Raw genomic sequence first — 57,671 nt, 5'->3', positions numbered from 1 at the left:
ACGAATCCAGGCCACAGGCCACCCTCATTAAATGACTGCTGGCCTGCTGATCCTGATGCAGGTATAAATGATGCTGCAATTCGGATAAATCCAACTGATGAAATTTGCTCAGCCAGTCAATTACTTGTTTCGATTGCTCAGCGCTGCCGCTAAAATAGAGCTCAGTTCTGTTACAGGTGGACAAGATCACAGCGTCAGACACTTGTGTCGTTGTGGTCAGATCCCGTAAGGCGTCCAAAATTTGTTCAGGCGCAAAAGCAACCTGCTCACGTAAGGAGACAGGTGCAGTTTTATGATTAATACCTAAAGCAAAAATGGTCATTCACCTGTTTGGCCGGTTTTGAAAAAAACGGTCGTTAGTCAAAAGAGGGCGAATTGTACGAAAAAGCCCAAACTAAAAAAAGCGTAGAGAAGGAATTAGTGTGTTTGCAGCGATAAAAACTGGTTGTTTTGTAGTTTTCTGCCTGATTTTGACAGGTTGTGCCAGCAACAGCAGTCAGCTAAAACCCATTGTCCCCTTATCTGCTCAGCAGAGACAACTGCAATTAGAGCAATTGCAGGAGTTTACTTTGACCGGAGCCTTAGGTGTAAAAGCACCGGAACAAAGCATCAGCGGCAGTTTAAACTGGCAACAACAAGGGCCTTTTTTTCAGGCCAGCATGACCAACTTTGTTGGCATCAGTATCTTTGAACTGGAAACCGATGCCAGAGGCGCTACCGTTAAAGCCGACGGTGAAACTCATCAGGCCCAGTCAGCCAGTGCCCTGCTGGATTATTTATCCGGCTGGAGTTTACCTATCGAAGAAATGCCACTCTGGCTCAAAGGTGTGGCAAGCGCAGAAAGTTTTAACCATCAGTGGGATGCCCAAGGCCGTTTAACCAGTTTTACGCTAAAAGACAGCCAGCAACGGGACTGGCAAGTCAGTTATGGCGAGTTTTTCCCTGATGCCTTAGCATTGCCAAAACGTATTCAGCTGGATTCTAAAACCGATGGCAGCCGTATTAAGCTGGTGGTGCGTAAATGGCAACGTTAACCTTCTCAGCTCCGGCCAAACTGAATTTATTTTTACATATCACAGGCCGCAGGGCCGATGGTTACCACAATCTGCAAACTTTGTTTCAAATGCTTGATTGCGGCGACCAGCTGAGTTTCACACTCACCAGGGACGGTGAAATTAACTTTAGTTGTTCAGATAAAAGCATAGAAAACGACAGCAATCTGGTGGTTCGCGCTGCTAAGTTATTGCAGCCTTTGGCATACAAAAACGCAGGCGTTCAAATTTATCTGGATAAACAAGTGCCTATGGGCGGCGGCTTAGGGGGCGGCTCCTCCGATGCAGCCACCACTTTGCTGGCATTAAATCATTTGTGGCAGTTAAAACTATCGAACGCACAGCTTTGTGAGCTTGGCTTAACCTTAGGTGCCGACATTCCTGTTTTTGTATTCGGAAAAACAGCCTTTGCTGAAGGGGTTGGAGAAAAATTACAACCCATTAGTTTGCCGCAAAAATATTACCTTATTGTGACGCCTGATGTGCATGTCAGCACAGCTGAAGTCTTTAGCCACACTGATTTAATCCGTAATACCCCCGTCATGTCTGTCAAAGATCTACTAGACTCAGAGTGGCAAAACGACTGCGAAACTCTGGTTAAAGGGCTATACCCCGAGGTTGCAATGGTACTGAACTGGTTGATAGAATACGCGCCGTCCAGAATGACAGGTACCGGCGCCAGTGTGTTTGCCGAGTTCCAGGATGAATTAAGTGCCCGTCAAACCCTTGCAAAACTGCCGCCACAGTGGCGCGCCTTTGTTGCGAAAGGGGTCAATCAGTCTGCTGTCCTGACTGAACTGGAACATGCCGTATGACGCACAGCAGGCGACACAAAAGGCCTGCTGTATTATTAACCGGACTCATAAACTGCCCTGAGGATCCTGCCGTGCCCGACATGAAGATATTCGCTGGTAACGCCGTACCAGAACTCGCCAAGAAGATAGCAAGCCGTTTATATATCAAACTGGGCGATGCCGAAGTCGGCCGTTTTAGCGACGGTGAAGTCAGTGTGCAAATCAATGAAAACGTCAGGGGATCTGACGTTTTTATTATCCAGTCTACTTGTGCGCCAACCAATGACAACCTGATGGAACTCATTGTTATGGTAGACGCCTTACGCCGCGCTTCTGCCGGTCGTATTACTGCAGTTATTCCTTACTTTGGTTATGCCCGCCAGGACAGACGCGTACGTTCTGCCCGTGTGCCTATTACTGCTAAAGTAGTGGCAGACTTTTTATCCAGCGTAGGTGTGGACCGTGTACTGACAGTAGATTTACACGCTGAGCAAATTCAGGGTTTCTTCGACGTGCCAGTGGACAACGTATTCGGCAGCCCTATTTTGCTGGACGATATGCGTAAACGTGAATTTGTTGCACCAGTGGTAGTGTCTCCGGATATAGGTGGTGTAGTACGTGCCCGTGCTATCGCCAAGCTGTTGAACGATGCCGACTTAGCCATTATCGATAAACGTCGTCCTAAGGCCAACGTGTCTCAGGTGATGCATATCATTGGTGATGTCAAAGATCGCGACTGTATTATTGTCGATGACATGATTGATACAGGCGGCACTTTATGCAAAGCCGCTGAAGCCTTAAAAGAACAAGGTGCAAAACGTGTATTCGCTTACGCGACTCACCCTGTGTTCTCTGGCAATGCAGCTGAAAACATCAGAAACTCAGTGATTGACGAGCTGATCATCACCGACACTATGCCACTGAGCGCTGAAATTCGCGCCATCGCCAAAGTGAAGCAGCTGACATTAAGCGATATGCTGGCCGAATGTATCCGTCGTATCAGCAACGAAGAATCTATCTCTTCGATGTTTGATTAATTTCAGACTGAAGATGTGAAGAAGGCACCGTTTGGTGCCTTTTTTTATGTCCATGGAGGGACGGTATGTCGAAAATGCAGGAGCATATTTTCGACGATGTCCATGGAAGGACGGTACGTCGCAACTGTCGGGAACGTTGTTGCGACGATAGCTGCTTTATCATTTGCAGCCTTAAAGCTCCAGTGATACCATAGCGCGCTTTTTTGCGTCGGCTGAATTTTAAAATTCAACTTTTTGGCCCACCGAAAAAGCTTCTTCCTGGGGTCAGGTCGCGGAACTCAGGGTCTATTAATTATTGGAGAATACCATGTCAAACGCCATTTACACGTTAAATGCAGAAGTCCGTACTGATTTAGGGAAAGGTGCGAGCCGCCGCCTACGTCATGCAGACAAAGTACCAGCTATCATTTACGGTGGTCACCAGGAAGCTCTGTCTATCACTTTAGATCACTCTAAATTGTTACAAGCTCAGGCTAACGAAGGTTTCTACACTCACATCCTGACTATCGTTGTTGGCGGTGAAGAAGTGAAAACTATAGTTAAAGCTATGCAACGTCACCCGTTCAAGCCAAAAGTTATGCACGTTGACTTCCAACGCGTAGAAGCTGGCCACGAGTTACACACTGTAGTTCCAGTACACTTCATCAACGAAGCTGCTGCAACTAAGAAAGGTGGCATCGTTGCTCACCACATCAACGAACTGGCTATCACTGTGTTACCACAGAACCTGCCAGAATTCATTGAAGTGGATTTAGCTGATGTTGCTGTTGGCGTAACTCTGCACTTGTCAGACATCAAAGTTCCTGCTGGCGTAACTATCACTGAGTTAGCCAAAGGCGCTGGTCATGACCAAGCCGTTGTATCTGTGAACAAGCCTGCTGGTAAAGCAGACGAAGACACAGCTGAGTAATGACTGAAGCAATTCAGTTAATTGTGGGCCTGGGTAATCCAGGCCCAGAATACAGCCAGACCCGCCACAACGCAGGTCAATGGTTTGTAGAACAACTTGCCCGCCGCTATAACGTTTCTCTTCGTCCTGATAGTAAATTTTTTGGCCTGACTGGTAAATTTGTCACCCAGGGTCAGGAATATAAACTGCTGATCCCCACTACTTATATGAATTTAAGTGGCAAATCCGTTGCAGCTATGGCGCAGTTCTATAAACTTTTACCCGAAAACATTCTGGTGGCTCACGACGAAATGGCGATAGCGCCCGGCGTAGCTAAATTTAAACTGGGTGGCGGCCATGCTGGTCACAATGGTTTAAAAGACATCACCAGTAAACTCGGCAATAATGCCAATTTTTATCGCCTGCGACTGGGTATTGGCCATCCTGGCCACAAAGATTTAGTCACAGGTTATGTGCTGGGCAAAGCACCGCAATCGGAACAGAAGCTGATCGACGAAGCTCTGGATGAATCGATGCGTTGTTTTGAACTTTGGTTAAGCGATGGTTTAATTAAAGCGCAGCACAGGTTACATAGTTTTAGCGCGGCTTAAGCAAAAGTTTAAGCGCGTCCGGTTCGCAAACAGCACGGCTTTGCCGTCTAAGCACAAAGGATACACCCATGGGTTTTAAATGTGGCATCGTTGGTTTACCAAACGTAGGTAAATCTACTCTGTTCAACGCACTGACAAAAGCTGGTATTGAAGCGGCTAACTTCCCGTTTTGTACTATCGAACCAAACACCGGTGTGGTGCCTGTGCCTGATTTGCGTTTACAGCAACTGGCCGACATTGTAAAACCACAACGTATACTGCCAACGACCATGGAATTCGTCGATATCGCAGGTTTGGTAAAAGGCGCGTCTAAAGGTGAAGGTTTAGGTAATAAGTTCCTGGCCAACATCCGTGAAACCGACGCCATTGGCCACGTAGTACGTTGTTTTGACGATGAAAACATCATCCACGTTGCAGGCAAAATTGATCCGGCTGACGACATCGATACCATCAATATGGAATTGGTATTGTCCGATATGGACAGCGCCGACAAAGCTATTTTCCGCGTTAGCAAAAAAGCCAAAGCTGGTGATAAAGACGCTAAAGCTGAAATGGAAGTGCTGGAAAAAGTTAAAAAGCATTTGGAATCAGGCTTAACTTTACGTCAGCTGGATTTAAGCGACGACGAAAAAGCGCTGGTGTCGTACATGAACTTCCTGACCATCAAACCTACGATGTACATAGCTAACGTACTGGAAGATGGTTTTGAAAATAACCCACACTTAGACGTAGTAAAAGCCATAGCCGCCAAAGAAGGCGCTATTGTGGTGTCTATTTGTGCTGCTATTGAATCTGAAATTGCCGAGCTGGAAGACAGCGAAAAAGCTGAATTCTTAGAGTCTATGGGCTTAGAAGAACCAGGCTTAAACCGCGTGATCCGTGGTGGTTATTCGCTGTTAAACCTGCACACTTACTTCACTGCTGGTGTAAAAGAAGTTCGCGCCTGGACTATTCCGGTTGGCGCCACAGCACCACAAGCAGCTGGCGTGATCCACACCGACTTCGAACGTGGTTTTATCCGTGCTCAAGTGGTGTCATACGACGACTTTATCGCCTGCAAAGGTGAAGCCGGAGCCAAAGAAGCAGGCAAACTGCGCGTTGAAGGTAAAACCTACGTCTGTAAAGACGGCGACGTAATGCATTTCTTGTTTAACGTTTAAGTTAGACTGCTCTGCCTTACCAGCCAAAACCGGACTTTTTAGTCCGGTTTTTTTTGTTTCATAAGATCATTCACTTGAAAGTATGAAGTTGTGATGGTTTTATAGTTGTACATGATATAGATACGGTTTTGCTCACTTCGATAAGAGTCTTTGAAAGATAGCTCGAATGTAAAAATGAATAATATTGCAGTTGCCACCCAAAGAATGGAGATCTTAAATGACTATTGAAGAATTCAAAAATTTAGCACAGGGAATCCAAGCAATATTGATCGCTATCGCTGCCATTATCGCTAGTGGTTGGGCTGTATATACCTTTCGCTCTTTATTATCAGTACAAAAAGCGACAATTGAACTTGAAAAAATCCAGACGGAATTAATCAAACATAAAGCAGAACTCAGCAGAATTCAGAAAGAGTTAGAATCTAAACCGATGGTACAAATTTCTGTCGAACCTTCTTTACTTAAAGGAAACAACAACCTGTTCATAAGGGTTAAAATAACGTTTGAGAATACAGGTAACACACAGGAATTCATTGACTGGGAGAAATCATCTATTACTGCTGCGTTAGTTCTAGGTATTACTGACGGTAAATTACTGCATACAGACCCTATCGTTGGAATTTTAGGTCGAATTAATGCATTTGCGGTAGGCGAACAGTTATGGCCAGGAGAAATAGCTACAGACGAAGCAATAATTCCTATCAACGAGCATGGCATTTACGTAATTGAAGTAAAGGGGAATCTTTCTGTCGAATCAGCTGCAATATTAAAAAATCAATCAGGCAAGGAATGTGACTCAATCATGGCAGGGACATCTCTATATTTTGACACTGGCTCTTAACTTGTAGGCTCAAGTCTTGCGGTGTGCGTTATTGCTGCAATTCACTTTTTACAGTCATCAGCAAAGGCTAAACCAACTACTGGCACCAAATCCCCATTGGGGCGCGAGCCGGACAAAATTGGGTGGCCAAGGTTTTAAGGCTGGGAGTGTCTGAGTGAGGAGCGGTAGCGACGAGCGAGTTGCCCAGCCGCCTTGGACGCACGATTTTGGGCCGGGCTTTCGCTGCGACCTGGGGTCGCCTTTTCTTTGGATACTTGTCTTTTGGCGAAGCAAAAGAAAGTATCTCGCCAAAGGCGAAACGCTTTGGGGCAAGCAAAGGCACCACATAAACTTAATCCAATAGATCTATAATTACTCAGCAAAACAAAACTTCAATCCAGAGCCCCCCAAAATGCCGATCACCCTGACCAAAACAACACCTGATGATCTGCACTACCTCTATCAAATTCAGCTCGATGACGATGCAAACCAGATGGCGGCTTTTACTTCTGAGAGTGGCACTGACTTCAATCTTTATTTTGAGAAGTATTCCAAACACCTGGACGATCCCAACATCAGCATGTGGACCATCAGACTTGAGCAACGAATTGTTGGTAGCGTGGCGAAGTTTCTCATTGCAGGAGATGCAGGCATCACTTATTGGATTGATAAAGAGTTCTGGGGGCAAGGCATAGCCACTGAAGCGCTGATGCAACTGCTTCAACACGAGACAGTCCGCCCCATTTATGCTTATGTCGCCTTTGATAATTCGGGCTCGCAGCGGGTGCTGGAAAAATGTGGGTTTCGTAAAGTAGCCACGGACAGAGGCTTTGCCAAAGCCCGACAAGCAGAGATTGAAGAGTTTATTTATCGACTGGATTAATTCTTAGCCCCCTCAGGCCGTTCGCCCCACCCCAGCCACTGCAAAATAACAGCATAAATTGAATTAACTCCAATTATGAAGTATCCTTTTACTAAAGAAATAGCGGAGAGTCATGATGTCGGCAAATACAGAGGCGGTATTACAGCAGGATCCGGAGAAAACGGCTCAGGTTGCGCTTAGCGTGTTTTTTAACATCATGAACGCCTGGCAGGTGAAAGCCAAAGACCAAATGGTTTTACTGGGCAAACCTGCTGAATCCACCTTTTACAACTGGAAAAAAGGCAAAATAGCCAGTTTGTCACCCGACACATTAGAGCGGATCTCCTACATCATGGGGATTTACAAAGCTTTAGGTATTTTATTTGCCAGCCGCGAGCAAGCTGACGCCTGGCCGCAGAAACCCAATGCAGCCTTTAACAATGAAACCGCTTTGGATTTTATGCTCAAAGGCAGCGTGATGCATTTAAGTGATATGCGCAGGTATCTTGATGCACAACGAGGTTAAAACCTGCCTGCCTGACTGGGACAAACTATATCGGCTGGTTCCCAGTCATTTCCCACCCATCAACTTGTTTGAAGAAGTCGCCAACCCTGCAGATCTGGACATAGTCTTTGCGCTGGAGTCGCTCACTAATGACAGGCTGCGGCAAGAAGCCGGTGATTTAGCTTTGGTGCCTTTAGAAGAACGCATTTCCGGCCCTGGCAGCTCTCCTGTGATGGCCGCTTTTACTCATATCAGGGCCGCAACCCGATTCAGCGATGGCACAGCTTATGGGGTGTATTACGCTGCAAACAGCTTAGCCACAGCCTTTGCAGAAACTATTTATCATCGTGAGCAATTTTTAGCCGCGACTCATGAGCCAGACACAGAACTGACGATGCGCTGCTATATCAATAAAGTAGTTTTGCCTCTGCACGATATCCGAAGTACTGAATTCAGCCATCTACACAGTAATGATTATGCAGCTCCACAACAGTTTGCAAAAACACTGCGAGCTTCAGGCAGTAATGGCTTGGTATACAACAGTGTTCGGCATCAAGGCGGGCAATGTATCGCTGCCTTTAAACCTAAAGCCGTCAGCATCCCTGTTCAAGCTGGACACTACAAATACGTCTGGAGCGGAAAAAAACAAAAAATTGAACATATATTGGAAGTCAGTCTGGTGAAGCTGTCTTAAGTGTTGAGGCTCAGCCCAGAATCTTGCTGGTCATTTGATATAGCAAGAACAAAGACTAAGCCGCAACTCCTGCCAATCTTTTAATTCAATGGCCCCCCTTCACCTTTTACGTTCTGATAAAAACTGCACTTTATTTGTGCTTTGCCTTTAAAAATAGTTGAAAAAGTTTCTCTTTCAGGTAAGTCTGTTTTACATCAAATACCTCTGTTTTCGGGAACTAAGTGGCTTGTTTTTTGGCACCTGAAAATGAAGAACGACCAACACCATCAATTTATTGGCTGACAGAGCGGGTTACATCCACTGGGCTTATCAGCTTATTGCCCCTGCTTCTTCAAGTGGCTTAGGGCTCTGCTTTATCTAAAACGGAAAAAGGAGTGTTTAATGAGTCAGCTAAATGAAACAACAGAAACTAAGACAATACAGCCAAATCCGGAAACACAACGATGGGGAGTGCTGGCTGTTTACGCTGTAGCCCTGCATAACGCGGCGTTATTTCGTCAGGATATGCTTGAAAAAGGCTTCCCGGCAGAGCGTTTGCTGACAGCTGAAAACAACTCTCCTACAGTCATACCAGGACTAAATACCTATCAGGCCGAAGGCCTGATTTTTAATACCCGTTACCAGTATCACCCCTTTGCTATTGTGATGTGCGAATCCACTGAAGAGGTGCAACAGGCCTACAAAACAGCAATACACTATAACCTGCCAGTCCGGGTCAGGGCTGGTGGCCATGATCATGCGGGCGAATGCAGCGGCGATAATGTGGTACTCATTGATGTGACAGGCATTAAAACTTTCTCATTAGATGACAAAGGTGTAGCCAGCATTGGTGCTGGTTATCGCTTCTATCAGCTAACACCAAAACTGGCTGAAAAAGACCGTATGATCGCGCACGGCACCTGCGCCACTGTTGGCCTTGCAGGTTTTATTCAGGGCGGAGGCTGGGGACCATGGACGCGAAAATATGGCATGTGCTGTGAGTATTTAACAGGTGCTACAGTGATCCTTGGTGATGGATCTAAAGTGAATGTAAGTGAAACTGAGCACCCACAACTGCTATGGGCACTGCGAGGGGGTGGTGGCATGAGTTACGGTATTGTCACTGAGTTCAAATTACAAACCTTTGAACTGCCAAAAGAAATCCATCGTTTTGAAATCGAATGGAATAGACCTGTACAAGCACAGGCCCAGCATAACTACTGCACACCTCAATCCAATGAAACCACTTTGGCCGTATTAAAAAGCTGGGAGAATGCCATTTCGTCAAAGGATACAGTGCAACTGCTTGGTACTAACCTTAAAATCAACGCCATCCCAGTTCCAGAGGGTGATTATGATGTCACTCAGCTGTACCACCACTGCTTAATGTATGGCTACTGGGAAGGAAACGAGACTGAACTACTGGGTTTCATTCATCGTTATTTCCCACAAGTCTCAGCACCACAAATCACCATACACCCAGCCAGTGGCGCCGGATATGACGATAAATACAATCATCAACTGATGGGTAACTGGGGCAGAAACTCACTCTACGATGTCAGCCGCAGGCTTGGTCAGACTGGCACCTTAGCCTTGGGTGGAACTCCTTTTACACCTGACTACGACGCTCCGGCGCCACATAAAATTACCTCGCGTTTTGTCGATCAAACCGGGCTGTCTGAACAGGGTTATCAGCAACTGCTGCATTCCCTGACCTCAACCTTGTTGCAGCTTGAAAACGAGCAGCAAGGGTTATTTAGCTATGTGACCTTAGGGGCTATTCAAGGCGAGTTTTACCAGACAAAGCAAAAGCTGCCGCAGATCGCATTCCCTTATCGCCAATGTCAATACACTATTCAATATCAAACCTGGTGGAATGAAGACATCAAGAAAAAAATCGAACAGCAAGATAATCTGGTGTATGTGGACGTCAATCGTGCCATGGACTGGATAGACACAGGTCGCTCAGCCAGTATTGAAGGAACACATGGCGCTTTTATTAGTTTTAAAGATCCGGCGATCCCCACTGAAATCTATTTTGGCGACAGCTATGAGCAGTTGGTGAAAATAAAAGCAACTTATGTGCAGGACCATTTTAATCACCTTCGCACACGCAAGACCATTATTTAGCCAAAAAGCATGGAAGCCACACAAGTGGCTTCCATTTAAAACAGCATAAACCTAAGCCGCAGTTCTATTCTGCGGAGAGGCAAGCCTATTAAGCGGCCCTGTAGTTATCCAACATGGTATAACTTCGGGCATAAAGCGCAAAAACAGCAGCTGCCACTAAGGCAAAACCTGCGAAGAAAAACATTAAAAAGGCGGTTTCCGATAAGCCTGTCGCTTCGACTTGCGACAATACGGTTTCACTGCGAATACTGTTATTCGCCAGCAGCACCCATAAGTTACCCACTGTGACCGATAACTGCCAGAAGCTGGTAATAGTGCCTTTCATGGCTGCAGGCGCCTGGCTGTAGGCAAACTCTAAGCCTGTGGCCGATACCAATACTTCGCCAAAGGTTAACAGTGCATAAGGCAATACCTGCCAGACAATAGACATCACAGTGCCACCGTCCATCGCCAGTTGTACTGAGCCAATCACAATCCAGCTTAAGCCCGCAAAAGCGATACCAGCACCCATACGGCGTAATGCTGTAATACGCACACCACAACGCTCCAACAACGGGTACAGCACCATATGATTAAAAGGGATCAGCAGCATCACCAGCAGCGGGTTTAGCGCCTGCATCATGGCGGGTTCAAACCAGTCCGGTTTGCTCATATCATTGGCTTGTAAAATCCAGGTCGAAGCTTTTTGATCAAACAAAGACCAGAAAGGCGTCACCAAAGCAAACAAAATTAAAATACGCAGCACTGAACGCACACCATCTACGGCTATATCAGGGTGTACACCCCGAGCCCTATCCAGCTGAATAGCTGCACCAGCACCACCAAAACCCATCACCAGCACTAAAGCTAAACAAAAAGCTGCGACAAAACCTAAAGTTGGGGTTTGGCTTAAACTAAAAATCGCCAAAGCAAAACCTACTAAAGCCAGATAGAGGCCGCCATTGGCCTTGCCCGATTCTTTGGCGAATAAAGCGGTTCTCACTACTTTTAAAAAGCTGTGTGGGTTTTTAGGCTCTGGTGCTATATGCACATAACGTTTACGACCGAGCCAGAAAAACAAGGTGGCTAAAGCCATCAGAATGCCTGGTATACCGAAGGCCACTGCAGCACCAAAGTGCTTTAAGGTCAGTGGCATCAGCAAGGACGCAAAAAAGGAGCCGAAGTTAATAGTGAAATAGAAGATATCAAAGGCTTTTTGCGCCAGCTTTTTATTACTCTGGTCAAATTGGTCACCCATAAAGGCCGAAACTAAGGGTTTAATGCCGCCCGACCCCAGCGCTATCAGAAACAAGCCGGTGTAAAAGCCTTCCTTACTGGTTTCAAACAAGGCCAAAAACAAATGGCCAATACAGTACACAATACTCAGCCATAAAATGGTGTTGTATTTGCCAAGGTAACGGTCTGCTAACCAGCCACCTAATAAAGGGAAAAAGTAAACACCAATCACAAAGGAGTGAAATACTTCTTTCGCCATAGAGGCGCGCATTTCTTCAGGTATAGATAACAGCAAAGCTGTCATTAAAAAGGGCGTTAAAATATTGCGCATACCGTAGAAGCTGAAACGCTCACAAGCTTCACTGGCAATAATATAGGGGATTTGTCGTGGCCAACGGGCCTGTTTTACATCTGTGGACATGGGTTTTCCTTCTGCTGACTCCATAGCTGTGGAGTTTCTTTTTTAGTTTTAATAACAAACCGATACTACCCCATCAGTCGTATAAGCCCAAGTACAGAGCGGAAAAACCGAAAAAACTGGCTGTGTTGACATCAACTTGCATAGAAAACCAGCAAACAAACCGAATAGATAAAGATGTGGCAAAAAAACGGTTGACGCAAAAAAGCCTGATGAGCATAATACGCGCCACTTGCTTAGGACAACTAAGACATAGTGGCTACATAGCTCAGCTGGTTAGAGCACAGCACTCATAATGCTGGGGTCGCAGGTTCGATTCCCGCTGTAGCCACCACTTAATTTGTTCGTCCAGTGTTTGCGGAAATGGCGAAATTGGTAGACGCACTGGATTTAGGTTCCAGCGCCGCGAGGCGTGAGAGTTCGAGTCTCTCTTTCCGCACCAAGCAAGTAAGAATTCTGCAGTTTCTGCAGGGGTATAGCCAAGCGGTAAGGCAGCGGGTTTTGATCCCGCCATTCTGGGGTTCGAATCCCTGTACCCCTGCCATTTAATTGAAGTGGCAGTGTAATCATCAAATTACACAATTTTAGCTACAACAGTTCTGCAGGGGTATAGCCAAGCGGTAAGGCAGCGGGTTTTGATCCCGCCATTCTGGGGTTCGAATCCCTGTACCCCTGCCATAAATTGGAACCCAGCCTCGGCTGGGTTTTTTCTTTTCTGTTATCTTCATTTCCTTTGATTTCAGGCGCGCAGAAAGAGCAGAGCTTTCGCTGTAAAAGCTCTGTGAATTACCTAAGCCCTTTTAAGCCTTTTGATCCCAAACCATCCTATAACACCAACTCCAGCCAGTAACAACGTCAACAGCAGCCATTTAAAAGGCCTTAGCATTTGTCTGAGCTTGAGTTCAAGGTTGTGGTGTTGCCGTTGTTTGGCTGCGACAAAATCCGGCTCAGGGCAGTTCTGACCGAATTCAGCCCCCCAGCTGACATAAGGCCCATGTTGCAAATAGTGCTGATAATAGCCTTGCGCCAGTTCTGGCTGGCGTATTAATAGCCATTTTGTCGAATGACACAAAGTTGCCGCAAAAGCCTGGCTGTTTTTTGGCACCAGCTCTGCAGATTGTGCCGACAAGTCAGCAGCAAGGTGCCGGTAATGAAACCTGCTGTTGTATTTTGGCGCTGAACTGCCTAAACGCTGTAACTCAGCAACAGGCAGAGTTTGTGATCTGCTTTCGTCTTCGTAAGGTTCAAGCTGGCCATAAAACACCTGATAATCTGGTGCCAGTTCAAAACCTAATAACTCCAGGCCATGCACTCTGGCCAGTTTTGCCTGTTCAAACAAAGCTTCAGCTTTGGCATTGTCAGTCCAGCTACTTTGGGCAGCTTCGGCATAGCTCTGATACTGCTTTGCCAGTTGCTTTAATTCGGGGTCAACAAAATAGGCTTGTGCTTGCTGGTAGTGACCTGCCCTCATTAAGCGTCTGGCTGTTAAATGATGCAATAACACTTCTACCGACGTATCACCAAAATAATGCCACTCGCTTTTCTCCGGTACTGCAGTCACAGGATGCAAAGCGACAAAGCTTCTCAGTTCATCCAGCGTCAGTACCCGTTCAGCTATATAAGCCGTATCTTGCCAATACTCCATACCGGCAGCCGTCAGCAGAGAAATCGCCTGCAGGTAATCGCCCCGACTTAATTCCAGAATGCCGTGTTCGGCCTGCACACGACAATAGTGTTGGGTTTGCAGGTCTTCGATTGAGACTTTGCTGTAGTAGTCTTGCTGCACCGGCACCACTTTGGTTTGGGTGAGCATTGGGGCAAAAGATTTACTGGCTTTGGCATAAAACTCTGCAGCCTTAGCTGTGTCCCCTGCTTTTAATGCCATTTTTGCCCGCAACGTAAAGGCCAAAGCCGTTTGATCCACATGAGGTAATAACTGCTCGCTCAAAGCAAACTGACCTTGCTGGTAGGCGGCGACGGCCAGCTGTGTTGCATTGTGCAGCTGAATATCCGGCACCTGGTTCAACACAACAAGCAAACGCTGTAACTGATCTGGATCTATATAACTTAAAGCACTGAACTGCGTCATCAGGTAGCGGCTTAATAAAGCCGCTACAGCAGGAATTTGCACCAGCGGCATTAACTCCTGATCCGGCATAGAAGCCAGCTCTTTACTTAACCACAACAAAGAAGCGCGGCCACTCTCACTCCAGCGGCTTTGCGCTGCATACAAAGCTATAGCTATAGTCCAGTCCCCTTGTTGCTTCGCAAGTTTGGCCTGCTCGCCTAAACTGGCCACAGCCAGCTGCAAAGGATCGGCAAGGCCAGAAGCCACTTCCTGCTGTAACTGCTGATACAAAGCCATGACTTCAGCCCGGTGATCCACATCGTATTGCCGTAACAAAACCCGGCTCAGTGAATACAAAACCCAGCTGCGTCTTTGCTGCTGTTGCTCCAAAGGCAAAGCCAGCACCTGACGAAATAATTCAATAGCCTGCTGATCCTCTTTTTGTGCAAAAGCCACAGCAGCTGCAGTGTAGAAACGTAGTTCAGCAGGTAAAGCTTCACCTACGGCTAAAGCTTGCTGCACTGTGGCGCTTTGCCGCATCTGCTGAACTATTAAGGACTGTTCTTTACTGAGCAACTGCTGCTCAGCTTGTTCTGTGGCACTAAGCCAACGCTCGTTCTGATAATCATAACTGTCTGCAAAAACAGTAGCGCCAGCCTTTGCTAACACAACAGAAAAGTCAGGCACAGTGGAAGCCAAAGCCTGAATTTCAACTAAAAACACCGGTTCTGTCAGTGCCGCAAAGGTGTGAGCTCTGTCTGAACTCAGCATCATCGGAAAATCCGGACCACAGGCCCAGGCACTGCTGCATAACGCAAGGCTGCTGAACAGCAAGCTTCTGTTAAATTTCAGCATAAAATCATCCTTGAGAATGAAAGAGGGTTAAGTTTTTACATAAAGCCCAGCCTAGCACTAAAGCTTGACCGGGTTGCAGCATAGCCTCAGTTTTGGTTAAAACAAACTGCAGCTGATTTTTGTTTTTTGAAAAGTCTGGCTTGTAGCCTGAGACCGCATCAGCAGCACTGCAAGAGCTGCCCGACAGGCGGATTTGGGCCGGCAACTGAGCCGCCACAAAACCATGGTTTTCCGCCACCAGTTCAAATTGTGGAGCTATGCCCTGCACTCTTAGCTTTAACTCAGCGGCCAGAGGTTTGCCCGAACTAACCGCCTGTAACTGTGCATAAGACCAACTACGTTTGTCGGATGGCAAAGGCAGTCGAAACCAGACCAGCCCTTGCAGCAGCGGCCAGTGTTGTTGCTGCAACCACAGACTAAAGTCCTGCACTGCCGCAGCATCCAGCCATAATTCCTGCCGTTTGGCCTGACTTTGTAGTGGCTGTTCACTTTCAACCAACCAACCTTGTTCTTGTTGCAATAAAGCTGAATGATACGAAGGCACAGCAATATAAAAAGGCTTTTGCGCCTGCTGTGCTAATTGTTGTGCCCAGTTTTTGGCAAGTTCGGCCTGAAACAGCCCCTGCTCTGGTGATAACACAGAATGCACCTGTAAGGTCAGTTGATCCGCCTGCTGTTGCAGTTCAGACCAACCCGGCTTGCCTAACCAGTCCGGTAAAGCGGTAATAGCCACAGCAAGAGTCTGAGGCAATAGCTGACGTAACTCTTTGATCCAACCAGCATAAGATGCGAGCTGGCTGCTGGCACAGTCATAATCCAGCTCCAGTTGAGTCACCTTCACCCCTTGCTGTTGCCATAACTGCAGCAGCGTTGTGAGTTTTTGCTGCAACAACGCTGTTGGTAACAGTTTTAACTGACCATCAAGCCGCACCACCAGATGCACAGGCCGTCCATCGGCAGCCAGCAGAGGTAAATCAACTTTCGCTTCTGTCCAGACGGGGCCAGCTTTGGTCTGATGCAGCTGCAAAGCCAATACCCTCAGTACAGTGAAATCTGCTTTGCTTTGTGCCAAAGCCCCGGCATGTTCAGCAGTCCAGAGTCGCTGCCAGATATAAATATGCTGAGAAAAAGCAGAGCTGCCCTGTGGGCTGCAGGAGCATAATATGCAAAGGCTGAGCACCAGACCGAGTAGTTTGAATTGAGACTTCAAGCGCTGTACTTAGTTAACGAAGGAATACCCGGAGTATAAGGCCCTGCACAGTGGCAGGGCCATAGCTTTAGATCAGAAACTATCTGCAGTAATTTCTACTTGTGTCACTTCGCCATAAGTTTTGGCGATGTCTTTAATGGCTTCAGCCTTGCCGACCAGCACAAATTGCAGCTGATCTTTTGGGAAGTAGCTGTTGATCAGGCGTTTGCTTTCAGCCACTGTCAGTTGATCCACTTTACTTTGGAAACTATTGATAAAGTCCTGATTAAAACCATACAGATACATATCACCTAACAAACCAGCTAAAGCAGTATTAGTTTCAAAACGAGGTGGAAACTGGCCTTTCACATAAGCTTTGGCTGAATCCAGTGTGACCTGGTCTATGCCTTTGTCCCATAGACGCTGATAAGTCTTCAAAGCCAAATCCACAGCAGCCTGAGTGCTTTCGGTTTTGGTAAAACTGCCGATACTAAAAGTACCGCTGGCTGAATAGCGATCAAAACCAGAGCCGGCACCATAAGTTAAACCAGAATTTACCCTCAGCTCGTCGTTCAGCCAGGAGGTAAAACGGCCACCTAACACAGTATTCACCACACTGATGCCCACATAATCCGGGTTGTCCTGTTTAATGGCGATGCCACCAAGACTAAAAGTGGTTTCTATCGCATCGGATTTATTGACCAGCAAGACTTTGGCTTTTGCTGCTTTTGGCAAAGCTGCAGTTAAATCAGGCTGTTGCGCTGCTGCACCGTTTTTCCAACTGGCAAACAACTTTTGCAACTGCGCTTTCATCACCTCTGGTTTGAAGTCACCCACTATACTAATCGCCGTATTGCCCGGCTGATAATAACTTTGATGGAAGCTTTTGACCTGCTGCTGGCTGATGCTCTGTAATGAAGCTGCCGTGCCTGAAACCGCATTACCGTATGGGTGAGCGCCAAATACCAGTTTATTAAAGTACTGATCGATCACCATACGTGGACTTTCTTTGGCCTGAGCAACGGCAGCAACCTGACGTGCTTTTAACTTCTCAAACTCTGTTGCGTCAAAAGCAGGCTGAGTCAGTACCTGATGAAATACAGCAAGCATTTGTTCTGTGTCTTTCGCCATAAAATCAGCACGCAGACTGGAACCTTCCATAGAGCCATCACTGTGTAAACTGGCCCCTAAAAAGTCGACCAGTTGTTCAATTTGCGCTTTGCTTTGACCACCAGCGCCCAACAATAACGCCTGACTGGTCAGTTGGGCTAAACCTGCCACTTTGTCGTTGACGGCACCAGCACGCACTGTGGCCTGCACTGTGATTAAGGGGACTTCATGCTGGGGTAATAAAAATACAGTTAAGCCATTGTCCAGTTTCAATTGCTCATAAGCTGGTAACTGGAAACTGCCTGGGTTGTTTTGCTGATCAGCCATCACCGGCAAGGCAAATACAAAAGAGCTCAGCAGCGCCAGTGCTACTACTTTTGGGGCTTTCATTAGATGCTTCATAGATCTTTATCCTCAGCAGAGTCCAGCACAGCAACAGTGCGGTTGGATTTTTTCAGGTAACTTTGTGCAACCCGCTGAATATCAGCAGCCGTCACTTTCTGATACTCTTTTGGCGCATCAAACAGCTTCTGATAGCTGCCAAAATACAACTCATAGGTGCCAATAATATCGGCTTTACCATTGATGGTTTCCATTTCACGGTAAAACTGCATCAGCTTCTGGTTTTTGGCTTTTTCCAGCTCGTTTTGACTCACCCCCTCTTTGGCGACTTTATTGATCACTGCAATCAAAGCAGCTTCAAGTTCAGCCGCTTTTACGCCAGGACTGGCGATGGCCATCGTATAAAACAAGTTAGGGTCAAAGGACATAGGCAAATAACTAAACACATCCACGGCCAGTTCTTTGTCCACCAGGCCCTGATACAAACGTGAGCTGTTGCCCTGACTCAGAATAGAATTCAGTAAATCCAGCGCATAATAATCCGGGCTGGAGCTGGCAGGAATATGAAAACCTAAGAGTATATTCGGGCTGGTAACTGAAGCTTTTTGCACATAAACCCGACGCTCGCCTTTTTGCTCTGGCTCTACAGTACGCACAGCTTCAGGCTCTGGCTGAGAGGGAATAGGCGCAAAATACTGCTCCGCCAGCTTTTTCACTTCAGCTAACTTCACATCTCCTGCAACCACCATCACTGCATTATTCGGCGCGTAGTAGGTTTTATGAAAACGTTTTAAATCATCCAAAGTCCAGGCTTTGATATCAGACTCATGACCAATGACAGACCAGCTATAAGGATGGGCTAAAAATGCCACACCTTTCAGTGCTTCATGCATAGTTTGGAAGTTAGAATTTTCAAGGCTGGTTGAGCGCTCAGACGTCACCACACCTCTTTCGCTTTCGACCATTTTGGCGTTGATATCCAGATGGGCTATGCGGTCTGCTTCCAAATCAAAAATGGTCTCCAGTACATTGGCCGGAAACCAGTTGGTATAGACTGTTAAATCTTCAGTGGTGTACGCATTATTGGCGCCACCTGCGGCTTCCATGGTTTGGTCAAACATCTTTGGACCATACTTTTTAGCGCCGTTAAACATCATATGTTCAAAAAAGTGCGAAATCCCTGTAATGCCCGGATATTCGTTGCGCGAGCCTACTTTCCAGAATAAATAGCTGTTGGCATTAGGAATAGATGTATCTTCCAGCACCAGAATTTTCATGCCATTTTTAAGCGTAAAGCTTTGAATATCTTTAGCTTCTGTCGCCTGAGCTGAACTGATCATCAGCCCAAGCATCAGCGCCAAAGCCGACTGTTTTAACTTCATACTCACTCCCTGCCAATATTTAACCAAAGTTTTGCCTTGCTCTTTCTTCCAGACAAGGGAAGGAGAAAAGCAAAGTAAAAGTTTAAGACTAATCGAAAAACAAAAACGCCCTGCAACAAAATTGTTACAAGGCGTGTATTTTTTGATGACGCACAGCGGAACAATGAGTTAGTCAGGCTTGTCCTGAGCAAAGTCTAACTCGCCTTTATCTGTCCAATACAAGGGGCGGACACGAGTATGGCGATTGCCATCCTGCAGCGGATTGCCCTGAATGTCTTTGTAATCACGGGCGTGGTACAGCATTAAGTCCGTTACCCCATCTTCGGCCACTACAAAGCTGTTATGACCCGGGCCAAAACGTTTGAGTTTATCATTGGTGTAAAACACAGGTTTGGGCGCTTTGCTCCAGCTTTCGGTTTTCAGCAAGTCGGCATCAGTTGATGCGGTTAAAAGCCCCATAGCGTATCTATGATCAGTCGCACTGGCGGAATAAGCCAGCCAGACTTTACCATGTTTGATCAGTACTGCAGCGCCTTCATTAACTTTATAACCTAAACGCTCCCAATCCAAAGTGGGCTCTGTTAACAAAGTAGCGGGCAATTGCAGCTCTGTAGCACTGTTCATTTTGGCTATCCACAAGGCGCTGTTATAGCTTTTGTTTTTATCCTGCTGCGCCCACACCAGATAATGCTGGCCCTGATGCTCAAAATGAGTGGCATCCAGATTAAAACTATCCCAGCCTGTGTTCAGTGGCCCCAGCTCTTGCCACTCTCCTTGCAATGGATCAGCAGAGCTGTTTTTCAGCACATAAGTGCGAATATGAAAAGCTTGATCGGCCTGACCCGCAGCAAAGTAGATATACCAGCTGCCGTCTATACGGTGCAGTTCAGGTGCCCAGATATTGGCACTCATTGGGCCTTTATCTTTTTTACGCCAAATGACTTTAGGTTCAGCATCAGCCAGCCCTTGAATACTGCTGCTGTGGCGCAATTCAATACGATCAAATTCAGGCACTGAAGCGGTAAAAAAGTAAGAGTCGGCAGCAGCACGATAGACCCAGGGATCTGCCCGGTTTTTAATCAAAAGACCAGTATCTTGCGCCAACAGATTAAAACTCAGCAGGCTTATCAATAAAAAATTAACCAGCTTCCACATCACAACCTCCGCTTTTTTGTATGGCCGTCCAATCCAGCACCGCCAGTTCAGACTCAGGCAAGCCCTGATAAGGCGACTGATAAATCAATAAACTACCTGCATCTGGTTCGGCATTTAACTGTTCTTCAGTTAAACCTTGTCGCGCTGTGGTAACAAACAGCAGGTTTAAATCAGGCCCACCAAAAGCCAGACACGTCGGTTGATTGACAGGTAAAGCGTGTAATGCAGTTTGCTGTCCTGAAGGCGAAAAACGGGCTATAGCAGCGCCGCCCCATAAAGCACAGAGCAAATGGTCTTCTGCATCTATCACAGCACCGTCAGGTTCTGCGCCCTTGGGTACTGTGGCAAACAACTGCGGCTGACCTACGGAGCCTTTAGTTGAGTCAAACCTATAAGAATAAATCTCTCCTGTGGGTGAATCGGCGTGATACATAATGCTGCTGCTTTTATTCCAGCACAGGCTATTTGGAATCTGTAAGCCGGTTATCACCGCATCACAACCCTGCTGATCCAGCCGATATAAAGTGCCATGCTGGCCCTGATCCTGCTCTTTCATAGTGCCAGCCCAAAACCGGCCCTGATGATCGATACGGCCATCGTTCATGCGATTGCCGGATAAATGTGGTTCAGGTTTCACCAACCAGAAAATGTTTTGAGTTTGTGGCTGATACAAAGCAAAACCCGACTCAAAGGCCACCAGCATCGAATAATCTGCCCGCATTGGGTCATGTGCATTTAATAAAGCAAAACAGCTGATACGCTCAGGCAACGGAAAACTATTAAGCTGCAATGAAGGCCAGAACAACTGATATAAAAAGCGGCCATGAATGTCAGTCCACCAGACTGACTGAGTAGCTCCATGCCAGATTATGCCTTCGCCTAATTTGTTTTTAAGTGGGATGCTGTGCAATAAGGTGAAGTCGCTCATGCCTTACCTCCGGCTTTACTTTGCCATTTTTTGCTAAATAGATCTTTACTAAGGAGTTTTTGCAAAGCGATAAAGAAAAACAGCAGACCCCCTATGACTATTTTGCTCCACCAACTGCTTAAGCTGCCGTCAAAATTGATATAGGTTTGAATAAGGCCCATCAGTAAGACACCCAGCACTGTGCCAATAATAAAACCACTGCCGCCCGTGAGTAAGGTACCGCCTATCACCACAGCAGCTATCGCATCCAGCTCTACGCCAACTGCGGACAGGGCATAACCTGAGTAGGTATAGAAACTAAAAATAATACCGGCCATAGCCGCCAGCATACTGCTTGAGGCGTACAACAAAATGGTAGTACGGGCGACAGGAACCCCCATCAGTTGAGCTGACTGGCTATTGCCTCCCAAGGCATAGACATAAGAGCCAAAGCGACTGTAGTGAGTAAGTACCAACATCAGCAGCACTAAAGCTATGGTGAGCAGAGAAGTAGCACCCAGCCAGCCGCCATCGGGTAGCTCCAATCCAAATTCTGCTACCGCATCATAAAAAGGATGTTCAATAGCCACAGACTCTTCACTTAATAAAGTCGCCACACCACGGGCTAAAAACATACCGGCCAAAGTGACAATAAAAGGCTGCAACTGGTAATACTGAATTAAAGCGCCCATACCAGCGCCAAAAAGCGCAGCACAAGGCACTATCAGGGCAAAAGCCAGTAGCGGATGCCACTGATAAGGCCCAATCAGCAAGGCTGCTGCCACGCCGCTTAACGCAATCACAGAACCGACTGACAAATCGATGCCACCGGATAAAATCACCAGCGTCATACCCAAAGCTGTTACCAGCAAAAAGGCATTGTCGCTAATCAGGTTAGTAACCACTCGCAGACTGGTAAAACCATCAAACTGGCTGGCACCAGCGCCAAACATCAACAGCACCAGGGCAAAAGTGATCCACAAAGGTAAATAAGTGCGGGACATCAGGCTTTTCCTCCACGCAGCTTGCCAAAACTAAACAGGGTTTTAAGCTGATTGCGAAAGAGTTCAGACTGCAGCATGAGCACAAGCAATATGACTAAAGCTTTGATCAATAAGTTAAATTTGGAAGGTAACCCACTGACGACTATGGTGGTGCTTAGCGCCTGAATAATCAGCACCCCTATCACAGCACGAGGCAAGGAGAAACGCCCTCCTGTTAAGGCTGCGCCGCCTATCACCACAGCTAAAATGGCATCCAGCTCTAACCATAAGCCAGCGTTGTTGGCGTCCGAGCCCTGAATATCTGCTGTGGCAATAATGCCAGCCAAAGCAGCACAGCCGCCAGCCAGTAAATACACCGTCAGCTTGATGCCTCTGTCGTCTATGCCCAAATAACGACTGGCTTTGGCGTTACAACCCACAGCTTCAATAAATAAGCCTAAAGCTGTGCGTCTGAGCAACAACTGCATCATAAGCAGCGCCAGCAACACCAGCCAGACAGGCACGGGCAAAGCTAAAAAGGAGCCTGAACCTAAAGCAGCAAAGTCAGGGTTCTGAAAGGTAACAATCTGGCCCTGGTTTAATAGCTGCGCCACACCACGACCTGCCACCATCAACACCAGCGTGGCGACTATAGGCTGAATACCGAGATAGCTGACCATAAAGCCATTCAGCAACCCACAGCCTAAACCTGTCAGTACAGCCAGACCTATGACTGCAGGAATGGACCAGTCTCCCAGTACCAATAAGTTAGCGCACACTGCGCCGCAAATTGCCATCACAGCGCCGACCGACAGATCAATACCACCAGTGGCTATGACTAAACTCATACCGATAGCCAGCAATGCCACAGGCGCACTGCGATTCACAATATCAATCAAAGGCCCATACAAACGGCCATCCTGCCATTGCAGTGAAAAAAACTGCGGGTCCAGCAGCAAATTCACCAGCAATAACAAAGCTAAAGCCAGCAACGGATAGAGGTATAAGCTAAATTGATGCACCGACTGGCCAGGGCTATAACGCGCCTGCCTCGCGGCTTTTAATTGGTCAGACTGGGTAGAATTCAACACTGTTGTCTCGTTCGTCATACACTGGCTCCTGCGATAGCCGCCATAATGCGATCCGGGTTCAGATCTTCACCACTTAACTCTGCTACCTTTTTCCGGTCACGCATGACCACCACTTTGCTGGAAAAAGCTGTGAGTTCCTCCAGCTCAGACGACGTCACCAATAAAGACATGCCCTGCTGACAAAGCTGCCGGATCAGCTGCAGAATTTCTGCATGAGCGCCAATGTCTATGCCACGGGTAGGTTCGTCCAGTAACAACAGCTTTGGCTCCACCGCCAGCCAACGTGCCAGAATCACTTTTTGCTGATTGCCACCACTTAGTTGGCCTATAGGTTTATCAGCGTCCGGTGTGGCAATTTGTAGTTTTTCAATATAAAAATCAGCCAGTTGTTGCTGCTTCTTTTTCGAAATCACCCGCCACCAGCCTTGTTTGGCCTGCAGCGCTAAGCTGATATTTTCCCGGATGGATAAAGGCGCAATCATGCCCTGGGATTTACGATCCTCAGGACAAAGTGCAATACCAAGGGCTATGGCTTGCGCTGGACTAGTCAGTTTAATGGGCTTACCTGCAAAACTTAAAAAGCCGCCATCAGCTTGATCCAAACCAAACAGCAGACGACAAATTTCGGTACGACCTGAACCTAATAAACCCGCTAAACCCACAGCCTGGCCTTGAGGTAAATCCAGATCCAACTGCTGCACCGACTGACCAGAATTTAATTGCCGCGCTGTCAAGATAGATACTGAGTGTTCCACAACCTGACAAGGTGCTTGATGAAGCTGCTGACACAGCTCTTTACCCAGCATAGCGGCAATTAACTCTGCTTTATTTAAATTGGCGGTCTGGTATTCACCGACAAAACAGCCGTTACGCATAACTGTAATGCGATCACTAATTTGATAAACCTGATCCAAAAAGTGAGTGATAAAAACTATGGCCACACCCTGCTGCTTTAGCTGGCGCAGCACTTGGAATAAAACCTGAACTTCATCGGCGTCTAAACTGGCGGTGGGTTCATCCAGTACCAGCACTTTGGTGCGAGCAGCACCTCGCTTAGGTGCTATACCTCGGGCTATCGCCACCAACTGCTGCACTGCAACTGAGAACTCAGATAAAGGCGCTGTGACATCAATACTAAGGCCAAAACTGCTTAATAATTGCCGAGCCTGATTTGCCATAGCTTTTTTATCAATGAAGCCAAAACGCTTAGGTTCTGAACCTAAAAACAGGTTATGCGCTACGGATAAATTCGGCAGTAAATTCACTTCCTGATACACAGTGCTGATACCAGCTTGCTGTGCATCTTTAGGCGTAGCAAAACTGAAAGCTGTGGAATCCAACAGCAGTTCGCCGCCATCTTTTTGCAGCACCCCTGTCATCACTTTAACTAAAGTAGATTTACCGGCGCCATTTTCACCTAATAAGGCATGCACTTCACCGGCATATAAACTCAGCTGGGCTTGCTGCAGTGCTTTTACACCGGGGAAGTGTTTATCTATCTGCCGTAGTTGCAGCACTAGCTTGGCGGCATTGTTGATCTGTTCTGACATCAGAAGCTCCTGAATAACCAAAAGAGTGGATTAATTCAGGCGTCTTTTTTCATATTCAGCGGCAGCCGTATCCTGCAGGAATAAATCCCCTGTGGTACGGATCAGCTTTTCTGTGTCTTTTTTACCTTTCAGATAAGCTTCAATCACATCAAAAGCCGGGCCACCTAAATGCGGGTTCAGCTCCACTGTGGCATTGGCATCACCATCCGCCATGGCTTTAAAGTAATCAGGCACAGCATCCACAGACACCACCAGCAAATCTTTACCCGGCTTCAGGCCCGCTTCTTTAATGGCCTGAATAGCACCTAAAGCCATTTCATCGTTATGAGCCCAGAGTGCGCAAATGCCTTTGCCGCCCTGCTCAGCTTTGAGCAAAGACTCCATCACTTCTTTGCCTTTGGCGCGGGTAAATTCAGCGGTCTGACTGCGGACAATCTTGGCTTGTGGGTGTTGCGCCAGGACTGCGTTAAAACCTTTAGCACGGTCGATTGCTGCTGTAGCTCCGACAGTACCTTGCAATTCGATGATATTGCATTTGCTTTGAGCCTGGGGTTGACTCATTAACCAGGTTGCGGCTTTGCGGCCTTCTTCAACAAAGTCGGAAGCAATACGGGTCACAAATAACGACTCGTCCTGCACTTGCACATTACGGTCTACTATCACAACTGGAATACGGGCACGTTTGGCTTCTCTCAGCACCGGAGTCCAGCCGGTTTCGACTACTGGGGCAATGATAATGGCGTCCACACCCTGAGCAATAAAACTACGCACTGCTTTGATCTGGTTTTCCTGCTTTTGCTGCGCATCGGAAAACTTCAGCTCTATGCCGCGTTTTTTTGCTTCAGCTTTAACAGATTCAGAAAAACTGGTACGCCAGCCGCTTTCAGAACCCACCTGAGCAAAACCTACAGTGGTGGCAAAACTACTGTGACAGACTAAATACAGGCCAAGACCTGCAACTATGGATTTGATTCTCATACACGAACTCCCCTTGTCAAACAGGTCCTTATGATGTTTTTTTAAAGGCGGACCCGCGATTTTTTGATTGAACCCTTTGTTTGAAAGCTTTAGCTATGCCCCAATACGAAACGACTGCTTTGCCGGTATAACTGGCCGGCTTTAAGCAAAGCCGTTGGAAAATTTGGTTTATTGACCGCATTTGGATAGCCATGAGGCTCCAGACATAAAGCAGCGTATTTCTCTATTGGCGTGCCTTGGTTACCCTTGATGCTGCCATCGAGAAAATTGCCGCTATAAAACTGGATACCAGGTTGGTCAGTAAACAACTGCAAAAAACGGCCTGAAACAGGGTCCCGCACTAAAGCCGCCGCTCTGTTCTGATCGCGGTCTTTATTCAATACAAAATAATGGTCGTAGCCATTTTCAAGCTGGCCAATATCCTGACCAATCAGCTTGCCCGTTTTAAAATCAAAAGCGCCGGCTGCTGGCACTAACTCGCCTGTGGGCACCAGTTGTTTATCCAGTTGCAGAATAAAATCGGCATCCAGCTGTAATTGCTGTTCAAGTACAGTGCCTTTACCCACTCCGCCAATGGCCCAGTAGGCATGATTGGTCAGGCTGACCGGAGTGTCTTTATCTGACACAGCGCTGTATTCCAGTACCAGTTCATTGTGCGCCAGCAAGCTATAACGCAGTTGCACATCCAACTGACCAGGAAAACCCTGATCACCCTCTAAGCTGGTGATGCGAAAGGTGACACTGACTCTGTCTTTTTGCTGCTCTATATCAAAACTCCAGAAGCGACTGCCTAAACCATCAGGGCCACCATGCAATTGATTGGGACCTTCATTGGCCAGCAAGGACATGACCTGACCTTGTTGCATATAAGCGGCAGCCCCAATACGATTGGCCACCCGACCTATAGTCACGGCGAAATAATAAGAGTTGCGGGCAAACTGGCTTGGGTCCTGGTAGTTTTGGATTAGCTCTACTGCCTTGTTTGTTAGAAGCTCTGGCATAAGCACCGACCATAAACCGGCACCCAGATTACTTAAGGTAACGCTGAGTCCGGCCGGATTGGTCAGTTTAATCAGCTGCAAAGGCCGCTTTAACGCAGCCAGCTGCAAAGTGTCGGTCGTGACGACAAAACCCATTTAAGCCTCAACCGCTGCGCTGGTTTTTACCCCATTGACCAAACGCGGCAGCGCCCATGGATTGGCGTTTTGCAGCTCTGGTGGTAATAACTCAGCCGGGTAATTTTGGAAACAAATAGGACGAACAAAACGGGCAATAGAAGCTGTACCTACTGAGGTAAAACGCGCATCTGTAGCCGCAGGGAAAGGTCCGCCGTGCATCATGGCATCACAAACTTCCACACCAGTCGGGAAGTTATTCACCACCAGACGGCCTACTTTTTGCCGCAGCACACTAATTAATTCAGCCTGAGTGGCAAGCTCAGCTGCTGTGGCCTGTAAAGTGCCTGTCAGCTGACCTTTTAAAGTGCGCACTACCGCCAGCAATTGCGCCTCGTCGACACAACTCACCAGCACAGAGACATGACCAAAGACTTCTTCCTGCAAATGTGGATTGGCTAAAAAGGCTTCGGCTGTCACTTTAAAAAGTTTGGCCTGAGTGCAGAAGCCTGCTTTGTCGCCCACAGCTTCACCGCTACCAACCAATTCAACACCAGCCTGCTCCGACAAATGCGCTGTGCCTTTTTGATAAGCAGCCGCTATACCTTCGTTCAGCATCACACCAGCTGGTACTTTGGCTAAAGCAGCAGATGCTGCTGCGCAGAATCTGTCCAAAGCCGGGCTATGAATAGCCACTGCCACACCTGGATTGACGCAGAACTGGCCCACACCCAAAGTTAAAGAACCAACAAAACCTGTTGCTATAGTTTCAGCATTTTGCTCAAGCGCCTCTGGCAATAACACCACAGGGTTAACACTACCCATTTCTGCAAATACAGGAATAGGTTCAGGCCTGTTATTGGCCAGTTGAAACAGCGCCATGCCACCTGCTAAAGAACCGGTAAAGCCCACAGCTTTTACTTCAGGCGCAACCACCAGTTCAGAACCTACTTCACGACCAGAACCCATAATCAGAGAAAACACACCTGCAGGTAATCCGGCTTTTTGCACCGCTTTATGCAAAGCTTGCGCGACCAGCTCACAAGTACCGGGATGCGAGTTATGACCTTTGACAATAACAGGGCAGCCAGCAGCTAAAGCAGCAGCTGTATCACCACCTGCCACAGAAAAGGCTAATGGAAAGTTACTGGCCCCAAACACCACCACAGGACCTATAGGTTGATTGGTGTAACGTAAATCCGGCCTGGGCAAAGGCTGACGATCAGGCAAGGCGGTATCAATACGAATATTCAGGTATTCACCAGAGCGGATAGAAGATGCAAATAAACGCAACTGATTGACAGTGCGGGCGCGCTCACCTTCACCCCGGGCTTTTGGATAACCTGTTTCTAATGCCACACGTTCAGGCAATACATCCCCTAACGCCATAATTTCATCAGCGCATAATTCTAAAAACTCAGCACGCTGTTCAAGCGAGGTGGCAGCATAAAGGGGCGCTGCTTCTGCTGCTGCCGCCACCGCCTGATGCACCTGAGCTTTGCTGGCATAACTCATCACAGGTTCAATAAAAGCTGCTGTAGCTGGGTTGACCGCCTGGTACTGACCCGCTTCGCCTTGCACCCATTGCCCGTTAATCAGTTGTTGGCCTGTAATCATCATTGCTAAACCCTTGTTTACTCTTAAGTCATAAAAAGTGGTGGTAAAAAAGTGGCTGAATCACTGCACATGCAATTAGATCCAGCCACCGTCCACAATAAAGTTTTGTGCTGTACATAATTTGCTATCGTCGGAGGCCAGAAACAGCGCCATAGCTGCCACATCTTCCGGCATCAGGCTGTCTTTGACGCATTGATTTTTTTCAATATCCCGTGCTGTTTCTTCGTTCACCCAGTACTTCAGCTGACGTTCTGTCATCACCCAGCCCGGCGTTAAGGTATTGACGCGGATTTTATCCGGCCCTAAATCACGGGCTAAACCACGGGTTAATCCCAAAACTGCGGCTTTAGAACTGGTGTAGCCCGGCATACCGCCCTGACTTTCATACCAGCTCATCGAACCTAAATTGATAATGGAACCACCGCCCAGTTGTTTCATCTGCGGATAGACAGCCTGAATGGCAAAAAACTGATGGCGTAAATTGATATTAACCCGCTGATCCCAATACTCTGGCGTCACCTCAAGGAAGTTATGCCGGGTATCGCTGGCGGCGTTATTTATTAATACGCTGATAGCGCCAAGGTCTTGTTTTACCTGCTCTATCACCTGCTTTAAATCATCGATATTCAGCAAATCACAGGCATAAAACTTCAGCTCTGCTTCTGGATATTTTGTAGTTAAATTAGATACTAAGACCTTAGACTCAACCTCTAAGATATCAACAAAAGCCACTTTAGCGCCCTGAGCGATAAAAGCTTCTACCAGACAAGCACCAATGCCTGAACCACCGCCACTGATAAATACGGTTTTGTGACACAGACTTGGATACTGATTGCTTAACGTCATGTATTGTCCTTTCTAAATAAAATAATCGGCCCAGCTGGCACCACCCACAGGACCGATCCGGCGTAAAGCCTAAACTAATGCGAATGAGCTGGCACTGCAGCACCACGACAACCTACTAAAAAGTCGAAGTCGCAGCCTTCATCGGCCTGTAAAACCCGTTCGCGATAAATTTCCATATAACCACCAGTGCGCATAATCACTTGTGTGGCTTTTAATTTTTCTAAACGTGCGGCAATTTCTTCGTCCGACACTTCCAGATGCAACACACCATTGTGGGCATCCAGCTGAATATAATCCCCTTCCTGCACTGCAGCTAAAGGCCCTAATTCCATAGCCTCAGGTGTGACATGTAACACCACTGTACCAAAAGCTGTACCACTCATACGGGCATCTGAAATACGCACCATATCTTTAATGCCTTTTTGCAGCACCTTAGGAGGTAAGCCCATATTGCCGACTTCGGCCATACCAGGGTAGCCTTTTGGTCCACAGTTTTTCAGCACCATGATGCTATTTTCATCAATATCCAGCTCAGGATCATTAATGCGGGCTTTGTACATATCGAAGTTTTCAAACACCACGGCTTTACCACGGTGTTTTAATAAATGTGGGCTGGCCGCTGAGGGTTTTAACACGGCACCACGAGGCGCTAAGTTGCCGCGTAAAATACAAATACCACCACTGGCCACCAACGGATTATCCATAGGTCGAATGACATCATCGTTGTAGCATTCAGAGTCTTTGACGTTGTCCCAGATACTTTTACCGTTTGCTGTTAAGGCGTCGTTATTTAACATGCCGTTCTCGCCTAAACGGCGCAGCACTGCAGGCAAACCACCTGAGTAATAAAATTCTTCCATCAGGTATTTACCGGACGGTTGCAGGTTCACCAGAGTCGGAACACCTTTGCCATGCGACCAGTCATCCAGAGATAAATCCACACCAATACGACCTGCTATGGCTTTTAAGTGGATCACTGCATTAGTAGAACCGCCTATGGCAGCATTGGTACGAATGGCATTAATAAAGGCATCTTTGGTCAGAATTTTCGATAGCTTTAAATCTTCAAACACCATATCGACAATACGCATACCAGATAAATGCGCCAGCACATAACGGCGTGAATCCACAGCAGGAATGGCCGCATTATGAGGCAAGCTGGTGCCTAAAGACTCGGCCATACAGGCCATAGTAGAAGCAGTGCCCATGGTGTTACAGGTACCGGCAGAACGCGACATGCTGGCCTCCATATCCATAAACTGTTCCAGTGTAATACGGCCAGCCTTATATTCTTCATGCGCTTGCCAAACTAGCGTGCCTGAGCCGACATCTTTGCCATGGTGCTTGCCGTTTAACATAGGCCCACCTGTGACCACTATGGTCGGTAAGTCACAACTGGCAGCGCCCATTAATAAGGCTGGAGTGGTTTTATCACAGCCGACCAGCAGCACCACACCATCTATAGGATTACCACGAATAGCTTCTTCCGTATCCATAGCAGCCAGGTTGCGAGTTAACATAGCAGTTGGACGTAAATTCGATTCACCGTTCGAAAACACCGGAAATTCAACCGGAATACCACCTGCTTCACGGATACCATTTTTGACCCGCTCGGCGATTTGACGAAAATGTGCATTACAAGGCGTCAGCTCGGACCAGGTATTACAAACCCCAATCACCGGCTTGCCCTGAAAGTGATGATCAGGAATACCCTGATTTTTCATCCAGCTGCGATACATAAAGCCATTTTTATCGTTAGTACCAAACCAGCTGGCAGACCGAAGCTGCACTTTTTTCTTTTCGTCTTGGGCCATAGTTGAATCCTAAAGCAATTTGATTTAATAATATTGTATTACTAATACATCAAGCTGAAGCCAAAGTTCAAGCAGTTCGTAAAAAATTTTCACCAAAGCTGTGCAGTTTTATTCACTCTGCTTTGATTTAATTAGAATTTTTTCTCTGCCTCTGACTTGTTCAATTTTTGCACATCCAGCTCAATTAGTAATACTATAAGATAATTATCATTAAATCACGACAGGGGTATTATGAAAAAGGTTCAGATATTTACCATTTTACTGCTGACCGGATTATTAAGTCTGGTCAGTAACAGCCTGTGGGCTGCCAATCCTTTATTTACCGATGTACGTACTGCAGATCCGGCCGCTTTAGTGGTCGGTGATACCGTCTATTTGTACACAGGCCATGATGAAGCCAAAGACAACAAAAGCTTTTTTGTGATGCATGACTGGTTGGTGTTTTCCTCCAAAGACATGAAAAACTGGCAGGCGCATGGCGCTAAACTTAAAGCCAAAGATTTCAGTTGGGCTAAGGGCGATGCCTGGGCGTCACAGGTCATTGAAAAGGACGGTAAGTTTTATTGGTATGTCACAGTGCGTCACGCCACGATCAATGGTTTTGCTATTGGTGTGGCTGTGGGTGACACACCACTTGGGCCTTTTAAAGATGCCCGTGGCACAGCTTTGATCACCAACGATATGACTACTGACACTGAAATCGACTGGGATGATATAGACCCTTCGGTGTTTATTGACGACGACGGTCAGGCCTATTTGTTTTGGGGCAATACCAAAGCCCGCTACGCCAAACTCAAAGCCAATATGACAGAGCTGGATGGCCCTATTCAGAATTTGGATCTGCCGAATTTTACCGAAGCCATTTGGGTGCATAAAAAAGGCGATTTGTATTACCTGTCTTATGCTTCGGGTTTCCCGGAAAAAATTGTTTATGCCACCAGCAAAAAAATCACTGGCCCCTGGATCTATCAGGACATTCTGAATGAAGTAGCGGGCAATTCCCCCACTAACCATCAGGCCATTATTGAATTTAAAGGCAAAGATTATTTTATTTATCACACAGGTGCAGCTCAACCTGATGGTGGCGAATTCCGCCGCTCAGTCGCAGTTGACCGGCTGTATTACAACAAAGATGGCACTCTAAAACGCGTCATTATGACCAGTGAAGGTTTGGATAAAGACTAATCCCCTTTGTACTTGAAGCTGCAGCGTTGTTGCCTGCGCTCCTCGCCCCAGTCACATAGGACAACTATGCTCCTGGGGTCTAGCTCGCTTGCCGCCTGGCTGCAACATCAATTACTTTGGGGATAATTTGGCTATAGACCCGCACGCGATTTTATGGTTCTGCTTGACAATAGTAAGTAGAAAACAGATATTAATCCTATTGTAATACAAATATAAAATTAACGAGGATGTGCGATGCGTTTAATTCAATTTGTGACTAAAGAGCAGCAGCGTGCTGTGGCTTTGGTGTTATCCACTACTGAGGTTCAGCCTTTAGCTGGTGTTCAAACCGTCTATCAGCTGGCAAATCAGGCTTTGGCTGCTAAAAAGCCATTGCAGCAGTTAGTGACAGAACTGATCAGTGACCAGCGGTTTGATTATCAGAGCATCCTGGCTGAAGGCCGTTTACTAGCGCCTTTTGATCATCCGGATCAAGCACATATGCTGGTGACAGGCACAGGCCTGACCCACTTAGGCAGCGCTGATACCCGCGCTACTATGCATGCTCAAACCAGCGGCAAAGCTGTGGCTGAACTGACAGATACCATGAAAATGTTTAAGTTGGGTTTGGATGGCGGTAAACCTGCTGCAGGTGAAACCGGTGTGCAACCTGAATGGTTTTATAAAGGAGATGGCAGCATAGTGGTCCCCCCCGGAGCTGCGCTGCTGTCTCCTTCTTTTGCCTTAGATGGCGGTGAAGAACCTGAAATTGTTGGGCTTTATATCAATGACGCTGAAGGTCAGCCCTGGCGTATTGGTTTTGCTTTAGGCAATGAGTTCTCCGATCACAAAACTGAACGGCTGAATTATTTATACCTGGCGCATTCCAAACTACGGCCTTGCGCTCTAGGCCCTGAATTATTGCTGGGTGATTTGCCAACTCATATTGAAGGCACGTCACGTATCTACCGTGACGGTAAATTACTGTGGCAAAAAGCTTTTGTCAGCGGTGAAGAGAATATGTCGCACAGCATCAGTAATCTGGAACACCACCACTTTAAATACGATTTATTTTGCCGCCCAGGTGATGCCCACCTGCATTATTTTGGCACAGCCACTTTAAGCGTGGGTGATGGTATTGAAACTCGCTCTGGTGATGTTTTTGAAATTGAAGCACCGGTTTTTGGTTTAGCGCTGCGTAATACCTTAGCTGTGGATAGCAAGCAGCCTTTGACAGTAAAAGCGCTGTAAAAGGATAAGCAGGCAAAGTATTTGGCTCTGCCTGCTGTTGATCACTCCGGCTGTTTTGCCAGATTTTTCAGTGCATATTCCAGGTTTTCTTTCGACTTAGCCAGCAACTGGAACATCTCAATTTTAGCTTTGGCGGCATCGCCCGCAGCTATGGCCTGATACACGGCTTTGTGGCCAGGCAATGAATCGACATACTCTTCGGCAATAGAACTGCTTAAGCGGAACAACCCCATTAAGGCCGTTTGTATCGTCATGCCCAGAGAAATCATAAATTCATTGTTGGTGGCATCCAGTACCGCCATATGAAAATCCAGATCGCTTGAAAACACCGCATCAGTGCCAATTTCAGCTTTTTCCATTGCATCGTAAGCCGCACCTAAAGTGGCTGATTGTTCTTCACTGCGGTTTTTTGCCGCCAGTTCAGCTGCTGCAGGTTCAAAAATTTCACGTATTTCAAATAAAGAAATAAAAAACTGCGGCGATGGTTTGGATTCAAAACACCAGCTTAAAATTTCACTGTCGAACATATTCCAGTGTTTGCGGGGGCGAATGCGGGTGCCAAGCTTAGGCCGCGATTCCAGTAAACCTTTGGATGTCAGAATTTTAAAAGCTTCACGCAGCGCAGTACGGGACACGCCTAACTCTTCACCTATAGTGGTTTCGTTAGGAATATATTCACCTGGCGAATAAATGCCACTGACAATACGGGTCCCTAATTCTTCCGCCACCCAGCCATGAATACTTTGAGGCCGGCTTTTTAACTGATTTGCCATGCAGATCCCCTAAACATCGACCTGCAATTCAGGCCAAAATCAAATTCTTACTACAATAGGATTTATGTTAACCGATTTACCGCAAAAAAACCTGACAGCTGTCTGATTTCATTAGTTTTTCATCATAAGTGCGGAAAAATCATAGGCATTGCGGCACTAAATAGCAATATCCCTTCTTCCTTGAAGCCGCAGCTTTGTTGACTACGCTGCTCTCCCCAGTCACATAGGACAACTATGCTCCTGGGGTCTCGTGCACTTGTCGCCTCCCTGCAACTTCAATGACTTTGGGTATACAGCAGGTAAATGAACATCTTGGTGCATATATGCACAAACAAAGCGCAACACCGCAGTTCCCACTGAAAACAAAAACGAACAAAAACAGGCTAACTATATGAAAAACATAAAAATAACAAAGATGGCACAAGAGCTGCTTTATTTTTGTTGTCGCATTCGCTGCGGTTAAATAATCATCTTTTGGCAAAGGCGCCATCTGTCCGTCTCCGATATACGGGGCCAGACAGATGGCGTTTTTTTTTGAGGAAAATCTATGAGACTTTTAACTCTTACTCTATTGCTCGGCAGCTGTTGCCTGAGTCAGGCAGAGGCAGCACAGGCAGAAAAAACCGATCTGCGGTTGGGTTTTGTCAAACTGACCGATATGGCGCCTTTAGCTGTGGCGCTGGAACAAGGTTATTTTGAAGACGAAGGGTTATTTGTCAGCGTTGAAGCTCAGGCCAACTGGAAAGTATTGCAGGACAGAGTGACAGACGGTCAGTTAGATGCAGCTCATATGCTGGCAGGACAAGTGGTCGCGGCCTCTGCAGGTTTAGGCAGTCAGGCCAGATTACAAACCAGCCTGGTGTTGGATTTACATGGCAACGCCTGCACTCTGGACAAAAGCATTTGGCAACAAGTGCCACAAGCGCAAAAATCAGCCATAGGTCAGGCCCAATCCGCAGCTGTTCTGCAAACCGCTTTGAAGTCTTTTGCTGAACAAGGCAAAAGCATGCAGTTTGGTACTGTGTTTCCTTACTCCAGTCATAACTATGAACTGCGTTACTGGCTGGCCGCTGGCGGTATTCATCCGGGTTTTTATGCGCCAGAACAAGGCGATAACTCAGGGCAACTTCAGGCACAGCTACTTATTTCAGTGACTCCGCCACCTCAGATGCCAGCCACTATGGAAGCTGGTACTTTGCAGGGCTTTTGTGTCGGTGAACCCTGGAACCAACAGGCAGTACAAAAAGGTTTAGGTGTGGTTCTGGTGACCAACGAGCAATTGCATGGGGCTATGGCTGAAAAAGTACTGGGGGTTACAGCAGACTGGGCCAAAGCCAATCCAAACACCCATATCAAACTGATCAAAGCTTTATTACGTGCAGGTTATTGGCTGGATCAAAACAACAATGCCAACAGAGTGGCAGCGGCCAAAATGATTTCTCAGCCGCATTATGTCGGCGCTGATGTTGGCATTTTAAGCCGCAGCATGACAGGCACCTTTGAATTTGAACAAGGCAAAACCAGTCAGCAGCAGGATTTTAATGTGTTTTTCCGTTATCACGCCACCTACCCCTTTTATGCAGATGCGATTTGGTACCTGACTCAAATGCGCCGCTGGGGCCAGATAGCCAAAGCTCAGGACGATGCCTGGTATCTGCAGCAAGCTCAGCAAGTATTTCAGCCAGAGCCTTATCAACAAGCAGCGGCTGAACTGATAGCCGAAGGCAAACTGAAGACAACTGACTTTGTTGATTTCACAGCCACCTCTTTAACCAGACCAGGCAAAGCGTCCAGCTTTATCGATGGCAAAGCCTTTGACCCCAGTCAGCCTAACGCCTATTTGCAGCAATTTGCCATTGGGCAACAAAGCGATGCTGCGCCAAATACGGCCACAGCCAAAAACTAACAGGAGTAGTTGATGAATATTCTGAAACACCCGGCCTTAAGCCAATGGCAAAGCCAGTTCAGCTCAACGCTGTTCTGGCGTAAGCAGCTGAAACAAAGCCTGCTGACCTTAAGTGGCCTGCTGGTGTTTGTGTTGTGCTGGCAATTGGCGTCCAGCCAGATCCAAACCTCTTTGGGTCAGTTTCCTGGACCAGCCCAGGCTGCTGCTCAGTGGTCGCAATTAGTCGACGAATACCAGGCTGAAAAACAACGCGAGGATGCCTTTCATCGACGCCAGCTTGAGCGCCATTCCGCTATGTTGGCTGAAGATCCAACCGCGGAATTCACCAGCTTGCCCTACAGAGCCAGACCGACCTTTTTTTCACAAATTCTGACCAGCCTGCACACCGTATTAACAGGTTTTGTGCTCGCCAGTCTGATTGCTATTCCTTTAGGCATGCTGATTGGACTGAGCAACAACCTGTATCAGGTGTTTAACCCGCTGATCCAGCTGTTTAAACCTATTTCACCTTTGGCCTGGCTGCCGCTGGTGACCTTAATTGTCAGCTCAGTGGATTTGAGCTCAGCCTGGGGCAGTCGCTCTTTTGTCGTGTCGGTCTGTACTGTGATGTTGTGTTCACTCTGGCCAACCTTACTAAACACTGCGGTAGGCGTCAGTCAGGTACCCAACGATTTACTGAATGTCAGCAAAGTGCTGCGCTTAAGCTGGTGGCGTCACCTGCGCATCATTGTGCTGCCCTCTGCTGTACCAATGATTTTTACCGGTTTACGTTTGTCTTTGGGCATTGCCTGGATGGTGCTTATTGCCGCCGAAATGCTGGCGCAAAACCCAGGCCTTGGCAAATTTGTCTGGGATGAGTTTCAGAATGGTTCGTCCGATTCGTTAAGCCGCATTTGTGTGGCTGTGCTGGTGATAGGCCTGCTGGGTTTTGCGTTAGACCGGCTGATGTTGATGCTACAGCGCAAAGTGAACTGGGATAAAACTGCGGTCAGCCGCTAGGAGCTTGTTATGCAAAAAACAAATTCGGGGATGCAAAAAACACATTTAGAACTGACGCAGGTAGGTATCAGTTTCCCCACTGAAAAAGGCCCTTTTGTTGCGCTGCAAAACGTCAATTTGCATATCAAAAAAGGCGAGTTTGTCAGCCTGATAGGCCACTCAGGCTGCGGTAAGTCCACAGTACTGAATATTGTCGCAGGTTTACATCAGGCGACAACTGGTGGGGTGATTTTAAATCACAAAGAAGTGACAGAGCCAGGCCCGGAGCGGGCTGTGGTGTTTCAGAACCATTCATTATTGCCCTGGCTGACTGTGTATCAAAACGTTGAGCTTGCGGTAAAACAGCAGTCTGACGGCAAAAAAACCAAAGCGGAAATTCGTGACTGGGTAGAACACAATCTGGAGCTGGTGCATATGAGTCATGCACTGGATAAAAGACCAAACGAAATCTCAGGCGGCATGAAACAACGGGTGGGCATAGCGCGGGCTTTGGCAATGCAACCTGAAGTGCTGTTAATGGATGAGCCTTTTGGTGCTTTGGACGCCTTAACCCGTGCCCACTTGCAGGATTCCTTAATGGAGATCCAGGCTCAGCTCAATACCACAGTGATGATGATCACCCATGACGTGGATGAAGCTGTGTTGTTATCCGACCGCATTGTGATGATGACCAATGGCCCGGCCGCCACTATAGGCGAAATTTTAACAGTCGATTTGCCGCGCCCGCGCCACAGACTGCAACTGGCCGATGACCCCAGCTATAACCATTATCGTCATCAGGTGCTGAGCTTCCTTTATGAAAAACAGCGCAAAGTAGAAGATCTGGGCAGTAAAAGAGAGAAAAAACAACAGAATAAAACTCAGGCCAGCGCTTGAAGGAGCGACAGATGACAGACGCAGATTTAGTCATTATTGGTAACGGTATGGCGTGCCATAAATTACTGGCCGATTTGGTGCAACAACCCAACAGACCTGCCCGTATTCTGGTGTTCGGTGCTGAAACCAAAGCAGCTTATAACAGAGTCTTGTTGTCGTCTTTGCTGGCTGGGGAGCTCGCCGACCAGGCGGCAGAACTTTGTGCCTCTGAGTGGTATCAGCAGCATCAGATTGAACTGGTTTTGGGCGATGCAGTAGTGCATCTGGATAAACACAATAAACAACTGATTAGCCGCAGTGGCCTGGTGGTGCGTTATCAGCAACTGGTGCTGGCCCTTGGCGCAGAAGCCACTACTCCCCCTTATGCAAAAACAGCACTGCCAGGACTTTGCACCTTTCGCAACTGGTCGGATTTAGAACAACTACGCCAAGTCGCAGCAAAAGGCGGTAAAGCGCTGGTGTTAGGCGGTGGTTTTTTAGGTTTGGAAGCCGCTGAGGGTTTACGTAAACAAGGCATGCAGGTCAGTTTGTTGCAGCGCAGCGGTTATCTGCTGAATCGCCAGCTGGACCCGGCCGCAGCGACTTTATTGCAGCAACAGCTGGAGCACAGAGGCCTGACTATTTTCACCCATGCTTCAGTGTCAACATTGCTACAGAGGGATCAAAAATTTAGTGGTGTGCTACTTACTGATGGCAGCCAGCTGGAGGCGGATGTACTGGTGATGGCCCTTGGCATCAGACCGAATATTCAACTGGCGCAACAAGCCGGATTACGGACAGAGCAAGGCATTTGTGTCGATGCGCAACTACGAAGTTCAGACCCTGATATTTTTGCTTTAGGTGAATGTTGTCAGTTTGGTGAACATACTTTTGGTCTGGTGGCCCCTATCGCCACTCAGGCACAAGTGTTAGCCGCGGTGGTATCAGGCCAACATGCCAATTATCAGCTGTCCGACAGCAGCACACAGCTAAAAATCAGCGGTATTCAGCTAAGTTCCTGCGGTGATATTCCCGCCTTATTGCAACAACAGGATTTACAGCAGTTTTGTTATCAGGATCAGCAGCACCACGACTATCGCAGGCTCTGGCTGGATAAAGAGCGCCGTTTGGTCGGAGCTGTTTGTGTAGGCGATACCAGCTTATCCGGTTTTTATGCCGAGCTGATTAATCAGCAAAAAGCTGTCAGTTGTAGTACGGAGCTGCTATTTGGCCCTGCACAGCAAGCAGCGTAGAAAAAAGGATCAGTCATGCAGCATAACCCACTATCCACTTCAGCCAGCAACAACAAAGCTTTAACCGACAGCTTTGGTCGCAGCTTTGGTTATCTGCGTTTATCTGTCACCGATCAATGCAATTTTCGCTGCCTGTATTGCCTGCCGGATGGCAGCAGCTGTGTGGCTAAAACCGATTTAAGTCTGCAGGAAATTAAGCAACTGGTGACCACTTTTGCTGAGCTGGGCACCAGCAAAGTACGGATCACAGGCGGAGAGCCCAGTTTACGCAAAGACTTAACCAGCATTATCTCCACAGTCAAAGCTATTCCCGGCATTCAGACCGTGGCTTTAAGTACCAATGGCTACCGGCTGCAAAAAGACGTCAGGCACTGGCGTGAAGCAGGTTTGGATCAACTGACGGTCAGTGTGGATAGTCTGGACGAAGCCACTTTTGCGCTGGTAACAGGTCAGGATAAATTGCCGCAGATCATGGCAGGGCTGGAGCTTGCTGACAGCCTGGGCTTTGACAGCATTAAACTCAATACTGTGCTGTTGAAACAACACAATGCCGCAGCTTTGGCTGATTTTCAGGCTTTGGTGCGGCAAAAAAACTGGACCTTACGTTTTATCGAACTGATGCAAACCCAAACAGGTTCAGCTTTTTTTCGCCAGCAACATTTATCCGCCCAAGCACTGGAGCAGCAACTGCAACAACAAGGCTGGACAGTGTTAACAAAAACCGCCACTGCAGGACCAGCCCGCGAATATCAGCATCCGGATTATCAGGGCCGTTTAGGTTTTATTACCCCTTATCAGCAGGATTTTTGTGACAGCTGTAACAGATTAAGAGTGTCAAGCACAGGCCTGTTGTTTTTGTGTTTATTTGCCGAACAGCATCAAAACCTACGGCCCTGGCTGAACCAACCCACAGAGCTACTCAAAGGCTGGCTGCAACAGCAAGTACAACAGAAAAAAGCCAGTCATTTTTTACATCAGCAGAACCCGGGCGCTACCCGGAACTTCGCCATGATAGGTGGTTAAGGAGCAATAATGCTTGAGAACTTTGGGGCCATTTTACTTTGTGGTGGCAAGTCCAGCCGGATGGGGCAGGACAAAGCTTTGTTACGCTATCAGGCTTCAGCGTATTGCTGGCAAGGCATAGCGCCAACCTTGCTGGAGCATCAACAACTGGTGCTGATCCAAACCGGTGCCAGCGAAATTTTATTAAGTGGTAACAGGGCCGGAGCCATTGCCGATCACTGGCCTGATAAAGGGCCACTGGCAGGTATTCATGCCTGTTTAAGCCAAAGCAAATATCAGCTGAATCTGGTGATCCCTGTGGATATGCCGGGCCTGAGCCCCAGGTTATTGGAAACTTTAGTACAACGTCATCAGGGCGATGTCAGCACCTTTGCCGAAAGCACTTTGCCTTGTGTGCTGCGCCGATCTGAAGCCCTGCTCGACTATCTGGAGCTGCAACTACAACAAGGTGGCTCGCAGTGTTCACTCCGGCAATTGCAGCAACAATGGCAAGTGCATCAAACACCCTGCCCGGCACCGGAGCAGCTTTTTAACCTCAATACCATCACAGAATGGCGCCAGCATCAAAGCGTCAGGGAGAATTTATGGCCTTTCAGTTCAGCAGCATATTAACCCCTTTATCAGTGGCCGTTCTGACGGTCTCAGATACCAGAACACCGGATAACGACAGTTCAGGTGATTGCCTGGCCGGGCGTTTAACCAAGGCAGGCCACCTGTTGGCAGAGCGGCGTATTGTCAAAGACGACTTGTATCAGATACGGGCTTTGATCTCCCAATGGATTATTTCGCCGGATATTCAGGTGATTTTGCTGACAGGGGGCACTGGATTTACCGCCCGCGACTCGACACCAGAAGCAGTTAAACCTTTGCTGGATAAAGAAATTATTGGTTTTGGTGAGTCTTTTCGCCAATTGAGCTGGCAGCAGGTTGGCAGCTCCACTATTCAATCCCGCGCTTTAGCGGGTTTAGCCAATCAGACACTGATTGTCTGCCTGCCTGGATCGCCGAATGCCTGCGCCACAGGCTGGGATTTGATTCTACAGGACCAGCTCGACTCCCGGCATAAGCCCTGTAATTTAGTGCCCCATTTAAAAGCCTCTACTGCGGCTTTATGTCAACCAAGGAGCGCCTGATGCAAGCTTTTACTCATTTAGACAGCAAGGGTCAGGCCTTTATGGTGGATGTCAGCCAAAAAGCGGTCAGCACCAGGCAAGCCACGGCCACTGCTTTGCTGCAAACCACAAGTCAGGTGATCCAACTGATTGAACAACAACTGGTCATCAAAGGCGATGTGCTGGCAACAGCCCGTCTGGCCGGCATTATGGCGGCCAAACAAACCAGCCAGTTGATCCCTTTGTGCCATCCACTTCCGCTGAGTCAGGTGCAGGTGCATTTTCAGCTGGACCAGAATAAAGGCCAAATCCGTATTCAGTGCTGCTGCAAAGTCACAGCCAACACTGGCGTTGAAATGGAAGCCATGACAGGAGTTTGTGTTGCAGCTTTAACCTTGTACGACATGGTCAAAGCTGTGGATCCTGCTTTGCAGATCAGTGACGTACAGCTGCTGGAAAAACAAGGCGGCAAATCCGGGCTATGGCTGGCGCCGCATTTACAAAAGGAGACGGCAGATGCTTAAGGTGCTGTTTTTTGCCAGTTTGCGTGAAGAGCTGGCAACCCGTGAGCTGGAGTTATCCCTGCATGGTCCTCTGACTGTAGCTGAGCTAAAACAACAACTGGCGTTAACCAGCCCTGTCTGGTTACGCCAGCTTTGTCAGCGGCAAATACTGCAGGCGGTCAATCAACAATTAGTAGGTCTGGATCATCCACTGCAGCAAGGTGATGAAGTGGCTTTTTTTCCTATGGTGACAGGGGGATAGTCAATGATCAGTTGTGCCATTGAAGTGCGGGTACAAACTGCAGATTTTGCGGTAGAGCCTGTTTATCAGCTGTTGTTACAACAAAGCCCGGACTGCGGTGCCATTTGTTTTTTTGTCGGTAAAGTGCGGCAGTTTCAACCGGATGATTCGGGCCAGGACCAACAACAAACCAGCGCTTTATTGCTGGAACATTATCCGGGCATGACAGAGCTGGTGTTACAACAATTGGCCGAACAAGCCGCCAGCCGCTGGCCTTTGCAGCATATTCATCTTGTTCATAGAACAGGGCTGCTGGGGCCTAATGAGCAGATAGTGCTGGTGGCTGTCAGTTCACCACACAGAGCCGATAGTTTTGCCGCCACAGAGTTTTTAATGGATCAGCTGAAAAGTCAGGCGCCCTTTTGGAAAAAACAACAAAACCAGCAACAAAGCCAATGGCTGGAGTCAAAACACAGCGATCTGGCCGCGGCGCGGCGTTGGTATAAACCGGAGCAGTTACCGCAACTGTTAAAACCAGAGGCCCTGGATGCGCGGCCTTAAACTGTTTTTTGCTTGTCTTCTGGTCTGCTGTCATGCCGGAGCAACACAGCTGATTGCTGCTGCCTCAGATTTACGCTTAGTGCTGCCTGTGCTGTTGCGGCAGTATCAGGCGGAAACTGGCGTCAGCATTCAGCCGGTATTTGCCTCCTCCGGCAAGCTCAGTCAACAAATTCAGCATGGTGCGCCTTTTTCTCTGTTTCTGGCGGCTGATCCTCTGTATACCAATACCCTGCTGCAACACTGCAGCGCCGGACAGCAATGTCAGACCGGTGTATATGGCCGTGGCCAGTTGCTGCTTTGGTATCACAGTCGTTTTCAACATGCAGACCAAGCGCTGGCACAAAGCCAGCATATAGCGATAGCAGATCCAAACCACGCGCCTTATGGCAAAGCCGCTTTGGCTTATTTGCAACAGCACCAGCTCTGGCCACAACTGCAGCCCAAAATACGCCGCACTGATAATGCAGCTTTGGTGTTGCATTTATTGCGTACAGGTCAGGCCGAAGTGGGAATTGTCGGTCATGCGCTGTTGCCAGAGAGCAAGCTGCAGCAATTGCTGCCACAAGCCCAACAACAGCAGTTGCAGTTATTACAACAGCTGGGCCGGACAGAAGTTGTGCCTGCACATTTATATCCGCCCATCCGCCATAGCTGGTTTTATCGGGCGGACCAAAAACAACCAGACAGCTCACAACTTAAAATCAAAGCTTTTTTAGACTGGATGCTGGCGCCCGAACAACAGCAGTTCTGGTCCGACGCTGGCTTTAAGCGGGAGCACAACTAATGCTGTATCCGGCTGAATGGCAAGCCTTGTGGCTTACTGTCAAACTGGCGCTTTTAAGCAGTTTTTTCTTACTGCTGCTGACAGCTCCGCTGGCCTGGTGGCTTAGCCGTGGCCAAAGCACAGGACGTAATGCCATCAATGCGCTTTTGACTTTGCCTTTGGTGTTGCCCCCTACCGTATTAGGATTTTATTTAGTTTTGCTGTTAAGTCCGGATTCCTGGTTTAGCCAGTTATTACGCCTTGCTGGTATTGAAGCTTTGGCTTTTCGTTTTGAAGGCCTGGTACTGGCTTCTATGTTGTATTCGCTGCCTTTTGTGGTGCAGCCACTGCAGCAAGGTTTTGCGCAAATAGCACAGGAGCTGTTGGATCAAAACCGGGCTTTAGGTGCCAATAGCTGGCAGTTAATGACTCAGCTGATTTGGCCTTTAAGTCGCCCCGCTCTTTTTAGCGCTTTTATTTTAAGTTTTGCTCATACGCTGGGCGAGTTTGGCATAGTGCTGATGATAGGCGGCAATATTCCGGGTCAGACCCAGCTGCTGTCGATGTTGATTTATGATCAGGTCGAAAGCCTGAACTACGCCCGGGCTCATCTGTTATCCGGCTTGTTATTACTGTTTTCTTTTAGCGTGTTGTTTTGGTTGTATCAGCAACAGAGAGGGCAACAACAGAGAGGCCATAAATGAGTTTAGAACTAAAGCTTAACTGGTCTGTCAGTCGCTTTTGTTTGCAGCTGGACCTGCAACTGACTCACCACTGGATTGGGGTCTATGGCCAGTCCGGCAGTGGCAAAACAACTATGCTCAAAGCCATAGCGGGTTTACAGCCAGATGCCGCTGAACACTGCAGCTTTCGTGGCGAATTATGGCAACAAGGTCAATATCAAAGGTCTTTATCCAGCCGAAAAGCACTGTATCTGGCACCTGAAGCTTTGTTAATGCCACATAAAACCGGGTTGCAGCATCTGCAACTGGCCAGCGACTGGAGCAAGTCGCCTGAAGATCTAAATCAAATTATTCAGGACTTTGAACTGCAGCCCTTATTGGCTTTGTATCCGTCACAATTGTCATCTGGCCAGCAGCAAAAACTGGCGTTAGCCCAGGCTTTGATCACCAGGCCACAGCTTTTATTACTGGATGAGGCCGTCGCCCATCTGGACGGTCAGCAAAAAGCAGCGGTGCTGAAACAACTGAAACATTATCAGCAACAGCAAGGCTTTATGCTGCTGTGGGTCAGCCACCAAATGGAAGACTTATGCCTCTATTGTCAGGAGATTGTCTGGTTAAAACAGGGGCAACTGCAGCAACAACAACAGCTGTGGCCGCTGCAACAAGGCCAGACTTTTTATGCGATTTAACCTAAACAAGAGGCCAATGGTTGCAACAGCACTTGTTCTCCGGCTTTCACCCCTGAACCTTCGGCAGGCAACACCACCAGCGTATCTGCTCTGGCAAGCTCAATTAAAGCGGCCGAGCTTTGGCTGGCTGCTGGCACTACAAAACCAGCTTCAGCGTCCTCACTAAAACGCGCGCGTTGAAATTCCAGCCGCCCTGGCTTTTTACTAAAATCTGCAGCTGCAGTGGTATAAAAATCAGCTGGAGGCAAAGCTACAACTCCAGCTGCTTGTTGCAGCACTGGCAATACCAATTGTTGAAAAGTGATGGCTGCAGAGACCGGATTGCCCGGTAAACCAAAAAACCAGCACTGGCCCAGCTTGCCAAAAGCAAAAGGTTTACCAGGCTTTATTGCCACTTGCCAGAATTGCACCTGACCCAGCTCAGTTAACACCTGACGGGTAAAATCAGCTTGCCCCACAGATACACCACCTGAACAAATCAGCAGGTCGGCCTCTGTACTGGCCTGTAAAAAAGCCTGTTTCAGCAGAGCCGGATCGTCCGGCACTAATCCCAGATCCAGAGTGTCGCAGTCGAGTCGTTTTAAAGCGGCTTGTAATAAATATCTGTTGGCATCGTAACAATGACCTGGCTTTAACGGCTGACCTGGTTCTGTTAACTCATCACCAGTGGAGCAATAGGCCACTTTGAGTTTGTTATACACCTGAGCTCCGGCTAAACCAGAAGCCGCCAACACGGCCATATCCAAAGCCCCCATTCTGTGGCCCACTGCAAATAATAAAGCTCCAGCCGCTAAATCTTCGCCAACCCAGCGTATATGGTCGCCCTTTTTGTAACGTTGCTGTGGATCGGGCTGGAGTTTGCCTTGAGCAACAATGCAATATTCCTGCATCAACACAGTATCAGCACCTTCAGGAATGGCGGCCCCTGTCATCACCGCCATGGCCTGCCCTGCTTGCAGCGGGTCTTGTGCTTGTTGTCCGGCTAATACAGTGCCCACTAACTCTAAAGCAGCACCTGCTTTGATATCTTCATAACGCAGCGCATAACCATCCATAGCAGACTGAGTAAAAGCCGGCATAGCCACAGGGCTATAAACTGCTTCTGCCACTACTCTGTCTAAAAGTTGTGGCAAGGGGCAATACTGGCGTTGAATGGGTGCTGACACTTCGCTTAACATCAGCTGCAACGCCTCTGTCATAGTCAGGCTTTGTTGGTTTAAACAGGCGCTGTGGCTCATATTGTTTCTCCTTGTGTAGTGATTTCCGATGCAATCAGCGCCTTTAACTCAGGGATACAGGAACCACAGTTTGTGCCACATTTTAGCTGTTGCCCCAGTTGTTGATAACTATGGCAACCTTCACGAATAGCCGCACAAATTGACGCTTCCCGCACCTGAAAACAGCTGCAAATCACTGCACTTTGCATCTCACCAGAGCTGCTGCGCCCTGTCAGTAGCTGACGCCTTTCATTCAGACTGAGTTCTTTATTAAATTGCTGGTCCAGATACTCCAAAGCTAAATTCAGTGGTTCAGGGCTGATAAAGACACAACAACTTAACTGCTCTGCCTCAAAAGCTGCAGCTCTGTAATGGCCCAGGCTTAAAGCCTGACTACTCAGTTCGGGTTGGATAGCCAAGGAAGATAACCACAGCTGCAGCTTGGTTGGATCCAGCCCTGCACCAGCAGTAGCAGCCAGATCCATTTCCGCCAGTTCCAGATGGTAAAGCACAGTCTGCGCACTTTTTTGTTTGCTGGCATAGCCACTGCTGCGGCATAAAGGCCAAAGCAGCTCATCCAGTTCTGGTTTTAAAATCAGCCATACCTGCCAGTGCAAGCTTAAAGGCTGAATTTGCACTTGTGCTTGTTTTAACGCTGGCTGGCCTGAGACCGGATCCACCAAAGCGGGCACCAGCACATCACAACGGCCCTTGCTGCTAAATTGATCTGTCCAATGAATAGGCACAAAACATTCACCACTGCGCTGCGCTTCAGTCAGCCGGACGCGAGCGTCCATCTGGCCTAATGAATTCGACAGCCGCGCCAAACCACCATCCGTCAGCCCGAATTGTTGGGCGTCCAGTGGATGCAGTTCCAGAAAAGGTTCGGCTCTGTGTTGCAGTAAAGAAGCGGCACGGCCTGTTCTGGTCATGCTGTGCCACTGATCCCGGACTCTTCCCGTGTTCAGCAGCAAATGATCCCTGGCCAGCTCAGCGCTCTGTTGCTGCGATACCGCAATAAATCGTGCCTTACCAGAGGGCGTATAAAACTGACCATCAGCACCTAAACGACTGGCACCCTTTGGGTATTTGTGATTCACCGGCCATTGCACAGGCGCTAAGTCCTGATACTGCTGCGCTGTTAAGTGCATCAAACCGGATAAATCAAAAGCGCGCTGGCCTGTGTTCTGATAGGCAGATAAAGCGGCATGTTCGGCAAAAATGGCGGCAGGCCCTGCATAAGTAAAATGTTCAGCAAATCCCATAGCTTTGGCAACATCACAGATCATCTGCCAGTCATGCCGGGCTAAGCCTGGAGCGGGTAATAAAGTACGCTGCCTGGAAATACGCCGTTCTGAATTGGTGACAGTGCCATCTTTTTCACTCCAGCCTGTGGCAGGTAGAACTATATCAGCACAGGCTATAGTGTCGGTGTGTGTGACAATGTCGGAGACTATCACCAAAGGACAAGCTTCTAAGGCGGCTTTGACCCTGTTGGCTTCCGGCATACTGACTAGCGGGTTAGTCGCCATAATCCAGATGGCTTTAATCTCACCACGCTCCACAGCCTCAAATAAATCCACAGCTTTGTAGCCGGGCTGACGACAGATATTCGGCGCTTGCCAGAATTGCCGCACCAGTTCGATATCGGCGTTTTGGCTGTAATCCATATGAGCCGCCAGTTGATTAGCCAGGCCCCCAACTTCGCGGCCCCCCATCGCATTGGGCTGACCTGTTAATGAAAAAGGCCCACAACCTGCTTTGCCTATACGACCTGTTGCCAGATGGCAGTTGATAATAGCGTTGACTTTATCTGTGCCGTTTTGTGCCTGATTTACCCCTTGCGAAAACAAAGTTAAGGTTAAAGGTTCATCAACAAAACAACGATAAAAAGCGTCCACTTGTGCCGGAGGCAGATCACAGCCCATAGCAACCTGTTCAATAGTGCCCGCTTGTTGTTGTGCACTTAGCAAAGCTTCAGAAAACCCTTCGGTATGGGCATTGATAAAGTTCTGATCCAGCTGCTGCTCTGCGGCTATAAAACTCAGCAAACCATTAAACAACAACAGATCTGTGCCGGGTTTGAGCGCCAGATGCAGATCAGCGCCTTCACAACTGGCTGAGCGACGTGGATCTATCACGATAATTGTCCGGCCTGGGTCTTGTTGTTTACAGGCCTGAATACGCTGAAACAACACAGGATGATTCCAGGCCATATTAGCGCCCACCAGAATATAACAACGGGCCAGCTCAATATCGGCATAACAACCCGGCACTATATCGGCACCAAAAGCTCTTTTGTGGCCAGCCACAGTAGAGGCCATACAGAGCCTGGAATTGGTGTCGACATGAGGGCTGCCAATAAAACCTTTCATCAGTTTATTGGCGACATAATAATCTTCAGTCAGCAGTTGGCCGGATAAATACATAGCCACAGAGGCAGGGCCATGTTCGGCAATAATGGCACTAAGGCGGCTGGACACTGCATCTATAGCTTCAGGCCAGCTCACAGTCTGACCATCCACTTTGGGCGCCAGCAGGCGGCCTTGTTCACCCAAGGTCTGAGCCAAAGCGGAACCTTTGACACATAAACGACCAAAATTGGCCGGATGCCCGCTATCACCTGAGATCTGTAGATCAGTCTGGCCTTCACTACGAATTCCACAACCCACGCCACAATAGGGGCAAGTGCTTAGCCTCTGCATCTATGATCCTCTTTAATAAAAAAAACGCCCGTCTCTGCCTCTGAAAAAGAAACAGTAAGACGAGCGCCTTTGCTCATAATAGTGTAGAGAGATTAAGCAAAGCCGATGCCAACCCCGGTCTGCTGAGTTTTGGCTGGCTCTGGCCTGATCACATGGCTTGATAAAGAGAATAGAGCTTTATTCTGGTGCAGCCTGACCTAAAAAAGTGCAGTGGGATCTGACTTAAAGTGAAACAGCACATACAGGGCAATGCGGTTTTTTAGCAATCTGCAGTTGTTGCCACTGACTAAAAAGCGCATCAAAACACCAGAGTTTTCCGGCCAGCTCTGACCCTAAACCAGCCAGTATTTTTATAGCTTCCAAAGCAGTCAGACTGCCGATGACTCCAACCAGAGGAGATAACACGCCCTGATCCAGACAACTGAATTCCTGCTGGGTCAACGTGCTGCTGTAACAGCAATAACAAGGGCTACTGGCAGACACAGGGAAATAACTGATTTGACCTTCCAACCTCACAGCTGCAGCACTGAGCAAAGGTTTTTGTTGTTGATAACAGGCAGCTTGTAACTGCTGGCGGCTATCCAGGTTGTCGGTGCAATCAAGCACTAAATCAAATTCAGCCAGCCTGCAGCCAAGACTTTCAGCCGTTACTTGTTCAGACCAGCTTTGCAGGCTACAGGCCGGATTCAGCAGCTGCAGTTTTTGCTGTGCCACCTGCACTTTGTCTAAACCCAGATCGGCATCCTGATACAACAGTTGCCTTGGTAAATTACTTAAGCTTACCTGGTCAAAATCAACCAGCGTTAAGTACCCAAGGCCTGAGCTGACCAGATAAGGCGCAGCAGCAGAGCCCACACCACCCAAGCCCACTAATAACACTTTTTTTTCTGCAAGTTGCTGCTGGCGATCCTCGTTCCACTGTGTCAGCAGAAAATGCCTGCTATACCTTAATTGCTCTGTCATCTGAAAGGCTGACCACCAAAACGATAGAAAGGGGTCAAAAATATGAGCATTTATTGTGCCAGCTCACAAAATTGATAAAAACTGCAATCTCGTATTGCCTTTCATTGTATTCTTGATTATAAAGCGGCTCGCATTAAACCTGAATTAAATCCACAGCAGAGGTCACAGCTCAAGTGCCAGTGAAAATAGCGCCAAAAGATATCAAGCTGGGTTATGCCATTAAGCTACCTGTCGGCTGGATGAAACATCCATTTCTGACCAATAAACTGGTGGTGGAGTCTTTGCAGCAGATCCGGATTATTCAGTCACTGGAACTGGACTATGTGTATTTTTATCCGGAGCGTAGCTCTGTTGTAGCAGATACAGCAATGAACACTATGGACAGCCCTATGGCTCAAAACATAGATGATTTGCAACGCCGCACAGAAATGCAACAGGATAAAGAGCAGCGTATAGAACAAGCCAAAGCCCACAGACGCGAGCTGCAAAAAACTGAAAAAGCCTTTGCCCAGTCCATGGCGCAAGTGCGTAATCTGATGACTAAAGTACAAGGCCGTCCACTGAATGCCATTGAAGATGCCAGCCAACTGATTAGCAATCTGGCTGATACCATTTTAAGTGAAGACGCTTTGGTGTTACACCTGATATCACAAGCAGGCAAAGAACAGGAGTCTATGTACTTTCACGTCTTAAACGTCTCCATTCTGGCAATGATGCTGGCAAAAAACTTAAACTACAGTGCAGACGAAGTGAAGTGGACAGGTTTAGGTGCTATGTTCCATGACATAGGAAAACTGAAAATCCCCAGCCAGATTTTACGTAAAACTACAGCTTTAAGCGCTCCTGAGCTGAATTTTCTGAAACTTCATCCCAAACTTGGTCTCGATTTGCTGGGCCTGACCCAACAATTTCCGGCACAAGCCAAAGCTATAGTAGAACAACATCATGAGTATCTGGATGGCAGTGGTTATCCGGCGGCTTTAAAAGCAGGGCAAATTAATAAGCTGGCCCGTATTGTTGCTGTAGTGAATGAATTTGATAACCTCTGCCATCCGCTTGATATGTCACAGGCCCGTTCGCCTCACCATGCTTTATCCCTGATGTATAAAACCATGAAAGGCAAACTTGGCGATCTGGAAATGAAAGTTATGATCAAGATGATGGGAATTTATCCGCCGGGCACAGTGGTACTGCTGTCCGACAAAAGAGTGGGTATAGTGATGGCAGTGAACTCAGACTCTATGCTCTACCCTGATGTGCTGATTTATGATGCCGATGTTCCCCGCCTTGAAGCCGCAATAGTCACTCTGGCAGCCAATAAGCTATCGGTAGAGAAAGTGGTTAAACCTAAAGCCCTGCCACCAGAGGTCTTTGCTTATTTAAATCCACGTGCTCAGGTCAGTTATTTTGTACAACAAAAAAACTGAATAAAGTCATAATCTTCCGCATACTTAGCTGGTCGAGTTGGATATTCAGCTACGATAGTCTGGTATTTACCTCTATAATGTCAGACCAGTTACAAAACCTTGGTTGAGTGGCTGTATACAAACCTCTTCTCAGCTGTCAGGATGTATTAAGCTGAATTTTTAAACTGCCTCGCGCAGATGACGTAAAGCGTTCAATAAAGTGATTTTATTGCCCGCCGGACAGAACTAAAAATTTATGATTGATCATCCACCATCAGAGTTACTGCTGTCATTTATCTGGTTATTGGCATTAGTTGCCGGTATAGCCTGGTGTTTAATGGCCCATCCACTGCGTGTCGCTCCCAAAGCCAGTTTTCGGTTTTTTGCTGCCAATATGGCATTAGGCAGTGGTATTTATTTACTAACCTTACGCACCCCAGACGCCAATTTATTAAACTGGTTTCTTGCTGATATGGCCATACTTAGCAGCTTTATGCTGATTGGCTGGGGTATTCAGCAATTGTTTAAACTGCAATCAAGTGTAAAACGGGATTGCCTGATCCTGCTGCTCACTGCTGTATTGATGCTGGCAGGTCAGTTACAACAACTGCATCCAATTTTTCTGGGCGTGGTGTTTTCCGTCACAGCCACAGTGTTTTCGTTTTCAGCCAGCCGCACTAACTTTCAAGCCATACAAAAGGATTTTGGTTTTCCTGCCGCTTGCCTGATGTCCGCCCCTTTGTTTGTGATGACCATTATTTTTTTCGTCCGCACTCTGATCCTGCTGTGGCCAGACACTCAGGCAGATGCTTTTGTTGCTACTTATACAGATGAAGCTATACCCTTATTATGGTCTTATGTCATCCTGACGCTGGCTATAAATATAGTGATGGTAGGAGGCGCTTTAGCGCGATTGGTTGCTAAAATCCGTCAGTTTGCCGAGCGGGACCAGTTAACAGGTTTATGGAACAGAAGAGCAGCATTAAAAAAATTACAGGAAATGCACGAGCAGTGGCAGAAACAACAACAAAGCTACAGCCTGATTCTGCTGGACTTAGACCATTTTAAACTGATTAATGACAGCTTAGGCCATGACGCTGGTGATGCCGCTTTACGTCGCTGTGCTACCACTTTATCTGCTGTGGTGCGTACTCAGGATCTGGTTAGCCGTTATGGTGGCGAAGAGTTTTTATTGCTGTTCCCAGGAGTATCTGCCACTGAATTGCCTCTGATCGCCGAAAAAATCAGGTTTACTCTGTCAGGCTGCCAGCTGATTTGGCAAAACAACCCCATAGAACTCAGCGCCAGTCTGGGTTATATCACAGTCTATCCTGGGGCTAAAGCCGAACATCTGCTGACATTGGCAGATCAAGCTATGTATCAGGCAAAGGCCGAAGGTCGGAATAAAGCCTGTCTTGCCGTTGTTAGTTAGCAACTTAGCTTCTGTCTGGGTCTGGCTGAGCTGTGCTACTTAAAATCAGCTGCTGAATAATACGATCCGCCTGAGTTTTGTAGAGCGCCCATTGTTGGTAATTGCCTTGGGTCAGTACCAACACCATATCCAGAGTAGGAAACACGGCAATATATTGACCGCCATCCCCTTCGGCAGTGTAATAAGACACGCCATCCTGCTGTCGTAACCAGAAATAGTAACCATAATCTCCGGCTGGGCTTTTGGCCTGACGGCTGGTCATCTGCTGCACCCAGCCGGATGGCAGTAGCTGTTCGCCTTGCCACTGACCTTGCTGTAAATACAAAACACCTAACTTGAGCATATCCCGTGAGGTGAGCCATAAACGGGCCGAACCTTCTGGTACGCCGTCGGGTTGAGTGTCCCAGCGGTAATTCGTAAAACCTAACTTATCAAACAGTTGCTGTTTGGCCCAGGGCCGCAAAGGCTGTTTTAACTGCTGCTGTAGCAGCGTTAACAGCAGATTAGGTAAAGCACTGTTATAAGCCCAGCTTTTGCCAGGTCCGGTATTGGGCTGTTGCAGCAGGTGATCGGTAAAATTTTGGTGCTGCCACAACGTCACCAAATCCTGCCCTGTCCATTCATCCCAGACAAATCCTGCCTGCATCGACAACAGCTGATGCAGGCTAATACTGGCTTTGAGTGGATCCGCTTTGATCACAGGGTGTTGAGGTAACAACTGCGCCAAAGTGGCATCAACAGTCAGACCTGTCTGCTGCAAGGCAATACCGGTTAAAGTGGCTGTCACAGCTTTGGTCACTGAAGCCACATAATGCGGTTTATCCGCAGTCCAGACAAAATCCTGCGACCCTTTCACCAACTTGATCCCTTGTTCAAAGTTGATAAAGTCGTTATTGCCCTTTTGATAAAGCTCCAGTACCAAAGCGCCTGATTTATACAGCAACAGACTATGTACTTGCTGATAACCACTTGTTGTCTTGTCCTGCAGTTGCAAAAGCAACTGATGCAAAACTTGCTCATTCAAGCTTTGAGTTGCAGGCCTTTGCACTGGCAAAGCCGGGTCTGGCGTCTTGTGCTGATGAAACTGGATTTTGTCCTGTGATGGCGTGCTCTGCGCCAAAGCAGGTAAAAAAGCACCACACAAAACAGCACCCATGATCAGCCCTTTGCCCGCAGCAGACAACATCTGTCAGAACGCCACTGTACGGCCAAGCTGCTGACTTTGTTGAGCCAGTTCGATCAGCCGGATCCCTTGCAAAGCTTGTTTTGCAGAAACAGGGCTGGCTTTACCTTGTTGCAGGGCGGCCACCAGTTGCTGATAAAACAGCTGATAATTGCCAGCTAAGGTTGGATAAATTCTTTGTCCGTCCGCTTTAGCCAAGACCCCATACAGAGCTTCAGACTCCAGCCCCCAGCTTACACCTTGCGGTTTTTGTCCAGCCCTTAACGCATCTTCCTGTGGATCTAAGCCTGTTTTATGATAAGAACCTAAATCGCCCTGCAAAATAAATCGAGTAGTCGGCACTGCACAAAAAGGACTGGAATGCAGCACTACTTCTTTATCTGTGTAATGCAGCAATAAGTGGAAATAATCCACTGCCTCACTGCCCTGACGTAAAGCGCGACAACGGGCAGTTAACGCCTCTGGTGCACCAAATAATGCGATGGCCTGGTCAATCAAATGAGGCCCTAAGTCATACAAAATACCGGTTCCAGCGCCTTGTTGCTCACGCCAGCGTGGCCTTGGCACAGGCCGGAAACGGTCAAAATGCGATTCAAAATAACGGATAACCCCAAGCTCCTCAGACTCAAGCAGTTGCTGTAATGTCAGAAAATCCCCATCAAAACGCCTGTTATGGTAAACAAAAAGCTGGCGCTGCAGCTTCTCAGCCAGCTCAAACAGCTCCCTCCCTTGTGTTTCTGTCAGCACAAAAGGTTTTTCCACCAGCAGATGTTTTCCGGCCAACAAAGCTTGTTTTGCCAGCGGATAATGACTGTCATTAGGGGAGGTGATCACGATCAGTTCAGCATCCGATACACGGATCAGCTCTTCGCCATTTTGATAATGCTGTAACTGTGGGTAATCAGATTTGAGTTCAGGCTGACGGCTGCTGATCGCCACCAGTTCCAGCTCTGGTTGCTGAACAATAAAAGGCAAATGAAAGGTTTTGGCAGACAAGCCATAACCAATAACAGCGGTTTTGATCATTAGAACTCCGGCAACATGACAACGACAGGCTTTGCTATCAGACGCATCAAAAAATAAAGCTAAGCTATCAGATACCCGCCTTGTTGCCTACTTTGCTAAGGCAAGACTAAAGTTCTACCGGATAACCTGCGTCCAACCAGGCCTGAAAGCCACCTGCTACAGAATAAACTGTACTAAACCCCATGTTTTGCAGGGAGTCAGCCGCCAATGCAGAACGGGCACCCGATCGACAGATCAAATAAATAGGTTTTGTTGCCAACAATTCCAGTGCAGCCTGACTGTCACAGTGTGAACCAATGCTGGGATGCTGATGGATACGCATTTCCAGCACCCCACGTGGATAATTCACTGAACGATGGATATAACCCTGAACAACCTCATCCTGCTCCCGCACATCAACCAAAATAGTCTTATGATCCTGCAAAGCCAGGGCTAATTCTTGTACTGACACTTCGACAATTCTGTTTTTTGCGTCATTGACCAACTGCTGTGAACTTTTCATAACTTTCCTTTACCAGGTTATAAAACGGATTGAGTAAGAACCAGGCTGGCCATGAGCACTAAAAATACTGAGAAAGATTTTTGCAGCTTTTCTTTGGGTAACAAATGCCCAATCCATACGCCTAAAAAACTGCCTGCCACACCACCAGCGATCATGATAGAAATCACCAACCAATCAAAAGACTGATGCTGCATCGTCAGCACTTCATAGTATTTGGCAAAACCAACAAAAGACTTCAGCGCAATAATCAGCAAACTGGTGCCGACCGCCATCGCCATTGGAACACCGCCCAGCAACACCAGTGCCGGTACAATAAGGAAACCGCCCCCTACACCAACAAAGCCTGTGATCAGCCCAACAACCAATCCATCCAGCACCACTTTAGTTCTATTCATTTTGCCCTGAAGCTGCGGTGTTTGATTGCCACGCCACATCATCACCGCAGCCACAACCATCAGGACCACAAAAACGGACAACTGAACCACGCTGTCCACTAAAGTGCCTAACCAGGCCCCACCATAAGTACCAGCCATGCCCGGAATACCAAACAGCAACACATGGGGCCAGGACACTTTTTTATTTCTTATATTCGGGATACTGCCAAACAAGCTGATGCCAGCGACTATCAATAAGGAAGACGCTATCGCCATAGAAGCGGGCATATCCACCAGATACATCAACACAGGAACTGTCAGAATAGAGCCCCCTGAGCCAAAAACTCCCAGACTGACACCTATAAGTAAAGCACCCAAAATGGCATGGATCATAAGTGACTCCCTCTAATAACCATTAAAAAACCCTAACAACTCAAAGCTGATTCAGAGGGATTTTTAAGTACACTTTTCCGGTCTCGTCAGCAGGCGGCATATGCCCGGCCCTGATATTGATCTGAATCGAAGGCAAAATAAGCCGTGGCATCTCGAGAGTGGCATCACGGGCTTGCCTTTTGGCAACAAACTGCTGCTCTGAGATCCCATCTTGTACATGGATATTCCGCTCACGCTGCTCCCCTACCGTAGTGACATACTCATGTTCACGCCCTTGAGTTGGATAGTCGTGACAGACATAAATTTGTGTAGTTTTGGGTAAGGCGAATAGCTTGTTGATCGACTGAAATAAGCTGGAAGCATCGCCGCCGGGGAAATCACAACGTGCAGTGCCGACATCTGGCATAAACAAGGTATCGCCAACAAAAGCCGCTTTTTCATTAATCAGATAGGTTAAATCCGCAGGTGTATGACCCGGTGTATGTACCACCCGAATCTGCATAGTTCCAAGCTGCAGTACTTCGCCATCTTCAAATAAATGGTCAAATTGGGCACCATTAGGTAAAAACTCTTTTTCCAGATTAAAAACCTCTTTAAAAATGGCCTGCACTTGCCTGATCTTTGCACCTATACCCACTTTTGCACCCAGTTTCTCCCTGAAAAATGGCGCTGCTGACAGATGATCGGCATGGGCATGAGTCTCAAGAACCCAAGCCACTGTCATCTGATTCTGCTGAATATAAGCCAGCATCCGCTCTGCACCTGCAGTGGAGGTTCGTCCGGATTTGTAATCAAAATCCAACACCGGATCGATCACTACCGCTTGTTTAGTGGCAACATCAGATACAACATAACTAAAGGTTTCACTGTCGTTATCCAAAAAAGCCTGAACCTGAAAATCACTCATCATATGCTCCTAAGGGAACGCCTGGCGCTCCGTCATCACTGAACTAAAAGTTCTGAACACTAAGATCCTGATGCTGACACAGCGCATCGACCCGCTGTGTTGCTTAAACCACAGCCATTAATTCGAATTAAGTATAAGCATATACCAAAAAGAGATAAACATATTAGATAAAACTAATTAAATTTGGCAAATCACTCTTTGTTTGATGTGCATCAAACTTCAGTTTTCGAGACTCATTAGATTAGAGATGACTGAACTACAACAACCTTTATAACTGTTTTATTGAATTCATAAGGAAAACAATGATGCAAAAAAATGTGGGTGGTCTGGATAAAATAGTTCGGGTAAGTGCTGGGGTAGTGCTGATCGCATTCGCAGTGCTTGATGTGATTGCCCCTTGGGGTTGGCTGGGTGTCATACCCCTGTTGACCGGAGTTGTAGGAGTTTGCCCGCTGTACAGCCTGCTGGGTATTAATTCCTGCCGAGTCTCGAAATAGAGGTTCTTACGGGCTTCACTAAAAACAGGCCGGCCATGCTTTAATTGAAAGCAACCGACTGAACTGTTGTCGCCAGACAGCTTTGCGGATTTGAAACATAAAAAAACCAGCTCAAGGCT

At 47.6% G+C, this 57,671-nt stretch carries 54 protein-coding genes and 4 tRNA genes (1 of these 58 running past the window's edge); 33 read left to right on the top strand and 25 right to left on the bottom strand.

The window, feature by feature from the left end:
* Positions 1-322, bottom strand: partial view of a glutamyl-tRNA reductase gene (gene hemA / locus J2W69_RS16505; protein WP_310280587.1) — the beginning only. 926 nt of this gene lie to the left of the window's left edge; 322 of the gene's 1,248 nt are visible here — the first part of the coding sequence; the start codon lies at positions 320-322; the stop codon falls past the left edge of the window.
* A gap of 100 nt (positions 323-422) precedes the next feature.
* Between hemA and lolB the strand changes: the two genes are divergently transcribed.
* The 11 genes from lolB (at position 423) to J2W69_RS16450 (ending at position 10,533) form a co-directional block, all read left to right on the top strand.
* Positions 423-1,034 carry a lipoprotein insertase outer membrane protein LolB gene (gene lolB, locus J2W69_RS16500; protein WP_310280584.1) on the top strand — a complete coding sequence of 204 codons (612 nt, stop codon included), beginning with the start codon at positions 423-425 and terminating at the stop codon, positions 1,032-1,034.
* Positions 1,022-1,867 (top strand): 4-(cytidine 5'-diphospho)-2-C-methyl-D-erythritol kinase, encoded by an 846-nt coding sequence (ispE, locus tag J2W69_RS16495; RefSeq protein ID WP_310280582.1) that lies wholly within the window; start codon positions 1,022-1,024, stop codon positions 1,865-1,867. Before lolB ends, ispE begins: the two co-directional genes overlap by 13 nt.
* Before the next feature lie 71 nt (positions 1,868-1,938).
* Positions 1,939-2,883 carry a ribose-phosphate pyrophosphokinase gene (locus J2W69_RS16490; RefSeq protein ID WP_040555222.1) on the top strand — a complete coding sequence of 315 codons (945 nt, stop codon included), beginning with the start codon at positions 1,939-1,941 and terminating at the stop codon, positions 2,881-2,883.
* Between the two features lie 307 nt (positions 2,884-3,190).
* On the top strand, positions 3,191-3,793 hold the full coding sequence (locus tag J2W69_RS16485) for a 50S ribosomal protein L25/general stress protein Ctc (protein ID WP_310280579.1): 603 nt from the start codon (positions 3,191-3,193) through the stop codon (positions 3,791-3,793).
* The gene (pth, locus tag J2W69_RS16480) at positions 3,793-4,383 is read left to right on the top strand and encodes an aminoacyl-tRNA hydrolase (protein WP_233081445.1); all 591 of its coding nucleotides are present in this window, start codon (positions 3,793-3,795) and stop codon (positions 4,381-4,383) included. The genes J2W69_RS16485 and pth overlap by 1 nt, the downstream gene beginning before the upstream one ends.
* A gap of 68 nt (positions 4,384-4,451) precedes the next feature.
* The gene (gene ychF, locus J2W69_RS16475) at positions 4,452-5,543 is read left to right on the top strand and encodes a redox-regulated ATPase YchF (protein ID WP_300928394.1); all 1,092 of its coding nucleotides are present in this window, start codon (positions 4,452-4,454) and stop codon (positions 5,541-5,543) included.
* 217 nt (positions 5,544-5,760) lie between these two features.
* Positions 5,761-6,384 carry a hypothetical protein gene (locus J2W69_RS16470; protein WP_310280572.1) on the top strand — a complete coding sequence of 208 codons (624 nt, stop codon included), beginning with the start codon at positions 5,761-5,763 and terminating at the stop codon, positions 6,382-6,384.
* Positions 6,385-6,775: 391 nt separating this feature from the next.
* Entirely contained in the window at positions 6,776-7,246 is a 471-nt protein-coding gene (locus J2W69_RS16465; protein ID WP_310280571.1) for a GNAT family N-acetyltransferase, read from the top strand.
* Between the two features lie 112 nt (positions 7,247-7,358).
* A complete protein-coding gene (locus tag J2W69_RS16460; protein ID WP_310280569.1) occupies positions 7,359-7,751 on the top strand; it encodes an MbcA/ParS/Xre antitoxin family protein in 393 nt (130 codons plus the stop codon).
* Positions 7,735-8,424, top strand: a complete 690-nt coding sequence (locus J2W69_RS16455) for an RES family NAD+ phosphorylase (protein WP_310280567.1) — start codon at positions 7,735-7,737, stop codon at positions 8,422-8,424. The genes J2W69_RS16460 and J2W69_RS16455 overlap by 17 nt, the downstream gene beginning before the upstream one ends.
* A 381-nt stretch (positions 8,425-8,805) precedes the next feature.
* A complete protein-coding gene (locus tag J2W69_RS16450) occupies positions 8,806-10,533 on the top strand; it encodes an FAD-binding oxidoreductase (RefSeq protein ID WP_310280564.1) in 1,728 nt (575 codons plus the stop codon).
* An 88-nt stretch (positions 10,534-10,621) separates the two neighbouring features.
* Here J2W69_RS16450 and J2W69_RS16445 read toward each other — a convergent pair whose 3' ends face one another.
* Positions 10,622-12,169 carry a POT-type proton-dependent oligopeptide transporter gene (locus J2W69_RS16445; protein ID WP_310280562.1) on the bottom strand — a complete coding sequence of 516 codons (1,548 nt, stop codon included), beginning with the start codon at positions 12,167-12,169 and terminating at the stop codon, positions 10,622-10,624.
* A 254-nt stretch (positions 12,170-12,423) separates the two neighbouring features.
* On the opposite strand from J2W69_RS16445, the gene J2W69_RS16440 reads away from it, so the two are divergent.
* From J2W69_RS16440 to J2W69_RS16425, 4 genes are all read left to right on the top strand, one after another.
* A tRNA-Met gene (locus J2W69_RS16440) sits at positions 12,424-12,500 on the top strand.
* A 23-nt stretch (positions 12,501-12,523) separates the two neighbouring features.
* Positions 12,524-12,608: transfer RNA gene (locus J2W69_RS16435), tRNA-Leu, on the top strand.
* Between the two features lie 27 nt (positions 12,609-12,635).
* Positions 12,636-12,710, top strand: a tRNA-Gln gene (locus J2W69_RS16430).
* A gap of 59 nt (positions 12,711-12,769) precedes the next feature.
* Positions 12,770-12,844: transfer RNA gene (locus J2W69_RS16425), tRNA-Gln, on the top strand.
* Positions 12,845-12,956: 112 nt separating this feature from the next.
* Here the strand turns inward: J2W69_RS16425 and J2W69_RS16420 are convergent.
* From J2W69_RS16420 to J2W69_RS16355, 14 genes are all read right to left on the bottom strand, one after another.
* Complete coding sequence (locus J2W69_RS16420; RefSeq protein WP_310280560.1) at positions 12,957-15,089, bottom strand: hypothetical protein; 2,133 nt, start codon at positions 15,087-15,089, stop codon at positions 12,957-12,959.
* A gap of 4 nt (positions 15,090-15,093) precedes the next feature.
* On the bottom strand, positions 15,094-16,299 hold the full coding sequence (locus tag J2W69_RS16415) for a DUF3142 domain-containing protein (protein ID WP_310280559.1): 1,206 nt from the start codon (positions 16,297-16,299) through the stop codon (positions 15,094-15,096).
* A 72-nt stretch (positions 16,300-16,371) separates the two neighbouring features.
* Positions 16,372-17,790, bottom strand: a complete 1,419-nt coding sequence (locus tag J2W69_RS16410) for a M16 family metallopeptidase (protein WP_310280558.1) — start codon at positions 17,788-17,790, stop codon at positions 16,372-16,374.
* A complete protein-coding gene (locus J2W69_RS16405; protein WP_310280557.1) occupies positions 17,787-19,112 on the bottom strand; it encodes a M16 family metallopeptidase in 1,326 nt (441 codons plus the stop codon). Before J2W69_RS16405 ends, J2W69_RS16410 begins: the two co-directional genes overlap by 4 nt.
* 168 nt (positions 19,113-19,280) lie before the next feature.
* Complete coding sequence (locus tag J2W69_RS16400) at positions 19,281-20,267, bottom strand: glycoside hydrolase family 43 protein (protein ID WP_310280556.1); 987 nt, start codon at positions 20,265-20,267, stop codon at positions 19,281-19,283.
* Positions 20,251-21,195 carry an SMP-30/gluconolactonase/LRE family protein gene (locus J2W69_RS16395; protein ID WP_310280555.1) on the bottom strand — a complete coding sequence of 315 codons (945 nt, stop codon included), beginning with the start codon at positions 21,193-21,195 and terminating at the stop codon, positions 20,251-20,253. Before J2W69_RS16395 ends, J2W69_RS16400 begins: the two co-directional genes overlap by 17 nt.
* On the bottom strand, positions 21,192-22,178 hold the full coding sequence (yjfF, locus tag J2W69_RS16390; protein WP_310280554.1) for a galactofuranose ABC transporter, permease protein YjfF: 987 nt from the start codon (positions 22,176-22,178) through the stop codon (positions 21,192-21,194). Before yjfF ends, J2W69_RS16395 begins: the two co-directional genes overlap by 4 nt.
* On the bottom strand, positions 22,178-23,266 hold the full coding sequence (locus J2W69_RS16385) for an ABC transporter permease (RefSeq protein WP_310280553.1): 1,089 nt from the start codon (positions 23,264-23,266) through the stop codon (positions 22,178-22,180). Before J2W69_RS16385 ends, yjfF begins: the two co-directional genes overlap by 1 nt.
* Entirely contained in the window at positions 23,263-24,798 is a 1,536-nt protein-coding gene (locus J2W69_RS16380) for a sugar ABC transporter ATP-binding protein (protein WP_310280552.1), read from the bottom strand. The genes J2W69_RS16385 and J2W69_RS16380 overlap by 4 nt, the downstream gene beginning before the upstream one ends.
* A 30-nt stretch (positions 24,799-24,828) precedes the next feature.
* Positions 24,829-25,776, bottom strand: a complete 948-nt coding sequence (locus J2W69_RS16375) for an ABC transporter substrate-binding protein (protein ID WP_310280551.1) — start codon at positions 25,774-25,776, stop codon at positions 24,829-24,831.
* Positions 25,777-25,865: 89 nt separating this feature from the next.
* Positions 25,866-26,912, bottom strand: coding sequence for an aldose epimerase family protein (locus tag J2W69_RS16370; protein ID WP_310280550.1), 1,047 nt, complete (start codon positions 26,910-26,912; stop codon positions 25,866-25,868).
* Positions 26,913-28,511 (bottom strand): aldehyde dehydrogenase (NADP(+)), encoded by a 1,599-nt coding sequence (locus J2W69_RS16365; RefSeq protein WP_310280549.1) that lies wholly within the window; start codon positions 28,509-28,511, stop codon positions 26,913-26,915. It lies immediately after the preceding gene.
* 72 nt (positions 28,512-28,583) lie between these two features.
* Positions 28,584-29,354 carry an SDR family NAD(P)-dependent oxidoreductase gene (locus tag J2W69_RS16360; protein ID WP_310280547.1) on the bottom strand — a complete coding sequence of 257 codons (771 nt, stop codon included), beginning with the start codon at positions 29,352-29,354 and terminating at the stop codon, positions 28,584-28,586.
* A gap of 74 nt (positions 29,355-29,428) precedes the next feature.
* Positions 29,429-31,168 (bottom strand): IlvD/Edd family dehydratase, encoded by a 1,740-nt coding sequence (locus tag J2W69_RS16355; RefSeq protein ID WP_310280545.1) that lies wholly within the window; start codon positions 31,166-31,168, stop codon positions 29,429-29,431.
* A gap of 231 nt (positions 31,169-31,399) precedes the next feature.
* On the opposite strand from J2W69_RS16355, the gene J2W69_RS16350 reads away from it, so the two are divergent.
* Positions 31,400-32,353, top strand: a complete 954-nt coding sequence (locus J2W69_RS16350) for a glycoside hydrolase family 43 protein (RefSeq protein ID WP_310280543.1) — start codon at positions 31,400-31,402, stop codon at positions 32,351-32,353.
* A 234-nt stretch (positions 32,354-32,587) separates the two neighbouring features.
* Complete coding sequence (gene araD1, locus J2W69_RS16345) at positions 32,588-33,583, top strand: AraD1 family protein (RefSeq protein WP_310280541.1); 996 nt, start codon at positions 32,588-32,590, stop codon at positions 33,581-33,583.
* Between the two features lie 41 nt (positions 33,584-33,624).
* Here araD1 and J2W69_RS16340 read toward each other — a convergent pair whose 3' ends face one another.
* Positions 33,625-34,356, bottom strand: a complete 732-nt coding sequence (locus J2W69_RS16340; RefSeq protein ID WP_310280538.1) for a FadR/GntR family transcriptional regulator — start codon at positions 34,354-34,356, stop codon at positions 33,625-33,627.
* Positions 34,357-34,903: 547 nt separating this feature from the next.
* Here J2W69_RS16340 and J2W69_RS16335 point away from each other — a divergent pair.
* From J2W69_RS16335 to J2W69_RS16275, 13 genes are read left to right on the top strand one after another with little or no spacing between them, the layout of a single operon-like run.
* Positions 34,904-36,262 carry a CmpA/NrtA family ABC transporter substrate-binding protein gene (locus J2W69_RS16335; protein WP_310280536.1) on the top strand — a complete coding sequence of 453 codons (1,359 nt, stop codon included), beginning with the start codon at positions 34,904-34,906 and terminating at the stop codon, positions 36,260-36,262.
* 12 nt (positions 36,263-36,274) lie between these two features.
* Entirely contained in the window at positions 36,275-37,261 is a 987-nt protein-coding gene (locus J2W69_RS16330; RefSeq protein WP_310280534.1) for an ABC transporter permease, read from the top strand.
* A gap of 9 nt (positions 37,262-37,270) precedes the next feature.
* Positions 37,271-38,137: an ABC transporter ATP-binding protein gene (locus J2W69_RS16325; RefSeq protein WP_310280531.1), complete on the top strand. Its 867-nt coding sequence runs from the start codon at positions 37,271-37,273 to the stop codon at positions 38,135-38,137.
* An 11-nt stretch (positions 38,138-38,148) separates the two neighbouring features.
* Positions 38,149-39,369 (top strand): NAD(P)/FAD-dependent oxidoreductase, encoded by a 1,221-nt coding sequence (locus tag J2W69_RS16320; protein WP_310280529.1) that lies wholly within the window; start codon positions 38,149-38,151, stop codon positions 39,367-39,369.
* Between the two features lie 15 nt (positions 39,370-39,384).
* Positions 39,385-40,392 (top strand): GTP 3',8-cyclase MoaA, encoded by a 1,008-nt coding sequence (gene moaA / locus J2W69_RS16315; protein WP_310280527.1) that lies wholly within the window; start codon positions 39,385-39,387, stop codon positions 40,390-40,392.
* Positions 40,393-40,401: 9 nt separating this feature from the next.
* The gene (gene mobA, locus J2W69_RS16310; protein WP_310280525.1) at positions 40,402-41,004 is read left to right on the top strand and encodes a molybdenum cofactor guanylyltransferase; all 603 of its coding nucleotides are present in this window, start codon (positions 40,402-40,404) and stop codon (positions 41,002-41,004) included.
* A complete protein-coding gene (gene moaB, locus J2W69_RS16305; RefSeq protein ID WP_310280523.1) occupies positions 40,977-41,525 on the top strand; it encodes a molybdenum cofactor biosynthesis protein B in 549 nt (182 codons plus the stop codon). The genes mobA and moaB overlap by 28 nt, the downstream gene beginning before the upstream one ends.
* On the top strand, positions 41,525-42,028 hold the full coding sequence (gene moaC, locus J2W69_RS16300) for a cyclic pyranopterin monophosphate synthase MoaC (RefSeq protein WP_310280521.1): 504 nt from the start codon (positions 41,525-41,527) through the stop codon (positions 42,026-42,028). Before moaB ends, moaC begins: the two co-directional genes overlap by 1 nt.
* Positions 42,021-42,269: a MoaD/ThiS family protein gene (locus tag J2W69_RS16295; RefSeq protein ID WP_310280520.1), complete on the top strand. Its 249-nt coding sequence runs from the start codon at positions 42,021-42,023 to the stop codon at positions 42,267-42,269. Before moaC ends, J2W69_RS16295 begins: the two co-directional genes overlap by 8 nt.
* A gap of 3 nt (positions 42,270-42,272) precedes the next feature.
* Entirely contained in the window at positions 42,273-42,809 is a 537-nt protein-coding gene (locus tag J2W69_RS16290) for a molybdenum cofactor biosynthesis protein MoaE (protein WP_310280518.1), read from the top strand.
* Entirely contained in the window at positions 42,796-43,593 is a 798-nt protein-coding gene (modA, locus tag J2W69_RS16285) for a molybdate ABC transporter substrate-binding protein (protein ID WP_310280516.1), read from the top strand. The genes J2W69_RS16290 and modA overlap by 14 nt, the downstream gene beginning before the upstream one ends.
* Positions 43,593-44,276 carry a molybdate ABC transporter permease subunit gene (gene modB, locus J2W69_RS16280; RefSeq protein ID WP_310280514.1) on the top strand — a complete coding sequence of 228 codons (684 nt, stop codon included), beginning with the start codon at positions 43,593-43,595 and terminating at the stop codon, positions 44,274-44,276. The genes modA and modB overlap by 1 nt, the downstream gene beginning before the upstream one ends.
* On the top strand, positions 44,273-44,947 hold the full coding sequence (locus J2W69_RS16275) for an ATP-binding cassette domain-containing protein (protein WP_310280512.1): 675 nt from the start codon (positions 44,273-44,275) through the stop codon (positions 44,945-44,947). Before modB ends, J2W69_RS16275 begins: the two co-directional genes overlap by 4 nt.
* On the opposite strand, the gene moeA is transcribed toward J2W69_RS16275, so the two are convergent.
* The 3 genes from moeA to J2W69_RS16260 form a co-directional block, all read right to left on the bottom strand.
* Positions 44,944-46,185: a molybdopterin molybdotransferase MoeA gene (moeA, locus tag J2W69_RS16270; protein WP_310280510.1), complete on the bottom strand. Its 1,242-nt coding sequence runs from the start codon at positions 46,183-46,185 to the stop codon at positions 44,944-44,946. The two genes, J2W69_RS16275 and moeA, sit on opposite strands and share 4 nt — an antisense overlap.
* Positions 46,182-48,869, bottom strand: coding sequence for a nitrate reductase (locus J2W69_RS16265; RefSeq protein WP_310280508.1), 2,688 nt, complete (start codon positions 48,867-48,869; stop codon positions 46,182-46,184). The genes moeA and J2W69_RS16265 overlap by 4 nt, the downstream gene beginning before the upstream one ends.
* 222 nt (positions 48,870-49,091) lie before the next feature.
* Positions 49,092-49,832: a HesA/MoeB/ThiF family protein gene (locus tag J2W69_RS16260; protein ID WP_310280506.1), complete on the bottom strand. Its 741-nt coding sequence runs from the start codon at positions 49,830-49,832 to the stop codon at positions 49,092-49,094.
* A 173-nt stretch (positions 49,833-50,005) separates the two neighbouring features.
* Here J2W69_RS16260 and J2W69_RS16255 point away from each other — a divergent pair, with 173 nt between their 5' ends.
* Both J2W69_RS16255 and J2W69_RS16250 read left to right on the top strand, forming a co-directional pair.
* On the top strand, positions 50,006-51,259 hold the full coding sequence (locus J2W69_RS16255; protein ID WP_310280504.1) for a cyclic di-GMP phosphodiesterase: 1,254 nt from the start codon (positions 50,006-50,008) through the stop codon (positions 51,257-51,259).
* Between the two features lie 235 nt (positions 51,260-51,494).
* Positions 51,495-52,670 (top strand): GGDEF domain-containing protein, encoded by a 1,176-nt coding sequence (locus tag J2W69_RS16250; RefSeq protein ID WP_310280502.1) that lies wholly within the window; start codon positions 51,495-51,497, stop codon positions 52,668-52,670.
* 4 nt (positions 52,671-52,674) lie between these two features.
* On the opposite strand, the gene J2W69_RS16245 is transcribed toward J2W69_RS16250, so the two are convergent.
* From J2W69_RS16245 to J2W69_RS16225, 5 genes are all read right to left on the bottom strand, one after another.
* A complete protein-coding gene (locus tag J2W69_RS16245) occupies positions 52,675-53,826 on the bottom strand; it encodes a serine hydrolase domain-containing protein (protein WP_310280500.1) in 1,152 nt (383 codons plus the stop codon).
* Positions 53,827-53,859: 33 nt separating this feature from the next.
* Positions 53,860-54,879: an oxidoreductase gene (locus tag J2W69_RS16240; protein ID WP_310280498.1), complete on the bottom strand. Its 1,020-nt coding sequence runs from the start codon at positions 54,877-54,879 to the stop codon at positions 53,860-53,862.
* A 106-nt stretch (positions 54,880-54,985) separates the two neighbouring features.
* Entirely contained in the window at positions 54,986-55,381 is a 396-nt protein-coding gene (locus J2W69_RS16235; RefSeq protein ID WP_310280496.1) for a rhodanese-like domain-containing protein, read from the bottom strand.
* A gap of 17 nt (positions 55,382-55,398) precedes the next feature.
* Positions 55,399-56,148 carry a sulfite exporter TauE/SafE family protein gene (locus tag J2W69_RS16230; protein WP_310280494.1) on the bottom strand — a complete coding sequence of 250 codons (750 nt, stop codon included), beginning with the start codon at positions 56,146-56,148 and terminating at the stop codon, positions 55,399-55,401.
* A 40-nt stretch (positions 56,149-56,188) separates the two neighbouring features.
* Positions 56,189-57,055 carry an MBL fold metallo-hydrolase gene (locus J2W69_RS16225; protein ID WP_310280492.1) on the bottom strand — a complete coding sequence of 289 codons (867 nt, stop codon included), beginning with the start codon at positions 57,053-57,055 and terminating at the stop codon, positions 56,189-56,191.
* Positions 57,056-57,357: 302 nt separating this feature from the next.
* On the opposite strand from J2W69_RS16225, the gene J2W69_RS16220 reads away from it, so the two are divergent.
* Entirely contained in the window at positions 57,358-57,552 is a 195-nt protein-coding gene (locus tag J2W69_RS16220) for a YgaP family membrane protein (RefSeq protein WP_310280490.1), read from the top strand.
* The last annotated feature ends 119 nt before the right edge of the window (positions 57,553-57,671 follow it).

It is taken from the genome of Rheinheimera soli (assembly GCF_031457405.1).
Classification (GTDB): Bacteria; Pseudomonadota; Gammaproteobacteria; order Enterobacterales; family Alteromonadaceae; genus Pararheinheimera; species Pararheinheimera soli_A.
This window is presented reverse-complemented; position numbering and strand designations above follow the sequence as displayed.

Excerpts from the sequence above, each read along its gene's own strand:
- J2W69_RS16275 (WP_310280512.1), top strand. The coding sequence starts at position 44,273 with ATGAGTTTAGAACTAAAGCTTAACTGGTCTGTCAGTCGCTTTTGTTTG.
- J2W69_RS16450 (WP_310280564.1), top strand. The coding sequence starts at position 8,806 with ATGAGTCAGCTAAATGAAACAACAGAAACTAAGACAATACAGCCAAAT.
- J2W69_RS16230 (WP_310280494.1), bottom strand. The coding sequence starts at position 56,148 with ATGATCCATGCCATTTTGGGTGCTTTACTTATAGGTGTCAGTCTGGGA.
- J2W69_RS16445 (WP_310280562.1), bottom strand. The coding sequence starts at position 12,169 with ATGTCCACAGATGTAAAACAGGCCCGTTGGCCACGACAAATCCCCTAT.
- J2W69_RS16420 (WP_310280560.1), bottom strand. The coding sequence starts at position 15,089 with ATGCTGAAATTTAACAGAAGCTTGCTGTTCAGCAGCCTTGCGTTATGC.
- J2W69_RS16240 (WP_310280498.1), bottom strand. The coding sequence starts at position 54,879 with ATGATCAAAACCGCTGTTATTGGTTATGGCTTGTCTGCCAAAACCTTT.
- ychF (WP_300928394.1), top strand. The coding sequence starts at position 4,452 with ATGGGTTTTAAATGTGGCATCGTTGGTTTACCAAACGTAGGTAAATCT.
- J2W69_RS16335 (WP_310280536.1), top strand. The coding sequence starts at position 34,904 with ATGAGACTTTTAACTCTTACTCTATTGCTCGGCAGCTGTTGCCTGAGT.
- J2W69_RS16370 (WP_310280550.1), bottom strand. The coding sequence starts at position 26,912 with ATGGGTTTTGTCGTCACGACCGACACTTTGCAGCTGGCTGCGTTAAAG.
- araD1 (WP_310280541.1), top strand. The coding sequence starts at position 32,588 with ATGCGTTTAATTCAATTTGTGACTAAAGAGCAGCAGCGTGCTGTGGCT.
- J2W69_RS16385 (WP_310280553.1), bottom strand. The coding sequence starts at position 23,266 with ATGACGAACGAGACAACAGTGTTGAATTCTACCCAGTCTGACCAATTA.
- J2W69_RS16320 (WP_310280529.1), top strand. The coding sequence starts at position 38,149 with ATGACAGACGCAGATTTAGTCATTATTGGTAACGGTATGGCGTGCCAT.
- J2W69_RS16350 (WP_310280543.1), top strand. The coding sequence starts at position 31,400 with ATGAAAAAGGTTCAGATATTTACCATTTTACTGCTGACCGGATTATTA.
- J2W69_RS16400 (WP_310280556.1), bottom strand. The coding sequence starts at position 20,267 with ATGTGGAAGCTGGTTAATTTTTTATTGATAAGCCTGCTGAGTTTTAAT.
- J2W69_RS16325 (WP_310280531.1), top strand. The coding sequence starts at position 37,271 with ATGCAAAAAACAAATTCGGGGATGCAAAAAACACATTTAGAACTGACG.
- J2W69_RS16355 (WP_310280545.1), bottom strand. The coding sequence starts at position 31,168 with ATGGCCCAAGACGAAAAGAAAAAAGTGCAGCTTCGGTCTGCCAGCTGG.
- J2W69_RS16375 (WP_310280551.1), bottom strand. The coding sequence starts at position 25,776 with ATGAGAATCAAATCCATAGTTGCAGGTCTTGGCCTGTATTTAGTCTGT.
- moeA (WP_310280510.1), bottom strand. The coding sequence starts at position 46,185 with ATGAGCCACAGCGCCTGTTTAAACCAACAAAGCCTGACTATGACAGAG.
- modA (WP_310280516.1), top strand. The coding sequence starts at position 42,796 with ATGCGCGGCCTTAAACTGTTTTTTGCTTGTCTTCTGGTCTGCTGTCAT.
- modB (WP_310280514.1), top strand. The coding sequence starts at position 43,593 with ATGCTGTATCCGGCTGAATGGCAAGCCTTGTGGCTTACTGTCAAACTG.
- J2W69_RS16460 (WP_310280569.1), top strand. The coding sequence starts at position 7,359 with ATGATGTCGGCAAATACAGAGGCGGTATTACAGCAGGATCCGGAGAAA.
- moaB (WP_310280523.1), top strand. The coding sequence starts at position 40,977 with ATGGCCTTTCAGTTCAGCAGCATATTAACCCCTTTATCAGTGGCCGTT.
- J2W69_RS16455 (WP_310280567.1), top strand. The coding sequence starts at position 7,735 with ATGCACAACGAGGTTAAAACCTGCCTGCCTGACTGGGACAAACTATAT.
- J2W69_RS16360 (WP_310280547.1), bottom strand. The coding sequence starts at position 29,354 with ATGACGTTAAGCAATCAGTATCCAAGTCTGTGTCACAAAACCGTATTT.
- J2W69_RS16265 (WP_310280508.1), bottom strand. The coding sequence starts at position 48,869 with ATGCAGAGGCTAAGCACTTGCCCCTATTGTGGCGTGGGTTGTGGAATT.
- J2W69_RS16395 (WP_310280555.1), bottom strand. The coding sequence starts at position 21,195 with ATGAGCGACTTCACCTTATTGCACAGCATCCCACTTAAAAACAAATTA.
- J2W69_RS16225 (WP_310280492.1), bottom strand. The coding sequence starts at position 57,055 with ATGAGTGATTTTCAGGTTCAGGCTTTTTTGGATAACGACAGTGAAACC.
- yjfF (WP_310280554.1), bottom strand. The coding sequence starts at position 22,178 with ATGTCCCGCACTTATTTACCTTTGTGGATCACTTTTGCCCTGGTGCTG.
- J2W69_RS16250 (WP_310280502.1), top strand. The coding sequence starts at position 51,495 with ATGATTGATCATCCACCATCAGAGTTACTGCTGTCATTTATCTGGTTA.
- moaC (WP_310280521.1), top strand. The coding sequence starts at position 41,525 with ATGCAAGCTTTTACTCATTTAGACAGCAAGGGTCAGGCCTTTATGGTG.
- J2W69_RS16470 (WP_310280572.1), top strand. The coding sequence starts at position 5,761 with ATGACTATTGAAGAATTCAAAAATTTAGCACAGGGAATCCAAGCAATA.
- J2W69_RS16330 (WP_310280534.1), top strand. The coding sequence starts at position 36,275 with ATGAATATTCTGAAACACCCGGCCTTAAGCCAATGGCAAAGCCAGTTC.
- J2W69_RS16365 (WP_310280549.1), bottom strand. The coding sequence starts at position 28,511 with ATGATGATTACAGGCCAACAACTGATTAACGGGCAATGGGTGCAAGGC.
- mobA (WP_310280525.1), top strand. The coding sequence starts at position 40,402 with ATGCTTGAGAACTTTGGGGCCATTTTACTTTGTGGTGGCAAGTCCAGC.
- J2W69_RS16410 (WP_310280558.1), bottom strand. The coding sequence starts at position 17,790 with ATGAAGCATCTAATGAAAGCCCCAAAAGTAGTAGCACTGGCGCTGCTG.
- J2W69_RS16245 (WP_310280500.1), bottom strand. The coding sequence starts at position 53,826 with ATGGGTGCTGTTTTGTGTGGTGCTTTTTTACCTGCTTTGGCGCAGAGC.
- J2W69_RS16260 (WP_310280506.1), bottom strand. The coding sequence starts at position 49,832 with ATGACAGAGCAATTAAGGTATAGCAGGCATTTTCTGCTGACACAGTGG.
- ispE (WP_310280582.1), top strand. The coding sequence starts at position 1,022 with ATGGCAACGTTAACCTTCTCAGCTCCGGCCAAACTGAATTTATTTTTA.
- moaA (WP_310280527.1), top strand. The coding sequence starts at position 39,385 with ATGCAGCATAACCCACTATCCACTTCAGCCAGCAACAACAAAGCTTTA.
- J2W69_RS16380 (WP_310280552.1), bottom strand. The coding sequence starts at position 24,798 with ATGTCAGAACAGATCAACAATGCCGCCAAGCTAGTGCTGCAACTACGG.
- J2W69_RS16340 (WP_310280538.1), bottom strand. The coding sequence starts at position 34,356 with ATGGCAAATCAGTTAAAAAGCCGGCCTCAAAGTATTCATGGCTGGGTG.
- J2W69_RS16220 (WP_310280490.1), top strand. The coding sequence starts at position 57,358 with ATGATGCAAAAAAATGTGGGTGGTCTGGATAAAATAGTTCGGGTAAGT.
- J2W69_RS16295 (WP_310280520.1), top strand. The coding sequence starts at position 42,021 with ATGCTTAAGGTGCTGTTTTTTGCCAGTTTGCGTGAAGAGCTGGCAACC.
- J2W69_RS16465 (WP_310280571.1), top strand. The coding sequence starts at position 6,776 with ATGCCGATCACCCTGACCAAAACAACACCTGATGATCTGCACTACCTC.
- J2W69_RS16485 (WP_310280579.1), top strand. The coding sequence starts at position 3,191 with ATGTCAAACGCCATTTACACGTTAAATGCAGAAGTCCGTACTGATTTA.
- J2W69_RS16405 (WP_310280557.1), bottom strand. The coding sequence starts at position 19,112 with ATGAAGTTAAAACAGTCGGCTTTGGCGCTGATGCTTGGGCTGATGATC.
- pth (WP_233081445.1), top strand. The coding sequence starts at position 3,793 with ATGACTGAAGCAATTCAGTTAATTGTGGGCCTGGGTAATCCAGGCCCA.
- J2W69_RS16290 (WP_310280518.1), top strand. The coding sequence starts at position 42,273 with ATGATCAGTTGTGCCATTGAAGTGCGGGTACAAACTGCAGATTTTGCG.
- J2W69_RS16235 (WP_310280496.1), bottom strand. The coding sequence starts at position 55,381 with ATGAAAAGTTCACAGCAGTTGGTCAATGACGCAAAAAACAGAATTGTC.